This is a genomic window from Mesorhizobium salmacidum (SeqCode) (genome assembly GCF_037179605.1).
In the GTDB taxonomy this organism is placed as follows: domain Bacteria; phylum Pseudomonadota; class Alphaproteobacteria; order Rhizobiales; family Rhizobiaceae; genus Mesorhizobium; species Mesorhizobium salmacidum.
In genome coordinates this window covers 55,377-111,987 of sequence record NZ_JAPYKS010000004.1, presented here as the reverse complement: position 1 = coordinate 111,987, position 56,611 = coordinate 55,377, and the positions used below count along the sequence as shown (strand labels likewise).

Sequence of the window (56,611 nt, the reverse complement as noted above, 5' to 3'; positions counted from 1 at the left end):
CGGTGCGACCCGGCGGCTTTCAGGATCTGTGATAGGGATGGCCCGACAGGATCGTCGCCGCCCTGTAGAGTTGTTCGCCCAGCATCACGCGCACCAGCTGATGCGGCCAGGTGAGCGCCCCGAACGACAGCACCAGCTCGGCTTGGTCACGCAGCGGCGGATCGTGGCCGTCGGCGCCGCCAATGGCGAGCACCAGCGCCTTGCGTCCGCCATCGCGCAACTGTCCGATACGGCCGGCGAAATCCTGCGAGGACAGGCTCTTGCCTCTTTCATCGAGCAGGATCAATGCCGTGCCTGGCTGCAGCTGCGCCTGCAGGCGCGAGCCTTCGTCGCGCTGCCGCTCGCTGGCGCTCTGCGCGCGGCCCTCGGCGATCTCGGTGATGCCCGTGAATTCGAGCCCCACGGCGGGTCCGCTCTTGGCGAACCGCTCGAAATAGCGGTCGGCCAACTCCCGCTCGGGGCCGGCTTTCATTCGGCCCACGGCATGAACTGAAATCTTCATCCTCGCCTCTATAAGCCGCTAGTGCATGTCACCCAAGGGTGGGAGCCGGTTTTTCGGCATGGCATGCATCAACAAAGGCGGCCTAGTGGAGGGTCTCTTCCTCGAGGTCCGGCGCCTGCCACATCTTTTCGAGATTGTAGAATTCGCGGACTTCGGGGCGGAAGACATGGACGATGATATCGCCAGAATCGATCAGGACCCAGTCGGCACCGGACAATCCCTCGACGCGCGCAGTGCCGAGGCCGGCATCCTTGAGCGCCTTGAGGAGATGATCGGCGACAGCCGCAACATGACGGTGCGATCGACCCGACGCGACGACCATGTAGTCGCCGAGGCTCGATTTTCCCTGAATGTCGATTGAGACAATATTTTCGGCCTTGGAGTCTTCCAGACTGGCAAGGACTGTCTTGATGGCACGGGAAACGGCGTCGTCTACGCTGATCCTGGCCGGCGAAGGCATGATATCGGCCTTCTTCCGCAGTGCTGTTCTCAGTGTATTTCCTTTCGCAGCAAGAACAACCAAATCACCCCTTGAAGCAGGTGACACCTCTTAGATAGGCAGAGTTCCGTTGCAGTTTCAAGACGGAGCCCAACTCACGCGAACTCGCCGACTGGTATATTGTTCCACGCGAGACGCAGAAACATCGGAACCCAGGCGTTCCGCAGCGGTTATCGGCTGACCGACCAACCGGAATCCCACCATGCCGATCGACCCGCAAAACACCCTTCTCACCGTCCAGGCCGGCCTCGCGCAGCTGAGTACGCTGATCGTTTCCTATTCCTTCTCCGCCATCGGCGCCGTCATCCTCCTGGTGGTCGGCTACATCGTTGCCAACCTTGCCGAGCGCTCGATCTCGGCTGGCCTCGGCCATATCCACGGTTTCGACGCGACGCTGCGGCATTTTTTTTCCAAGATCGTCCGCTACGCCATCCTGATCCTCGTCGTCATTATGGTGCTCGGCCAGTTCGGCGTGCAGACCGCATCGATCATCGCCGCGATCGGCGCCATCGGCCTGGCCATCGGTCTCGCCCTGCAAGGCACGCTGCAGAACATCGCCGCCGGCATCATGCTTCTGGCGCTGCGGCCGTTCCGCATCGGCGAATCGGTCGAAGTCGGCGCCATTGCCGGTTCGGTCGAGGAAATAGGCCTCTTCGCCACCAAGCTCAGGACCGCCGACGGCGTCTACATACTGGCCCCCAATTCGACGCTGTGGAACCAACCGGTACGCAATTTCACCCGTAATGGCGTGCGTCGCACCGACATCACGCTCAGCATCGGCTCCTGGAACGACATAGACGGCGCGCAGAAGACATTGCTTGGCATTGCCGGCGCCGAGAAGCGCATCCGCCGCGAACCGGCGCCGATCGCCTTCGTGGGCGCACTCGGCGATACGACCGTTTCACTCACCTTGCGCTACTGGACCGCGGCGGCGGACTATTTCGCCACCCAGATCGATATGACCAAACGCGCCAAGCAGGCCTTCGACAGTGAAGGCATCTCCATCCCGCTGCCACCCCCGGAAGCACCGTCGCCCGAGACCCGCAAGCAGTAATCAACCGCCTCGGCGGCGGGCCTCTTCGTCCGGCGCGAAGGCGAGTTCCACCGGCAGCGGTGCTTGCGCCGACATCGGCGCGAAACTGCCCGTGGCGGCCGCCGGAACAGGCCGCACCGCGATCACCCGCCACAGCACGAACAGGCAGAATGCCGAGGCGATGACGATGCCGACATAGATGAAGGTTGCCGTGCCGAAGACGGCGGAAAGCGCCGTGACGATGCCTGGCACGATGAAGCCGGCGAGCGACCAGGCAAACAGCATCGAGCTCGACAGGGCAAGCAGTTCATCCTTCCTGGCGCGGTCGGCGCCATGCGCGCTGGAGAGCGCGTAGATCGATTCCGCCGCCCCGTCCCAGATCAGGTAGATCACCAAAAGTGCCATCAGCGCACCGCCGTCGAAGGCTACGGCCAGCACGCTGGCGAAGACCGCGAGCGCCGCGGCGCCAGCAAGCACGTAACGCCGATCGGTGCGGTCGGAAAGCCAGCCAAGCGGTATCTGCAGGATCAGCGTGCCGACCGGCATTGCCGACAACAGCAGCGCCACGTCGGCCTGGCTATAACCCTTGGCCGCGGCATGGATGGGGGCGAAGCCGGAAATGATCATCGACAGGCCGCCGACCGCCAGCATGCCAGCGACCCCGACCGGCGAAATCCGCCAGGCCTGGCGCAGCGCCACCGAAGCAGCCCTGCGGCGCCGGCGGCTGGGCAAGGCGCGTCATGCCGACAGGCAGGATCGACAGAGCGGTGAAGGTGATGCCGATCAACGACGCCGCGGCCGTGTGAATGTCGATGACGGCAAGCGTCGCATAACCGATGCCAAGTCCGGCAACGTAGGCGACGTAGAACACCGCCATCACTCGGCCGCGTATGGCGTTCGGCAGCGCGTCGTTGAGCCAGCTCTGGGCGACAATGAACAGCCCGCATATGGCAAAGCCGTAAAGCGCACGCGCCACGATCCACAGCAGCGGATGCGGCCCGGCGCCGATGGCGACATTGGACAGCGCGATCAGTGCCGACAGCACCATGAAGGCGCGTGCGTGGCCGACCCTGCGCACCAGCGGGCCGGTCAGGATACAGCCGGCAAGGCCGCCGGCCGACAGGCCGGTGACGATCAGCCCTGCCCAGACCGGGTCGAACCCCTCCACGCCGAGCCGGACGGGGATATAGGCGAACATCAGCCCGTTGCCGATGGCAATCAGCGCCATCGACACGATGACGCTGGCAATCGCAATCAGCGGCGTCGGTGGACTGCCCTGTTTCGGATCGATTTTGGGGTTTTCTTTTCTTTTGGACCGCCATGGCTGATCAGCATCGCCCATCGGTCAGGCGGATGCCGCTGTAAAAACGACATGGCCGGATGGACGAGATGCTCAACCCTTCGTCATTTTCCGGATCGCGGTCGACGACAACGAGGAACGCGGACCGTGGATGAAGGTCCAGGCCGGCGCCTTCATGCGGGCGAGCAGCGGCGCATCCCCTTCGTCGATGCGGGCGTAATCGAAGGTCTTGGCAACCACCGACGACAGGAACGACAGCGTGGCGCCCGGACGATCGATGACCGCGATCGGAAAGGTGAGCACAATCTCGCGCCATCGCTGCCAGTGATGGAAATCACGCAGGGAGTCGGCGCCCATGATCCAGACGAAGTCGACGCCGGGATTGCGCGCCTTGACCAGAGCCAGCGTGTCGGCGGTGTAGCGCACATTGTGTGCCGCCTCGAAGGCCGTGACCTTGATCTTTGGATTCCTGGCGATCTTCTCCGACAGTTGCAGCCGCTCGACCAGCGGTGCCAGCTCGCGTGCGCTCTTCAACGGATTGCCCGGGGTTACCATCCACCAAAGCTGGTCGAGCGCCAGGCGCCGCAAAGCGATTTCGGCAACCAGCGCATGGCCGGCATGCGGCGGGTTGAACGAACCGCCGAACAGGCCTACGGCGAGGCCTTTTTCGGCGTGCGGCATCTTGAGGTAGGCGGAAGAGACCGTGGGCTGGGGGGACGAAAGCATCGTGCTAGGCGCCCCCCTCTGCCCTGCCGGGCATCTCCCCCGCGAGGGGGGAGATTGGCTGTTTGATCGCAGGCGCAGATCTTGCAACGTCCACAATCAGCGAAACCGGAAATGTCAGCCGATCTCCCCCCTTGAGGGGGGTGAGGAGTGGTCCGCGAAGCGGACGGAAAGCCAATTGCCTGGCTTTCCGGATAACGAACGCCCGGAGCGACAGCGAAGGGCCGGCTCCGGCAGGACGGAGGGGGGTGCCTGGGCGCAAAGTTTCAGGCCTGGTGGGCGAAAGACATCAAGGCCTCACCTGTCCTGATCCGCGCACGCGGTATTTAAACGAGGTCAGCTGCTCGACGCCGACCGGTCCGCGCGCATGCATCTTGCCGGTGGCGATGCCGATCTCGGCGCCCATGCCAAACTCGCCGCCATCGGCGAACTGCGTCGAGGCGTTGTGCAGCAGGATCGCCGAATCGATCTCGTTGAAGAACCGTTCGACGGCCGTCGAGTCCTCGGCGACGATCGCCTCGGTGTGGTGCGAGGAGAATGTCTCGATATGATCGATCGCACCGCCGATGCCGTCGACCAGCTTCACCGCGATGATGGCGTCGAGATATTCCGTCACCCAGTCGGCATCGGTCGCCGGCTTGGCGTCGAAGAAGACTTTCAGCACCTCGGCATCGGCATGAATTTCACAGCCGGCGGCGCGCAGCGCGTCGAGGATCGGCACCAGATGGATGGTGGCGATGGCGCGGTCGACCAGCAGCGTTTCGGCGGCACCACAGACACCCGTGCGCCGCATCTTGGCGTTGACCGCGATCCGCACAGCCATGTCGAGCTCGGCGGAGCGGTCGATATAGAGATGGCAGATGCCTTCGAGATGGGCAAAGACCGGCACTCGCGCCTCGCTCTGCACCCGCCCGACCAGGCTTTTGCCGCCGCGCGGAATGATGACGTCGAGATTGCCGCCAAGCCCCTTGAGCATTTCGCCGACCGCGGCGCGGTCCGTGGTCGGCACCAGCTGGATGGCATCCTCGGGCAGACCGGCCGCCTTCAGTCCCTCGACCAGGCAGGCATGGATCGCCGAGGAGGAATTGAGCGAATCCGAACCGCCGCGCAAAATCACCGGATTGCCGGCCTTGAGGCAAAGCGCACCGGCATCGGCAGTCACGTTCGGCCGGCTTTCATAGATGACGCCGACGACACCAAGCGGCGTACGCACGCGCTCGATATGCAAGCCGTTCGGCCGCTCCCACGCGGCGATGATATCGCCAATCGGATCCTTGAGCCCGGCAATTTCGCGAATGCCGTCCGCCATGGCGCGGATGCGCGCCGGATCGAGCTTCAGCCGGTCCATGAAGGATGCGGACAATCCCGATTGCTCGCCGTTCAGGACGTCGATGGCGTTGGCATCGAGAATGTCCTGTTTCCGGGCGACGATTGCCTCCGCCATGGCGGCAAGCGCGGCGTTCTTGGCGGCGGTGGTGGCGATGGCCAACGGTCGGGCGGCGGCGCGGGCGCGGCGGCCGATATCGGCCATCAGCGCCACGGTGTCATCCCCGGATTTTTCATGCAGCTTCAGCATGGCTCATCCTCCGCTTATGTCGCCTTCAGCCCGCACTTGGTCACTGGCCTGTACTTGGTCACTGGCCCGTACTTGATCACTGGCCCGTACTTGGTCACTGGCCCGTACTTGGTCACTGGAATGACTCACCACAAGATCGTCGCGGTGGATCATCGCCGAACGCGCCTCGTAACCGAGCACCGTCTCGATCTCGGTCGTCTTCAGGCCTGCGATCCTTACGGCATCGGCGGCATCATAGGCAACCAGCCCGCGCGCGATCTCGCGGCCCTCGGGCGACAGGATCGCCACCGTGTCGCCGCGCGAGAAATTGCCACTGACCAGTTTGACGCCGGCCGGCAGCAGCGATTTTCCCGAAATGAGCGCGCCGATGGCGCCGGCATCGACCGTCAGCCGCCCGGCCGGCTCGAGCTGGCCGGCGATCCAGGTCTTGTAGCCTTTGACAGGATTGGTGCTCGGCTTGAAGAATGTGGCGCGCTCGCCGCGTTCGATCGCCATCAGCGGCGACAGCCGGGTGCCCGAGGTGATGATCATCGCGGTGCCTGCCGCATTGGCGATCTTGCCGGCATCGAGTTTGGTGCGCATGCCGCCGCGCGACAGCTCCGAGGCTGCCGCACCCGCCATCGCCTCGATGTCAGGCGTGATGCGGTCGACCACCGGGATGAACTTGGCTTGCGGGTCGCGGGCCGGCGGCGCGGTGTAGAGCCCGTCAATGTCGGACAGCAGCACCAGAAGGTCCGCGCCCATCATCGTCGCCACGCGCGCGGCCAGTCGGTCATTGTCGCCATAGCGGATTTCGGAGGTCGCCACCGTGTCGTTTTCGTTGATGACCGGCACCGCCTTCATCTTGAGCAGCGTCGATATCGTCGCACGTGCGTTGAGGTAGCGGCGGCGCTCCTCGGTGTCGCCGAGCGTCAAAAGGATCTGGCCCGATTTCAGGCTACCCTTGCCGAGTGCATCCGACCAGGCACCGGCGAGCGCGATCTGGCCGACGGCGGCCGCCGCCTGGCTTTCCTCGAGCTTCAAGGCTCTCTTGCCGAGGCCGAGTATGGTGCGGCCAAGTGCGATGGCGCCCGACGACACGACCAGGATCTCGGCACCGCCATTGGCAAGCACGGCGATATCGTCGGCGAGCGAGTCGAGCCAGTCGCGCTTCAGGCCGCTCGCCCGGTCGACGAGCAACGCCGAGCCGATCTTGACGGTGATGCGCCGGTATTTCCTGAGCGACTGCATGGCCTACTTTTCCCAGCGCGTCTCGACCGGGGCGGCAATTTGCGCGCGGGCTTCGGCGATCACCGCCATCAGCGCGCGCTGCACCGCCTCGACGCCCTCACCGGTGACAGCGGACAGCAGCATCGGCGCACGCCCGGCGGCCCGCTTCAATGAGGCGACCTTCTTCTTGCGCGCGTCGGCGTCGAGCGTGTCGACCTGGCTCAGCGCCAGGATCTCGACCTTGTCGGTCAGTCCGTGGCCATAGGCTTCAAGTTCGGCGCGCACGGTCTTGTAGGCCTTGCCCGGATTTTCTTCCTGCGCCGAAACCAGATGCAGCAGCACACGCGTGCGCTCGACATGGCCAAGGAAGCGGTCGCCGATGCCGACGCCTTCATGCGCGCCTTCAATCAGACCCGGTATATCGGCGATGACGAATTCGCGCGCGTCGATGCGCGCGACGCCGAGGCCTGGATGCAGCGTCGTGAACGGATAGTCGGCGATCTTCGGCTTGGCCGCGGTGACGGCGGCGAGGAACGTCGACTTACCGGCATTGGGCAGCCCGACCAGGCCGGCATCGGCGATCAGCTTCAGCCGCAACCAGATGTTGAGCTCCTCGCCCGGCAGGCCGGGATTGGCGCGGCGCGGCGCCTGATTGGTCGAGGTCTTGAAATGCTGGTTGCCGAAGCCGCCATTGCCGCCCTTGGCGAGCAGGAAGCGCTGGCCGACCACGGTCATGTCGCAGATCATCGTTTCGTTGTCTTCCTCGAAGACCTGCGTTCCGGCCGGCACTTTCAACGTGACGTCGGCGCCCTTGGCACCGGTCATGTTGCGGCCCATGCCGTGGACGCCGGTCTTGGCCTTGAAATGCTGCTGGTAGCGATAGTCGATCAGCGTGTTCAGCCCGTTGACCGCTTCCAGCCAGACATCGCCGCCACGGCCGCCGTCGCCGCCATCCGGCCCGCCGAATTCGATGAATTTTTCGCGCCGGAACGACACCGAACCGGCGCCGCCGTCGCCGGAGCGGACATAGACCTTGGCTTGATCGAGAAATTTCATGGGATCGCAGTTTCTTTTATTGGCCTTGCGGCATTGCTCTAAACCTTGGGCCTTGCTCTAAACCAAGGCGCGGCGAAGGGCGAGGCCGTTTTATGACGATGGCCGCGTGGGGTTGGCCGGAGAGATTGCGGCATGAAGCTTGTAACCTACAACATCCAATACGGCATCGGTCTCGATGGGCGCTACGATGTCGGACGTATTGCCGATGCCGTGCGCGGCGCCGACGTGATCGCCCTGCAGGAGGTCACCCGCAACAACCCCAGGAACGGCAGCCGCGACATGGTCGCCGAGATCAGCGAGGCGCTGCCCGAATGTTTCGCCGTCTACGGCAGCAATTTCGAGGCCAATATCGGCTCGCACATCGAGGACGGCCGCGCCATCACCACCACCTTCCAGCTCGGCAATATGGTCCTGTCGAAAACGCCAATTCATCTGTCGCGCAACCTGCTTTTGCCGCGCAGCCGCAGCTTCGAGATGATGAACTTCCAGCGCGGCGCGCTGGAAGCGCTGATCGAGACGCCGCTTGGTTTCATTCGTTTCTATTCCATTCATCTCGATCACCGCAGCCCGGTCGAGCGCGCCAGCCAGATCCAGTTCCTGCGCCGGCGCCTGTTGAACTATGCGCTCGAAGGCGGCGCGCTGTCCGGCGTCGCCGAGATCGGCCTGCCGGAATTGCCGCATCCCGAAGCCTTTGTCGGCATGGGCGATTTCAACATGCTGGCCGGTTCGCCCGAATATGTCGAACTCGCCGGCCGGCCGGACCATGAATTCGGCATGCCGCTGACCGCCGACTTCGCCGTCGATGCCGCCATGCGCCTTGATATCGCCGGCGACGATCTCGTCTCCTGGGTCGACCCAAAGGACCCCGCCAACACCAGCCGCCACAAGCGCATCGACTACATCTTCACCAGCGCGTCGCTGGCCCGCTCGCTGAAGCGCCTGTGGGTCGACCGGAAGGCGAGCGGTTCGGACCACCTGCCGGTCTGGGTCGAACTGGGTTGAGCCCAGTCCAGCCCGGCACCCTTGGTATCGAGCTGGACCCCGATGTGTGTTGAGATTCAGGTCAGGCCGAGCCTAAAACATTGGTTTTCGAGAACCGGAGCGGAGCGTACTTATCGTACGCGAGCACCGGAAGCGCAGAAAATCAACGTTTGCAGGCCGGCCTCACCTGAATATCAGCACACATCAGAAGTGGACCCAGTTGCGCAGGCTGGTCCAGGTCTTCCTGTCGAGCCGGTAGCGCTCGACCGGCACCTGGCCGGCGACGATCGAGTTCAGCATGCCCTGGCCGGCATACTGGAAGCCGCACTTGTGGATCACCCGGCGTGAGGCCGGGTTGATGACCCGCGTCGAGGCATGCAGCACCTGGATCGAGGTGCTCTGGAAAGCGAGATCGACCAGCGCGTGGGCTGCTTCGGTCGCATAGCCGCGCTTCCAGTGGGGCTCGCCGATCCAGTAGCCGAGCTCCAGCCCGCGATCGGTGGTGTTCAGCCCGGCGCAGCCGACGAAAGTGTCGGTGCCGGCCAGCGTCAGCGCATAGGCAATGCCGGCGCGGCGTGACTTGGTCATGGCGAGGAAAGCGCGAGCCTCGGCTTCGCCATACGGATGCGGCATGCGCGCCAGCATCTCGGCGACGTGACGGTTGTCGGCAAGCTCGACCAGTTGCGCGATATCCCGCTCGTCTGGAGCCCGCATCACCAGCCGCTCGGTGACCAGCACCGGGCAATCTATCGCGTAACTTTCGTCTTCTGAGTCTTCCGCTTCGGCAACCATTTCAAAGTCCTCCAGGCAAAAGAAAGGGGAGATGGAAACCCATCTCCCCTGATCCTTTTCCTGGCTTTGCCAGACACCGGTCCCGAGATGGGCGCCGGTGTTCTAGTGCGGAACCGGCTACTCCGCGGCTTTGGTAATCGGATTGACCGATACGTAGGTTCGGCCGTTGGCTTTTTTGTTGAACGTCACGGCGCCTGTTTCGAGCGCGAAAAGGGTGTGGTCCGTGCCCATGCCGACATTGACGCCGGGATGCCAGGTGGTGCCGCGTTGACGAATGATGATGTTGCCCGGGATGACGGCTTCGCCGCCGAACTTCTTCACGCCCAGACGCTTGGAATGCGAGTCGCGACCGTTGCGCGACGAGCCGCCAGCTTTCTTGTGTGCCATCTAACTAACTCCGTTGCGCCGCGAGGCGCCTAAAAGGCCTTATGAACGCGTTCGCGTTCCGTTTCAAGTCCGATCCGGCGACCTAATCGCCAGAAAATTACTTCTTCGCCAGTTCCTTGGCCTGTTCGCGCCAGTCCTTGATCTGGTCGGCGCTGAACGGCATGTGCTCGTCGATCTTGGCGACATCCTTGTCGGACAGCTTGGCGAGCTGCGCGAAGGTGATGATGCCCTGCTCGGCGAGATCCTTGGCGGCGACCGGGCCGATGCCCTTGATCACGGTCAGGTCGTCCGGCTCGCCCTTCGGCGCCTTGAACAGCGGCGCGGCCGCGGTCTCGGCTGCCTTGGCCTTGGGCTCCTTCTTCGGCGCGGCTTCCGCCTTCGCTTCGGTGGCTGCTTCTCCCTTGGCTTCCTTCTTCGGCGCCTTGACCGCTGCTGTCTTCGTCGGCTTGGCGCCACCCAGCAGGATCTCGGAGATCCGCACGGTGGTCAAAAGCTGGCGATGGCCGATCTTGCGGCGCGAATTCTGGCGGCGGCGCTTCTTGAAAGCGATGACCGTGCGGTTCTTGCCCTGCTCGACGACTTCGGCGGTGACCAGAGCGCCATCGACGAACGGCGCGCCGAACGTGACATTCTCGCCCTCGCCATGCGCGAGCACGTGGCCGATCTCGACGATGTCGCCGACATTGGCTTCGACTTTTTCGATCTTCAGGAGATCGTTGGCGGCAACGCGATACTGCTTACCGCCCGTTTTAATGACTGCGAACATTTTTTGCCTTTCGCTGTTCGGTCGGCCTTGATGAACCGCCTCTGGCGGTTCGGCCGTCTTTTTGTCAGTCTGCGGGTTCAAAAAACAAGCGGCGCGGAAGAACCCTCCACGCCGATTGCGCGCTGTCCCTAACCGAAGGTTGCGTGGGAGTCAAGGCAAGTAGCCCTTGCCGAGACTGTTATTGGCCGCTCGGCGATGCGGACGTGGCAAGCTTCTCAGCGGAACGACGGCAAGGCATACGCACCCGGAAAACCCGGTGACGACAGCGACGACTGCCAAGGCCAGCAATGCCGCACCCCGCCGATGAGCGGCGGACGCCAGCTTGACGCCACTGCCTGAACCCACTGCCTGAACCCACTGCCTGAACCCACTGCTTGTCCGGCAAGCCAAATATCGCTGGATTTGGCCTTGTAACCTGCCCGTTCAGCCGTTATCTAGTGCGCCGCGCCGGCAACGGCCGACCATGACCGCGGAGAGGTGGCAGAGTGGTCGAATGCACCGCACTCGAAATGCGGCATGGGTGCAAGCCCATCGGGGGTTCGAATCCCTCCCTCTCCGCCATCCTGCTTTTGTACGGCCCGGAGACATAGGTAACAGTTTGTACCTAAGACATGGGTGACAACCTCGTGCCGAACGGGTTGTCGATGGTCTGCAGGGTCCTCTGTTCCAAGTCTATGTATCCCAGATCATAATGCATGAAGCTGACGAGCCAAATGCCGTCGTCGACCTCGGTGATGCCGAGGCGCTGGCCGGCCATGACGGTGGAGATGTTGATTTTCTTTTTGTGCATGCAGATGCGCCCGCAGGCGGTGACGAGAATGTCCTTGTCGTGGAAGGGATAGTCGATCTCCGGCAGGCCGTCATAAGCTCGCGATGAAGCCGTGTAGAGTTCGGCGGGGCATCGCATGTCGAGCGCTTCATGCGGTCTTTCGCCATTGAATTCGCTGACGAAAGTGTCGAAGCGCGCCTGCTGTTGCAGGCCGTTCATGCGGGGCGGCCGGGTGGTTTCGGCCTTGAGGGTGCGATGCATGCGCTCGTGGCGGCCGTTCTCTTGCGGGTTGCCGGGCCGGATGCGCTCGATGCCGATACCGAGCCTGAGCCACCAGACCGAGAGCCTGGAGAGGTTGTAGAGGCCGTTCGGGCTTGCGAAAGGCAGGCCATTGTCGGAGCGGATCGCCGCCGGCAGGCCACGCTCTGCGAAGAGGCGGACGAAGGCCTCGATGACGGGCATTTCGCGAGTCGTCTCCATGGCCTCGCACAGCAAAATCATACGCGAGGCCTGGTCGGTCACCGTCAGGGGGTAACAGTATTGGCGGTTGCCGAGCTTGAACTCGCCCTTGAAGTCGGCGCACCACAGATCATTGGGTGCAATGGCTGAAGAAAGCGGCGTGCCCTTGGCGTGATGGCGCCGGCGTTGGCGGGCGCGACTCACAAGGCCGTGGCGGTCGAGCACCGCATGAACCGTGCTCTTGGCCGGAATGCGGACATCGCCAGCCAGACGCCGCACGAGCAGCTCACGTATCTTGCGGGCGCCCCAGTGTGGCTTGTCCTGCTTGGTCGCCACGATCGTCCGCTCGATCTGGTCGGGCAACTGGTTGGCATAACGCACCGGCCGGCGCGAACGGTCGGTGACTGCTTCCAGCCCTTCATCCTTGTAGCGGTTGAAGATCTTGTAGCCGGTCTTGCGCGAGATCCCGAATTCCCGGCAAACATCGCTCATGCCCTCACCATCCAGAAGACGGGCTACGAAACGTAGACGCTCCTCCATTACCGAACTCTCCTTCCACGGCATCAACACCTCCCGGCAAAAACCGAAAAGTGTCACCCATGTGTCCGGTACGAAACGTCACCTATGTCTCGGGTCGCTCATTTGCGCTACGCGCTTCGCAGGACAAGTCCGGCGAATTCTTCTCAGCGCGAAGCAGGATGCCGTCCGAAGCCTTGGCGACGGAGGGCAGCTCCGGGGAAGACCTATTCCAGCGTCGCCAGGCGTTCGATGAAACGGCCTTTGCCGGCATGGCGATCTCGGATCGATTGAAGCCGGAGGTGGAATTCCTCGCCACGGTCCTGTTTTTCGGCGAGCGCCTGGAGATCGGAAAGAAGGGCCGCGGCCTTGTCATATCCGGCGGGATTGCGCCGCCCGATTTCACCCTCGACATCTGTCCAGACGCTTTCGCCCCGTCGGCGAATGTCCTCAAGCCGTACTTCACGTGCCTTCGCGGCCGCCTCCGCCTCCAGTTGCCGTCGCGCTTCCGCCAGTTCCGCCTCGGCGCGTTCCCGGGCAAGGCGGATCTCACCGGCGCGGATCAGCAGATCGGCAGCTGTGCGCGGGGCGCCGGGCGAGGTTGCCACCTGGGGTTCGGAGCGCGCCCGAACCAAGGCCCGCAACTCGGCGGACACGTGCGGTTCGCCGTTGAAAACCCGTACAAGCAGGCTGCTTTTCTCAGCATCACTCATTGCCCCGATGATCCGCACAGAAATCTCCAGAAGCGCCTCGTCCGTCGCCGCGCTTCGTTCCGCCGCCGCCCGGAGAAGATTCTGGTCGATGCAGAAGAATTCGGCGAACGCTTCGAGCGCGCCGGTCAACGGTCCTATCCCGGGCATCGGCTCCGGTTCGTCCGGCTCGATCGCTTCGGCTTCCACATCCAGGAGCCAAATCAGATAAAACAGCCTGAGGTCGCCTTCGAGCACATCGGCCCGAAGCGGCGACAGCATCGCTAGCCAACTCTCACCGTCATCCCAATCACCCGGCTCCAGCTCGTCGCGCCAGATGCTCAAGATGACGTTCTCACCAGCGATCCTGAACGTGGAACAGTCGTTATTCCCGAGGAATGCGCCGAGGCGCTCCCCGTCGACCAGCCGTGCCGGCAGCTTGATCATGAGGCGGCGCGAGCCCCAATTCGCCAGATAGAGATGGAGATCGAACCAGCGCTCCAGGAGTTCGTCCGGATCGCCTTTGAAATCGCCCCACTCGTAAGAATTGGTGAAGCTGGTGGCCGTGATCCGCGCCCGTGACGACAGCTCGCGCAGAGCCCGGCGATCGGCGTCGCTGAGCGGTCGATCGATCGCCTGAAATTCGTAGTACTGATATTCGCTCATTGCCGCTCAGACCGGATGCAGGAGGCCGTATGCTTCAAGGATTCGCAGGGCTCCAGCAAGGCTTTTTGATCTACGACGCCGCGGCCGCACGCCAGGTTATTCTCACCAGAGTGAGAGACCTGCAGGGCCCACAGGTCGGCCATGAACGCCAACCTTTCGCACCCTCCAAAAGCATGGATTAAACGCAAAAGCTGCTTGAAAGGTGGACCATCCGGCGTAGCTTTGGCAGGCAAGAAGCGTGCGAGGGTGACATGAGGAAGGAAGAAGTCGAGAGGCTTTTCGGCGGCGGCAGGGACGATTTCGACCTTGGTCCGATCGAAGACTACCTGCATGCCGTGGCGACAGAACGTGAGGTGCCCGACGTCGCAATCGGGCTCTGCACGATGAGGATCGAGGAATCCGCACCTCCGCTGCGCGCGGTCCTTGAACGCGCGGCCAACGCACAGCCTTTGTCGGACGATGAAGAGATGCTGCTCTTCAGGGGCCTGTATATCCTCGGCGGCGCTCGAGACAGCCAGGCATGCCAACCCTTGCTGCGTCTGTTGCGCCGCCCGGGAAAGGAAGCCGACCGGCTGCTTGGCGATGCCATAACCGAAACCCTGTCGCGCATCATCGTAGGCGTATTCGACGGCGACGCCGACGCGCTGTTCGGCATCATTGCCGACCGCTCCGTCGACGAATTCATCCGAGACGGTGCATTTGGCGCGGTGACCTTTTTGACCTGGGAAGGTCGGATCGAGCGCGACCGGACACGGGATTTCCTAGAGCGGTTCTACAAGGAGAGGTTGGCCGACGATTGGGATTATGTATGGGTCGGCTGGCTGCAGGCCATCGCGATGCTTGCCCTGCGAGACCTCGTTCCGCTTGTCTACAGCGCCTGGGACGAGGGCCGTATACCGGAAGATGCGCTTGAACGCAGCGATTTCGAAAGCGACCTGCGGGAAGCCGAGCAGCAACCCGGCGACATTGGCCGGTTCGACCGCGCCAGTCTGAGTTACATCGAGGATGTCCTTGTGGCGCTGGATTGGACCCGCGGCCTTGGCGACGACGATGGCTTCGAACTTGGCGACGATGATTTCGAGCTCGACGAGGACGATGGCTCGCAATCCTCATTGTCGGACTCGGTCTGGTCGAATGTAACGCCGGTCGCGAACCCGTGGCGCGACGTCGGACGCAACGATCCGTGTCCTTGCGGCAGCGGCATGAAATTCAAGAAATGCTGCCTCACCAGCTGAGGCGCCGAATTTCAAAGACCGTTCGATCCGATATTGCCGTCATTCTGAGGCGTGCCCCGCAATCACAGCCAGAAAAACCGCGCCAAACTCCTTGAGTTTCGCCCCTCCCACGCCGTTCACCTCGGCGAAGGCGTCCAGATCGCGCGGGCGGCGGTCGGCCATGTCGATCAGCGTGCGGTCGGAAAACACCACATAGGCCGGCACCTGGCGCTCCTTGGCGAGCCGCAGCCGCAACGCCTTGAGCGCTGCCAGCAGCGAGGCGTCCACGCCCTCGGCGCCGGCGGCGGAGCCTTCCCCGGAACGCTTCCTGCCACGCGCGAGAGGATCCCGCGTCTCGACGCGATACTGGAATGCAATCTCGCCGCGGCCGAGCGCGCGGCCGCTTTCGGAGATGGCGAGACCGCCATGGCCCTCGGGATCCGGCATCAGGAACCCGCCCGCAACCAGTTGCCGGATCAGCGACAGCCACACTGTCTTCTTGTGCGCGGCGCCGGTGCCAAAGCTGCTTAGCGTCTGATGGCCTCTCGCCAGCACCTTCTCGGTCTCGTGGCCAAGCAGGATGTCGATGACATGGGCCGCGCCGAAGCGCTCGCCGCTCTGCGCGACCGCCGCAAGGATTTTCCGCGCCTCGGCACTGCCATCGGCGCGCGGCGCCTGATCGAGGCAGTTGTCGCAATTGCCGCAGGCTTGAGCCTCTTCGCCGAAATAGCCGAGCAGCACCTGACGCCGGCACTGCGCCGTTTCGCAATAGCCGATCAGCGTGTCGAGCCGGCGGTGCGACCGTCTCTTGTGCTCGGGTGAGGCGTCCTCGTCGTCGATGAACAGCCGTCGCATGCGGATGTCGCCAAGACCGTAAAGCATATGCGCCTCGGCCTCGCGTCCGTCGCGGCCGGCGCGCCCGATTTCCTGGTAATAAGCCTCCAGGCTGCCCGGCATATCGGTGTGGAAGACATAGGCGACGTCGGGTTTGTCGATGCCCATGCCGAAGGCGATGGTCGCCACCATGACGACGCCGGACAATGTCATGAAGGCGTTTTGATTGGCCTCACGCGCCTCCTTGCTCATGCCGGCGTGATAGGCAAGCGCTCTGACGCCGTTCTTCTCGAGGAAGGCTGCCATCTCCTCGGTCTTCTTGCGCGACAGGCAATAGATGATGCCGCTCTTGCCCGCATGGCGCTCTATGAAGCCGAGCAGCTGGCGCTTGCTGTCCTGCTTGGGCGCGATGGCCAGCTTGATGTTGGGCCGGTCGAAACCCAGCACCAGGGTTTCGACCCGCTCGGCGAACAGCCGGGCGGCGATGTCGGTGCGCGTGCTCTCGTCGGCCGTCGCCGTCACCGCGATGATCGGCACATTGGCGAAGATGCCGCGCAACCGCGACAGGTCTTCATATTCAGGCCGGAATGCCGGGCCCCATTGCGAGATGCAATGCGCCTCGTCGATGGCGATCAGGCTGACGTCGAGCCTGGAAAGCGCCTCGAGCATGCGCTCGGTCATCAGCCGCTCCGGCGCCAGATAGAGCAGCCGCGTCTGGCCCGATGCCACGCGGCGCCAGGCCGCGACATTGGCCTCGCGGTCGAGCGAGGAATTGATCGTATCGGCGGCGACGCCGGCAAGCCGCAGCGCCGCGACTTGGTCCTGCATCAGCGCCACCAGCGGCGAGACGACGAGGGTGAGCCCGCCCAGGACCAGCGCAGGAACCTGGTAGCAGAGCGATTTTCCGGCCCCCGTCGGCATGACGGCCAGCACATGGCGCCCGCCGAGCAGAGCGTCCATGACGTCGGCCTGGCCGGGGCGAAAATCATCGAAGCCGAACACGTCCTTCAGGACGCGCCGCTTGGGATCCTCGGCCCGAATGCTCGCTGCCTGTGCCTGCATCAGGCTGCCGCCTGGCTGGGAGCGATTTTTCGCGGATTGGAGAGGATGTGGGAACCGATCAAGAGACTCTCCGTGTGATGCCTTGGAGTAGCGCAGCCGTCACCGGGCCGCAACAGGGCCGGCTCGTTCTCTACCCCGTGTGAGATCGCCCTTCCCCTGCCGAATTTGCACCCTGCTGGATTCCTCGGCGCCACGATGTAAGCTCGATCCGACATGCCAGGGAGGGCGCGATGCTGCAGGTGAGACAGGATGTCCTCGGCGAACGGTTCCGGTTGCAGCGTGCCGCCTTCGAGAAGCAGCCCTTTGCCGACCTTGGCCTTCGTAAGGACCGCCTCAAGCGCCTGCTTGCGCTGACCGAGCGACACGAGACTGAGATCTGCGCCGCGATCGGCGCCGACTTCGGCGGCCGCTCGGCGCACGAGACGCGGCTTGCGGAACTGTTTGTCGTGCGCGCCGGCATTCGCCATGCCCTTGCGCATGTCGGCGGCTGGATGCGGGAGCGTCGTGTCGCCACCACCTTGCCCTTCCTGCCGAGCAAAAACCGCCTCCTGCCGCAGCCGCTTGGGGTGGTCGGCATCGTATCGCCCTGGAATTACCCCTTTCAACTCGCCGTCGCGCCGGTCACGGCCGCACTCGCCGCCGGCAACCGCGTCCTGGTAAAGCCCTCCGAACTGACGCCTGCTTTCTCGGAACTGCTGGCCAGACTGGCCGGCGAGCACTTCGCCCCGGACGAACTCAGCGTCATCCCCGGCGATGCCGAGATGGGCAAGGCCTTCGTCTCGATGCCGTTCGACCACCTGCTGTTCACCGGTTCTACCGCGGTTGGCCGCCAAGTCGCGATCGCCGCCGCCGCCAACCTGACCCCGGTCACGCTCGAACTCGGCGGCAAGTCGCCGGCGATCCTCGACGCCTCCTGCGATCTCGACACGGCAACAGCCAGCGTCGCCTATGGCAAGCTGTTGAATGCCGGGCAGACCTGCATCGCGCCGGACTACCTGCTGGTGCCGAAGGGACAGGCGGGCACGGTCGCCGCGAAGCTCGCAATCGCCGTGGCGCGGCTCTACCCCACGCTGCGCGACAACCCCGACTACACCGCCATCATCAGCGATCGGCATTACCAGCGCCTGTGCGCCATAATCGCGGAAGCCCGCGAGGCCGGTGCAGATGTCACCGAGATCAACCCGGCCGGCGAAGAGCTCGGCACCGCGGGCCGGAAGCTTTTGCCGACCCTGGTCAGCAACGCCGGCCCCGACCTGCGGCTGATGCGCGAGGAGATTTTCGGCCCGGTGCTGCCGATCGTCGAATACGCCACGGTCGACGACGCGATCGCCCATGTGAACCGGGCCGACCGGCCGCTGGCGCTCTACTGGTTCGGCAACGACAGCACCAACCGCCAGCGCATCCTGCACGAGACCGTCGCCGGCGGCGTAACCATCAACGACTGCATGCTGCATCTGGTGCAGGAGAACCAGCCCTTCGGCGGCGTCGGCGCGAGCGGCATGGGCGCCTATCATGGCGAATGGGGGTTCCGCACCTTCAGCAAGGAGAAGCCGGTCTTCCTGCAGTCGCGCTTGAGCGCGGGAGCCCTTCTGCGGCCGCCCTATGGCAAGACGTTCGAACGGCTTTTCGGGTTGCTCAAGCGCATCACCTGACCAAGGTCGCGCGCATTAAGTTTATATTCACCATGATCCGGCAGGTTTCCGGTCCTGCGGTGATGTTTTGAGTACCGCGGCGCATTGGAGCAATTCCAGGAAAAGTGTGAAACGGTTTTCCGTCCGGAATTGCGTCAGACAGAGACAGAACGTTTCGCCGTTTCTGTGAGACGGTAATGCGCTCTGGCGCCCAGGCAACAAACCCGCGCTTCCCTGGAGGCGCGGGTTTTTTATTGGCCGAGAAATCGTTGGCGGCCCGGTCAGGCGAGAAAATCGGCGCGGTGCGGCGCAAAACTGTCGACCAGACGCCCGGCCTCCAGCGCCCTGACGCCGTGTACCAGCCCGGAGGGAACGATGAAGCTGCCGCCGGTCTCCAGGATTTCGGTCCGTCCGTCGATGGTCACCTCGAAACGGCCTTCGGCGACATAGCTTGCCTGGACATGCGGGTGCAAATTCAGCGCACCGACGCCGCCCTTGTCGAAGCCGAATTCGACCATCATCAGCTCGTCGGTGGATAGGAGCACGCGCCGGCGATTGCCGTCCGGGGTCGGAGTCCAGGCAGCCTCGCCGGCTCGCGCGAAAATCTTCGGCTCGGTCATTGTCATCTCCTCACCGCGCCAGCCAGCCGCCGTCCACCGGCACCACCGCGCCATGCATATAGTTCGAGGCCGGCGCCAGCAGGAAGACGGCGGCATCGCCAATGTCTCCGGGTTCCCCCCAGCGGCCGGCGGGAATGCGGCCGAGGATGGCCGCACTGCGGTCGGGATCGGCGCGCAGCGCCTGCGTGTTGTTGGTCTCGATATAGCCCGGCGCTATGCCGTTGACGTTGATGCCTTTCGCCGCCCATTCGCAGGCGAGCAGACGGGTGATGCCGAGCAGGCCATGCTTTGACGCCGTGTAGGACGCAACGCGGATACCGCCCTGGAAACTCAGCACGGAGGCGATGTTGACGATCTTGCCCCGGCGACCGCCGGCAAGGACGCACCGCGCAAAAGATTGGCACAGCAGAAATGCCGTTTTCAAATTGACGTCGATGACATCGTCCCAATCGGTCTCCGTCAGGTCGACGGCATCTGCGCGGCGGATGATGCCGGCATTGTTGACCAACCCGTCGAGCGGCCCGCTTTCGTCCCAGACACGATCGAGCATCGGTCCGGCCGCGCCCGTGTCGGCAAGGTCGGCGGCAACCGTCTCGAATTCGCCGCCCGGAGCCACGACCTTGCTCGCCGTCTCCTCCATTGACGAGCGGCCGACGCCGATCACCGCGCCGCCGGCGCGCGCGATCGAGACGGCGATGCCTTGGCCGATGCCGGTGTTGGCGCCGGTGACCAGGATGCGCTTGCCGGCCAGGCTGAAGGCTGTGAGGTCGCTCACCGCAAATCGTCCATCGCCACCGGGTCGACATCGGTGTAGTCGACATTGTCGCCGGCCATCGCCCAGATGAAGGCGTAGTTGGATGTGCCGGCGCCCGAATGGATCGACCAGCCCGGCGACAGCACCGCCTCTTCATTGCGCATGACGATGTGCCGTGTCTCATCCGGCACGCCCATGAAATGGAAGACACGCGCCGCCTCGGGCAGGTCGAAATAGAGATAGGCCTCCATGCGCCGGTCATGCACATGACACGGCATGGTGTTCCAGATCGAGCCCGGCGCCAGTTGCGTCATGCCGACCACGAGCTGGCAGGTTCTTGTTCCGCCGTCATGGATGAACTGGAAGATCGAGCGCTCGTTGCAGGCCTCCTTGCTGCCGAGGTCGAGGCGCTTGGCGTCATTGAGGCGGATCAGCCGGCTGGGATGAGCCTGATGCGCCGGCGCGCTGAGCAGGTAGAACTTGGCCGGCACGGCCTTGTCGGACGAAGCGAATGACACATCGCTGGAGCCCATGCCGAGATAGAGCATGTCGCGCGCCCGCAGGTCGAAGGATTGGCCGCCGGCTTCGATCGTGCCGGCGCCGCCGATGTTCACAGCGATCATTTCGCGCCGGTCGAGAAAACCCTTGGTGCCGGTCGGCTTGATCGCTTCCAACGGCAATGCCGTCGCCACCGGCATGGCGCCGCCGACGATCATGCGGTCGTAGTGGGTATAGGTCAGGCTGACGCGGCCGGGCCGGAAGAGGTCTTCGATGTGGAAATTATAGCGCAGTTCGTCCGTTCCCATGGCGGCGGCGGCCGCCGGGTCGATGGCGAAGCGCGATGTGTAGTCGGTGTGGTTCTGGCTCATCTCTGCCCTGACTTCTGGTGGATCATTCGCCGGCGGCCGCCTTGACCGAACTGGCGTAAAAGGCCTGCCGCGCCTGCAGGCGCTCGCGGTAGCGCTGCTGGCTGGCGCCGAGATGGGTGCGCATCGCCTCGCGCGCGGCTTCGGCATGGCCCGCCGTGATCGCATTCAGGATCACCAGATGCTCGCGCTGCAGCCCGCGCTGGTAGCTGTCGGACTGCACCAGTTCGGTCGACCAGGGCGAGGTCACGTCGCACGGAATGGCGCGCCGGCCGAGCACGTCGAGCATTTCGACATAGAACGGATTGTTGGTGGCGCTGGCGATGGCGCGGTGGAAGGCGAGGTCGGCGGGTCCGGTCGGCTGGCTGGCGAGCAGCATCCGCTCGAACTCGAAGAAGGCCTCCTGGATCGCCGCTTCCTGCGCTGCGTTGCGACGGATGGCGGCGAGGCCGGCCGATTCGATTTCGATCGCCAGGCGCACCTCGAGCACGTGGAGCGCGATGGAATCCTTGGCTCCCATGTCGGCTGCAAGCGCGCCGAACATGGTCGAAATGTGCTCGGTGACGAAGACGCCGGCGCCCTGCCGCGGCTCGACAAGGCCGTCGGCGGCAAGCTTGGCCAGCGCCTCGCGGATGACGGTGCGGCTGACGCCGAAGGTTTCGGTCAGCTGGCCCTCGGTCGGCAATTTTTGGCCGGGCAGAATCTCGCCCGCCAGCAATTGCTTGCGTATCGCCGTGATCACGCTTTCAGAAAGCTTGGGTTTTCGTTCGACCTTGAGATCGGGACTGACGGACACGTGGCGATCTCCTAATGGAACAGGCCCGGCAGCCACAATGAGATTTCCGGTACGTAGGTGACAAGCATCAGCACGGCGAAGGCGGCGCCGTAGAATGGCCAGATCGAGCGCATCGCGGTCCAGATCGGAATGCGGCCGATGGCGCAGCTGACAAACAGGACCGCGCCGACCGGTGGCGTGCAAAGCCCGATGCCGAGATTGAGGATGAGGATCACGCCGAAATGCACGGGATCGACGCCATAGGCCATGACCACCGGCAGGAAGATGGGCGTCGTGATGATGATCAGCGGCGACATGTCCATGAAGGTGCCGAGGATGAGCAGCACGATGTTGATCAACAGCAGGATGACCAGCTTGTTGTCGGATACCGACTGCAGAAAGGCGACCAGCGCCGCCGGCACCCTGAGATAGGCGAGCAGCCAGCCGAAGGCCGCCGCGCAGCCTATGATCATCAGCACCATGGCGGTGGTGCGCACCGACGCCGTCGTCGCCGCGACGAAGTCGCCCCAGCTCATCGAGCGGTAGATGATCAGCGTCACCAGGAAGGCATAGACGATGGCGATGCAGGAGCTCTCGGTCGCGGTAAAGATGCCGGACCTGACGCCGCCGAAGATGATGGCGATCAGGATGAGGCCGGGAATGGCGGCGACAAGCAGCTGCATGGCCCGGCCGAAGCCGGCGAAGGGCTCCGTCGGATAGCCGCGGCGGCTGGCAACCCAATAGGCCGTTATCATCAGCGACAGCGCCAGCAGCAGACCCGGCAGCACGCCGGCCGTGAACAGGTCGGCGATCGAGATACGGCCGCCTGCCGAAATCGAATAGATGATCATGTTGTGGGACGGTGGAATGAGAAGCGCGATGATGGCGCCGACCGACGTGATGTTGACGGCGTAGTCGATGCCGTAGCCGCGCGCCTTCATCTGCGGGATCATCAGCCCGCCGACCGCCGACGCATCCGCCACCGCCGAGCCGGAAATGCCGCCGAACATGGTCGACGCAGCGATGTTGACCTGCCCCAGACCGCCGCGCAAATGGCCGACCAGGGAGCCTGCCAGCGCGACCAGCCGCGCGGCGATGCCGCCGCGCACCATCAGGTCGCCGGCGAAGATGAAGAAGGGGATGGCCATCAGCGAAAAGACGCTGACGCCGGAATTGAGCCGCTGGAACACCACGACCGGCGGCAGCCCGAGCGTGAGGATCGTCGCGAAGCTGGCGACGCCGAGGCAGAACGCGATCGGCGTGCCGATGACCAGCAGGAACACGAAGGTGCCGAAGAGGACCATAAGTGCCATGGTTCAGGGCTCCTCGCCGGTTGCATGGATGTCAGCGTCGACGGGCAGGCCGGCAAAACGCCCGGCCAGCCGTTCCAAGGAAAACAGGCAGACCAGCGCGCCACCCAGGATGACCGGCAGGAAGCTGACGCCGCCCGGCAAAGCGAGCGAAGGCATCACCGTGTTCCAGGTCAGCCTGGCCAGTTGTACGCCATAGACGATCATGCCGGCGCCGAAGGCCAGCACGACAAGATCGGAAATGCTGCGCAGCACCGCCTTGGCCGAGGCAGGCAAGACATAGAGCAGCACGTCGAAGCCGAGATGCGTACGCTCGCGCACGCCGACGGCGGCACCGAGAAAAATGAACCAGCCCATCAGCAGCACCGAAAAGGATTCCGTCCAACTCGGCGAACGGTTCAGCACGTAGCGCGAGAACACCTGCCAGAAGATGATGATCGTCATCAGCGTCAGGCCGGCGCCGCTGATCCAAAGTGCCAGCCGGGCGAGCCCGGAGAGGACGCGCTCCGCACCCAGCCAGAAGCCTCGCATGGCCGACGCGCCCGAAGCCAGCGCGGGGGCCTCCGCGCTGCTCGGTCCATTGCCCGTGCCGTTCATTTCTCGGCCTGTATGCGAGCGGCCAGGTCCTTCAGCTCGGGCGTCGAGAGATACTTGTCGTAGACCGGCTTCATCGCGTCGATCAGCGGCTGCTTGTCGATCTCGCTGACCTTGACCCCCGCGGCCTCGACGATGCCGCGCGACTTCTTCTCCTGCGCGTCCCAGAGTTCGCGCATCTTGACGACGCTGTCCTTGGCCGCCTGCCGCACGATCGCCTGGTCTTCCGGCGACAGCCTGTCCCAGCTTGCCTTCGACATGACCAGCACTTCCGGTACGATCTGGTGTTGGTCCATCGTGTAATGCTTGGCGACTTCGTAGTGCTTGGCGGATTCGAAGCTCGGCCAGTTGTTTTCGGCGCCATCGATGACGCCTGTCTGCAGCGCCGAATAGACCTCGCCATAGGCCATCGGCGTCGCATTGGCGCCAAGCGCGTTGACCATGTCGACGAACACGTCGGACTGGATGACGCGGAACTTCATGCCTTTCATGTCGGCCATCGAGGTGATGTCCTTCTTGGTGTTGTAGAAGGACCGCGCGCCGGAATCATAGAAGGCGAGGCCGACAAGGTCGTGCGCCTCGAACGCCTTCAGGATCTGGTCGCCGATCGGGCCGTCCATGACGTGGCGCATGTGCTCGACCGAGCGGAATATGTAGGGCAGCGATGGCACCGCGGTCTCCGGCACGATGCCGTTGAACGGTCCCATCGAGACACGGTCGAGGTCGATGACGCCGGCCTGGGTCTGCTCTATCGTGTCCTTCTCCTCGCCGAGTTGCGCCGAGTGATAGACCTCGATCGAATAGCGGCCGGCGGTGCGCTGCTTGATCAGGTCGCCCATGTACTTGACCGCCTCGACGGTCGGGTAGCCGTCCGGATGGGTATCCGAGGATCGCAGCACGGTTTCGGCGTTGGCAATACCGATCAGCAGCGAGCCGAAGGCAAACGTGGCCGCCATTAATTTCGAAAAATGCAACATGACTTCCTCCCTTTGAAAATCGAAAACGTCCGGCTCAGAGCCGGTACGCATTTTTGGCAAGCGTGTAGGCAAGCTCCTTCGCCAGTTCATGCGCCTCGTCCTCGCGCAGCCGGTGCTCGGCGACGAGACGCGCCAGGAACGCGCAGTCGACGCGGCGCGCCACGTCGTGGCGGGCCGGGATCGACGGAAAGGCGCGGGTGTCGTCGTTGAAGCCGACCGTGTTGTAGAAGCCGGCGGTCTCGGTAGTCATCTCGCGGAAACGGCGCATGCCTTCCGGGCTGTCGTGGAACCACCAGGCCGGCCCGAGCTTCAGCGCCGGGTAGACGCCGGCCAGCGGCGCCAGTTCGCGCGTATAGCCGGCCTCATCCAGCGTGAACAGGATAACGGTGAGGTCACGCTCCAGCCCGACACAGTCGAGCAGCGGCTTCAGCGCAGTCACATAGTCCGTGCGCGTCGGGATGTCGAAGCCCTTGTCCCTGCCGAATTTCTGGAAAACACCAGGCGAATGGTTGCGCCAGGAGCCCGGATGGATCTGCAGCACCAGCCCGTCATCCCGGCTCATCTTGGCCATCTCGGTCAGCATCTGGGCGCGAAACAGCTTTCGTTCGCGCTCATCTTCCGAGCCGGCGCGGACCCGGTTGAACAGCTCCTGCGCCGCCGCGTCGGAAAGATTGGCGGTCTCCGCCGTCGGATGGCCATGGTCCGATGAAGTTGCGCCGAAGCTCTTGAAAAAGGCGCGCCGCTGGCGGTGCGCGTCGAGATAGCCGGCCCAGGTCCCGGTGTCGCAGCCGGTGATCTCGCCGAGCCGATCCAGATTGGCCGAAAAGCCTTCGAAATCGGGATCGACAACGGCGTCCGGCCGATAGGCGGTGACGACGCGGCCCTCCCAGCCGCTGTCGCGGATCATCTGGTGCCATCTGAGGTCGTCGAGCGCGCCTTCGGTCGTCGCGATGACCTCGATGTTGAAGCGCTCGAACAGGGCGCGAGGGCGGAAGTTCTCCCACTGCAGTACCGTCGCGATCGTGTCGTAATGGCGATCGGCGGTTGCGGCGCTCAACGGCTCTTCGATGGCGAACAGATGCGCAAGCACATGGTCGAACCACAGCCGGGTCGGCGTGCCACGGAAGAGGTAATAGTGTTCGGCGAACAGCCGCCAGATCGCCCGGCCGTCGGTCTCGACGGGCGCATCATCGAGGGTCGGCACGCCGAGAGCCTCCAGCCGTACGCCCTGGCTGAACAGCATGCGAAAAATATAGTGGTCCGGCACGATGAGCAGCTGCGCGGGATCGGGGAACGGCTCGTCCAGCGCGTACCAGCGCGGATCGGTATGCCCGTGCGGGCTGATGATGGGCAGGTCCTTGATGCCGGCATAGAGATCGCGGGCGATCGAGAGCGGACGCGCCTCGGCTGGAAACAGCAAATCCGCATTGATCAGTGCCACGGCCATCCTCCCGGTCCTATCGGTAGGGTTGAGCAGAAATAATGTCAACATACAAAAATTGGATTGTTGTATGATGAGTTTTGAGCAAAGCTGAGCATTGTCGGCGAACGCCGCCGGTGTTACGCCGCCAGTGTTCTGCGGCTTGCGATCCGCCTCCGGATACCAGCCGTGCCATAACCAGCCTTGCACGAGATGAGTGCGCGAACCGATGACAGACCGCCGCCTTTCCAACCGCACGGCGCCGGCATTGCCGGCCAAGGTCGTCGCGCCTCGATATGATCGTGGTGCGGTTGCACCGGGCATCGTGCATCTCGGTGTCGGCGCCTTTCACCGCGCCCACCAGGCCGCCTACATCGATGAATGCCTGGCGGCCGGCGAGACGGACTGGGGCATAACCGGCGTGTCGCTGCGCAGCGCCGATACGCGCGACGCGCTGGCGCCGCAGGATGGGCTTTACACGCTGGCGGTGCGCGGTAGCGGCGGCGAGAAGCTGCATGTCATCGGCTCGATCGGCTCGATGCTGGTGGCGCCGGAAGACCCGGCCGCGGTGCTGGCGGTGCTGACCGATGCGCGCACCCGCATCGTGACGCTGACGATCACCGAGAAAGCCTATTTGCGGGCGGCCGGTGGCGGATTGGACGCGACGCATCCCGACATCGTCCACGACTTGGCCAATCCGCAAAAGCCGAAGACGGCGCATGGCTTTCTGACTGAGGCGCTCGCCCGCAGGCGGGCCGCCGGCACCCCGCCTTTTACCGTGCTTTGTTGCGACAACCTGCCGGCCAACGGCGCCACCTTGCACAGGCTGCTGGTCGAATTCGCCAGATTGCGCGATGCCAATCCCGATTCGGCGGGCGATGCTGCGGTCGCCGGCCACATCGCCGGTCGTGTCGCATTTCCCTCGAGCATGGTCGATCGCATCGTGCCGGCCACGACCGATGCCGACAGGTCGCGGATATCGGGCGAACTTGGTATCGAGGACGCCTGGCCCGTGATGACGGAACCCTTCAGCCAATGGGTGATCGAGGATGATTTCCCGGCTGGCCGTCCGGCCTGGGAAAAATTCGGCGTCACCATGGTCGGCGATGTCGCTCCCTTCGAGGACATGAAGCTGAGGCTGCTCAACGGCGCGCATTCGGGCATCGCCTATCTCGGCCTGCTCAGCGGCCACGCCACGGTCGATCGCGCCTTCGCCGATCCGGCGATAAGGCAATTCGTCGATGCGCTGTGGGAGGAGGCCGTATCGACATTGCCGGATGATGCCGGCCTCGACACATCAGCCTATACGACCGAGCTCGCCGAGCGTTTTTCGAACACGGCACTTGCCCACCGCACGGCGCAGATCGCCAATGACGGCAGCCAGAAACTGCCGCAGCGCATCATCGCTTCGGCTATCGAGTGCCTCGAAGCCGGCACCGAGCTGGTCCATCTCACGCTGGTGGTGGCAGCGTGGATCGCCGCCTGCGCGGCGCGCGAAAAGAGCTTGCCGGAGGGCCATTTCACCGATCCGCTCGATGCTCCGCTGACGGCGCTTTTGGACCAGCAGCTGCCGGCGAACGAAACCGTGACGGCGGTGTTCGATCTGACCGGCTTCGCCAGGGATCACGCCGAACGCCAGACGCTGATCGAACTCGTGGCCGTCCATCTCGTCCACCTGCGACGGGACGGCCCGACTTTGGCGTTTGCTGCGCTCGGCATAGAGGGCGAAGGGCCGTAAGGCGAAGCTGGCACGGATCAGCAGGCGATAGTGGACTTTGATGCCGGCGCTACAACATCGCGCCGTAGGTGAATTCTCGCCGCTCGAACAAAACAAAAAAGCGAGGCAAGTGCCCCGCTTTTCACTTCGCTTCTGAATGGGACCTCAGGCCGGCAGGATGGCGCCTTCCAGCGTGGTGAGTTGGCCAAGGAACTGCTCCGCCTTGCTGCGCGCCTGGTCGTCCTTGGCGTCCACGGCGTCTTCCCTGGCTTCCTGGATGCGGCGGGCGAGATCGGCGCGGTCGACATCCTTCACCGCGACGGCCGATTCCGCCAGCAGCGTGCAGCCGGTGGGCACGATGTCGGCAAAGCCACCGAACACGACATAGCGTTCTTCGCTGCCCGAGGCGTTCTTCACCGTGACGACGCCCGGCTTGATCGTGGTCATGACCGGCGCATGATGGGCCATGACGGTCATCTCGCCTTCGGCGCCTGGAATAACGACGGATTCGACCTCGGCGGAAACCAGCAGGCGCTCCGGCGAGACCAGTTCGAACTTGAAAGCTTCAGCCATGATTATCTAGCGAGTGGGGAATAGTGAGTAGCGAGTAGGGAAGAAAACTCGCTCGGCTCACATTTACCCTATTCGCTACTCCCTATTCGCTATTCGCTTGAATTACGCCGCTTCAGCCGCGAGGCGCTGTGCCTTCTCGACCGCTTCGTCGATGCCGCCGACCATGTAGAAGGCGGCTTCCGGCAGGTGGTCATAATCGCCGTTGCAGAGGCCCTTGAAGCCCTTGATGGTGTCGGCGAGGTCGACCAGCTTGCCCGGTGCGCCGGTGAACACTTCGGCGACGAAGAAGGGCTGCGACAGGAAGCGCTCGATCTTGCGGGCGCGAGCCACCGTCTGCTTGTCCTCTTCCGAGAGCTCGTCCATGCCCAGGATGGCGATGATGTCCTGCAGCGACTTGTAGCGCTGGAGGATCGACTGCACCTGGCGGGCGACGCCATAGTGCTCGTCGCCGACGACCAGCGGGTCGAGCATGCGCGAGGTCGAGTCCAGTGGATCGACGGCCGGATAAATGCCCTTTTCGGCGATCGAACGGTTCAGCGTCGTCGTCGCGTCAAGGTGAGCGAATGAGGTCGCCGGCGCCGGGTCGGTCAAGTCGTCGGCCGGCACGTAGATCGCCTGCACCGAGGTGATCGAGCCCTTGGTGGTGGTGGTGATGCGTTCCTGCAGCGCGCCCATGTCGGTGGCGAGCGTCGGCTGATAGCCCACGGCCGACGGGATACGGCCGAGCAGCGCCGACACTTCAGAACCCGCCTGCGTGAAGCGGAAGATGTTGTCGACGAAGAACAGCACGTCCTGGCCCTGGTCGCGGAAATATTCGGCAACCGTCAGGCCGGTCAGGCCGACGCGGGCGCGCGCGCCCGGCGGCTCGTTCATCTGGCCGTACACCAGCGCCGCCTTCGAGCCTTCGCCGCCGCCCTTCTTGTTGACGCCGGATTCGATGAACTCGTGATAGAGGTCGTTGCCTTCGCGGGTGCGCTCGCCGACGCCGGCGAACACCGAGTAACCACCATGCGCCTTGGCAATGTTGTTGATCAATTCCTGGATCAGCACGGTCTTGCCGACGCCGGCGCCGCCGAACAGGCCGATCTTGCCGCCCTTGGCGTAGGGAGCCAACAGGTCGAGCACCTTGATGCCGGTGATCAGGATCTGCGCTTCCGTCGATTGTTCGATATAGGCCGGAGCCGGCTGATGGATCGAGCGCAATTCGACCGCGTCGACCGGGCCTGCTTCGTCGACCGGCTCGCCGATGACGTTGATGATGCGGCCGAGCATGCCCGGGCCGACCGGCACGGCGATCGGGCCGCCGGTGTCGCGCACTTCCTGGCCGCGCACCAGGCCTTCGGTGGAGTCCATGGCGATGCAGCGCACGGTGTTTTCACCGAGATGCTGGGCAACTTCGAGCACCAGCCGGTTGCCGACATTGTCGGTCTCGAGCGCGTTCAGGATCGGCGGCAGATGCTCGCCGAACTGCACGTCGACGACCGCGCCGATGACCTGGCGGACCTTGCCGACAACGCCGGTGGCCCTGGTGGCCACGGCCTGGGTCCTGGCAGCGGCGGCCTTGGCCGGCGCTGCTGCTGCCTTGGCCGGGGCCGCCTTTGCCGCCGCTGCCGGAGCCTTGGCCGCCTTCGCCGGGGCTGCTGCCTTCGGGGTTGCCTTCTGCGGGGTCGCTGCTTTCGCCATCGTCTTTACCCTTTTCGTCCTTTGTTTCTCACGCGGTCCGGTTCGCGGGCCATGACCCGCGGACCGCGCCTAGAGCGCCTCGGCGCCCGAAATGATTTCGATCAGTTCCTTGGTGATCTGTGCCTGCCGCTGGCGGTTGTAGGTGATCGACAGTTTGTTGATCATCTCACCGGCGTTGCGCGTCGCATTGTCCATGGCGCTCATCTTGGCGCCCATTTCGCCCGCCGCGTTTTCGAGCAGCGCGCGGAAAACCTGCACCGCGATGTTGCGCGGGATGAGGTCGGACAGGATTTCGCCCGGCTCCGGCTCATACTCGTAGACGGCGCTGGCGCCATCCGTCGACTCGGGCCGAGCCGAAGAGGCGGACGCTGCCGGAATGATCTGCTGCGCGGTCGGAACCTGGCTGATCACCGACTTGAACTGCGAATAGAACAGCGTGCAGACGTCGAAGGCGCCCTCGTTGAACAGGTGGATGACCTTGCGGGCGATCGCATCGGCATTGACGAAGCCGAGCGTCTTGACCTCGCGCAGATCGACGCGATCGATGATCATCGCGGCATAGTCGCGGCGCAGTATGTCGAAACCCTTCTTGCCGACGCAGATGATCTTGACCTGCTTGCCATCGGCCAGCAGCCGGCGGATATGGTCGCGGGCATGACGGGCGATCTGCGAATTGAAGCCGCCGCACAGGCCGCGCTCGGCTGTGCAGACGACGAGCAGATGCACGTCATCCTTGCCGGTTCCCGCCATCAGCGCCGGGGCATCGCCACCGCCACCGACAGCCTGGGTGATGTTGGCCAGGACGGAACCCATGCGCTCCGAATAGGGACGCGCCGCTTCCGCCGCCTCTTGCGCACGGCGCAGCTTCGCCGCGGCGACCATCTGCATCGCCTTGGTGATCTTCTGCGTCGCCTTGACCGAGGCGATACGGTTACGAAGGTCTTTTAATGAAGGCATGCTTCAAACCTGATCCCGTCTTGTCTCATCCAGACTGGCACTTCGCTCAGGCGAAGGTCTTGGCGAATGCGTCGATCTCGGCCTTCAGCTTGGCGCGCAGATCGTCCGACAGCGCCTTTTCCTTGCGGATGGCGTCGAGGACGTCCTTGCCGGCCGAACGCATGTGGCTGAGCAGGCCGTGCTCGAACTTGCCGACCTGGTTGACCGGCAGCTTGTCGAGATAGCCGTTGACGCCGGCGAAGATCACCGCGACCTGCTCTTCCGTCTTCAGCGGCGAGAACTGCGGCTGCTTCAACAGTTCGGTCAGGCGCGAGCCGCGGTTGAGCAGGCGCTGCGTGGCGGCATCGAGATCCGAGCCGAACTGCGCGAAAGCAGCCATTTCGCGGTACTGCGCGAGCTCGCCCTTGATCGAGCCGGCAACCTGCTTCATCGCCTTGATCTGCGCCGAGGAACCGACGCGCGACACCGACAGGCCGACGTTGACGGCCGGACGGATGCCCTGGAAGAACAGGTTGGTTTCGAGGAAGATCTGGCCGTCGGTGATCGAGATCACGTTGGTCGGGATGTAGGCCGACACGTCGTTGGCCTGCGTCTCGATGACCGGCAGGGCGGTCAGCGAGCCGCCTCCCAGGTCGTCGTTGAGCTTGGCGGCGCGCTCGAGCAGGCGCGAGTGCAGGTAGAAGACGTCGCCCGGATAGGCTTCGCGGCCCGGCGGACGGCGCAGCAACAGCGACATCTGGCGATAGGCCACGGCCTGCTTCGACAGATCGTCATAGCTGATCAGCGCATGCATGCCGTTGTCGCGGAAATATTCGCCCATGGTGCAGGCCGTGAACGGCGCCAGGAACTGCATCGGCGCCGGATCGGACGCGGTGGCGGCGACGATGATCGAATATTCGAGCGCGCCGCGCTCTTCCAGCACCTTGACGAACTGCGCGACGGTCGAGCGCTTCTGGCCGACGGCGACGTAGACGCAGTAGAGCTTTTCCTTCTCAGGACCGTTGTCGTGCACCGACTTCTGGTTGAGCATCGTGTCCAGGATGATGGCGGTCTTGCCGGTCTGGCGATCGCCGATGACCAGCTCGCGCTGGCCGCGGCCGACCGGGATCAGCGCATCGATGGCCTTGAGGCCGGTCGACATCGGCTCGTTCACCGACTTGCGCGGGATGATGCCGGGCGCCTTGACGTCGACGCGCTTGCGCTCGATCGCCTTGATCGGGCCTTTGCCGTCGATCGGGTTGCCGAGCGCGTCGACGACGCGGCCGAGCAGGCCGGGGCCGACAGGCGCGTCGACGATGGCGCCGGTGCGCTTGACGGTGTCGCCTTCCTTGATGTCGCGGTCGGCGCCGAAGATGACGACGCCGACATTGTCGGCTTCGAGATTGAGCGCCATGCCGCGGATGCCGCCGGGGAATTCGACCATTTCGCCGGCCTGGACATTGTCGAGACCGTAGACGCGGGCGATACCGTCACCGACGGACAGCACCTGTCCGACTTCGGAGACCTCAGCCTCCTTGCCGAAATTCTTGATCTGGTCTTTCAGAATTGCGGAAATTTCCGCGGCGCGGATGTCCATCAGCCGACCTCTTTCAGTGCAAGCTTGAGCGAATTGAGTTTGGTTTTGAGCGACGTATCGATCTGGCGCGAGCCCATCTTGACCACCAGTCCGCCAAGCAGCGACGGGTCGACGGTGACGGAAATGGCCACGTCCTTGCCGGCAACGCTCTTCAGCGCCGCCTTGAGTTCGGTCTGCTGGGCCGCGGTCAGCTCATGCGCCGACGTCACTTCAGCAGCAGCCTCGCCACGGTGCTCAGCGGCGATCTGGCGGAACGCCTTGATCATGCCGGGCACCGCGAACAGGCGGCGGTTCTTGGCGACGACGCGCAGGAAATTGCCAGTCAGGCCGGTGATGCCGGCCTTGTCGGCGATCGCCGCGATGGCCTTGGCCTGGTCCTCGCTGGAGAATACCGGGCTGTTGATCAGCCGGGTGAGGTCCGCGCTGCCCGCCAGCATGGCCTCGAAACCGTTCAGGTCGGCCTCGACCTTGGCCACCGAATTTGCCTGCGATGCCAGTTCGAACAGCGAACCGGCATAGCGCTCTGCGACACCTGAGATTGGCGATGACGATTGGGCCACGGACCGTCTTTTCTCTTGTCTGACAGGCCGCAGATTGTTGGCGCGAGCAAAAACTCTGGCTAAATCTTTGACCTTACTGCATTTTTCCAAGCACGGAGGCGCGGCTTCCGCTATCCCCGGCCGAAAGTCGATTGCCGTCTAGCACAGGCATTTTAAGACCGCAATGCGTCGTTCCGCATGGTTTTCAGGCACTATTGTCGCATCCGGCGAAAGACTCGGGTCCTGCGCGCCGGAATACCCTTGGATTCAGGGCACAAAGCCGAAGGCAAAGGCGAGCGGCAAGGCCGCGAGCGCCAGTTCCACCACGATGGAAACCCAGTTGAAAGGTGTATTGGCGCCATCCGACATCATCGACAGCAGCCGGCCGAAGGCGGTGAACAGCCAGGAGAAGCCGAGCGCCATGTAGACCAGCGGCTGCGCGAGCAGGATGCAGCACAAGCCGACCCCTAGATAGAAGCCCGACATGCGGCCTCGGCCTTCGGCGATCGCCGCCGCCTTCTCGGGTTTGGCCTGCAGGCGCAGGATGCGGAACGCCAGGCCCGGCGCCAGGAAGAACAGAAGGCCGAGCAGCACGGTGAAGACCGCGCTCGACCAGGCCAGCCATTCGCCCTGGCTCGTCGGCCATGGAAGCGCAAAGTCCATCGTGTCCCCTCGAAATGTCTGCTTTGAAATCACGGGCATTCTAGCGAAGGAAAAATGCCGCGCCAGATGGCTCCAGCCACTTTAGGAGACGCGCATCAACCGAGCGCGAATTCCACCGCCGCCTCGGCATGGATACGCGTCGTGTCGAAAACCGGAATGTCGAAATCGCCCTGGCCGATCAGCATGGTGATCTCGGTGCAGCCCATGATCAGGCTGTCGGCGGCCTCTTCGCGGCGAAGGCGGTTTGCCTCGGCGACATAGGCGGCCTTCGAAGCTTCGGAGACAACGCCCTGGCAGAGTTCCTCGTAGATGACGCGATGGACCATGTCGCGCCCGGCGTCATCGGGCACCACTGGCGAGAGGCCATATTTGTCGGCAAGCCGGCCCTTGTAGAAGTCCTGCTCCATGGTGAACCGCGTTGCCAGCAGCGCCGGCCGCCGCAACCCGGCCTGCCTGATCGCGGCCGCGGTGGCATCGGCGATGTGGATCAGCGGGATCGACACGGACGCCTGCACCGGGTCGGCCAGCTTATGCATGGTGTTGGTGCACAAGAGCAAGCCCTCCGCGCCGCCGGCCTCAAGCTTGCGCGCGGCATCGGTCAGCAGCGCGCCGGCGCCGTGCCAATCGCCATGATGCTGCCGCTCCGCGATCTCGGAAAAATCGAACGACCAGAGCAGCAGCTTCGCCGAATGCAAGCCGCCAAGGCGCTCGCGCACGATCTCGTTGAGCAGGCGGTAGTAGATAGCTGTCGATTCCCAGCTCATGCCGCCGAGCAGGCCAAGGGTTTTCATGTGATCTTTCCGTTTCTTTCGCTGAGATAGCTGTAGTCGAAATTGCGTCCCTACAAGAAACTCTGGGGGTCGATGTCGACCTGCACCCGGACCGAGCCGCGCTGCTTCGGTCCGTTGGCGAGCATTGCCCTGATAAAACCCTGCATGTCGGCGCGCCGTTCGCCCTGGATCAGCAGGCGGAAGCGGTGACGGCCGCCGAGCAGCGACAGCGGGGCCTCCGCCGGCCCGAGCACGAACAGGTCCGACGCTTCCGGTGCCGCGCGGCGCAGGCCGCGTGCATGGCCTTCCGCTTCCGCCCGCGTCACCGCGCTGACGATGACGCCGGCCAACCGGCCGAAGGGCGGCAAGGCAGCGCGTTCGCGCTCCGAAATCTCGCGCTGGTAGAAAGACTCGGCATCGCCTGAGACGATCGCCCGCATCACCGGATGGTCGGGCTGGAAGGTCTGCAGCAGGCCAAGGCTCTTCTTGCCGGTGCGGCCGGCACGGCCGGTCACCTGGCTGAGCAGCTGGAAGGTGCGCTCGGCGGCACGCGGATCGCCATTGGCAAGGCCGAGATCGGCGTCGACGACACCGACCAGCGTCATGTTCGGGAAATTGTGGCCCTTGGCGACCAGTTGCGTGCCGATGACGATATCGGCCTCGCCATTGGCGATTGCCTCCAGCTCCAGCCGCAATCGGCGTACACCGCCCATGATGTCCGACGACAGCACGATGGTGCGCGCGTCCGGGAAATGCGTCACGACCTCCTCGGCGATGCGTTCGACCCCCGGCCCGCAAGCCACCAGATGGTCGAGCGTACCGCATTCCGGGCAGGCTTCGGGACGGCGCTCGTTGTGACCGCAGTGATGACACACCAACTGGCCGCGAAAGCGGTGTTCGACCAGCCAGGCCGAGCATACCGGACAGCCGAAGCGATGGCCGCAGACCCGGCACAGCGTCAGCGGCGCATAGCCGCGCCGGTTGAGAAACAGCAGCGACTGCTCCTTCTTCTCCAGCGTCCGGCGCATATGGTCGATCAGCACCGGCGACAGGAAGCCGCCACGGGCGGGCGGGGCGCGGCGCATGTCGATCGACTTGAGATCGGGAAGTGCCGCCTCGGCGAAGCGGGCGGAAAGCACAGCCCTGGCATAACGGCCCTGGCTGGCATTGACCCGGCTCTCGACCGACGGCGTCGCCGATGCCAGGACGACGGGGAAGCCGCCTATATGGCCGCGCACGACAGCCATGTCTCGCGCATTGTAGAAGACGCGGTCTTCCTGCTTGTAGGCGGGGTCGTGCTCCTCGTCGACGACGATCAGGCCAAGCTCGCGGAAGGGCAGGAACAGCGCCGAGCGCGCGCCGGCAACGACGCGCACGCCGCCTTCCGCCACTTGGCGCCAGACCTTTTCACGCATTCGCGGTGGCAAATCCGAATGCCATTCGCCCGGCTTGGCGCCGAAACGTTGCTGGAAGCGTTCGAGAAAGGCGTGCGTCAAGGCGATTTCCGGCAGCAGGATGAGCACTTGGCTGCCCTGCTCGAGCGCGGCCGCCACCGCCTCGAAATAAACCTCCGTCTTGCCCGAACCGGTGACGCCGTCGAGCAACGCGACATTGAACTCGCCGGCCGCGACATTGGCGCGCAGCATCGACGCGGCCTCGTTCTGGTCCGGCATCAGCTCCGGTACGGCATAGCTTGGGTCAGGCGCGGCCACCACCGGGCGCGGCGGGATCATCACCGTCTCGAACACGCCTTGCGCTTTCAGCCCCTCGATCACCGTCGCCGACACGCCCGCGGCGTGCGCGAGCCCGGATCGCGTCCAGGCAAGGCCACCTTCGGCCGTCTCCAGCACGCGGGCCCTCGCATCGGTCATCCGGTCGGGCACGAGCAGGGTGCGCTGAAGCCCTTCGATCCAGGGTTCGGGATCAAAGGCTTCCGGCGCCCTGAGCAGCATGCGCGCCACCATGCCCGGCGGCGACAGCGTGTACTGCGCCACCCAGTCGACGAAGCGGCGCATGGCGCGGTCGATTGGCGGACAGTCGAAAACCTGCTCAATCGGACGTAATTTCCTGGCATCGACCTGCTCGACCGCGCCGTCCCAGACAATGCCGGCGACCTGGCGCGGCCCAAGCGGCACGCGCACGATCGAACCCGGCACCACGCGCATGCCGGCCGGCACGGCATAGGTGTAGGGGCGTTCGGCCGGCATCGGCACCAGCACCGGCGCGGCCGCGACAAAGGGCGAATCTTCGATCATGAGGCGTGACCTTGCCCTGACTTTGGTCTAGATCAAAGAGCAACGCTGAACGTGCCTTCCCAAGCACGACGAAATCGTCAGGAGACCCGCCATGAAATTTTTTGCCGACACCGCCGATATCAAAGAGATCAAGGAACTGAACGATCTGGGGCTGCTCGATGGCGTCACCACCAATCCCTCGCTGATCCTGAAATCGGGCGGCAAGATCATCGAGGTCACCAAGCAGATCTGCGACATCGTCGAAGGCCCGGTCTCGGCCGAGGTCGTGGCGACCGAGTTCAAGCAGATGATGGCCGAGGCCGAGGTGCTGGCCAAGATCGCGCCCAATATTGCCATCAAGGTGCCGCTGACGCTGGACGGCCTGAAGGCCTGCAAGACGATCCGCACCGAGATGAACCGCATGGTCAACGTCACGCTGTGCTTCTCGGCCACCCAGGCGCTGCTCGCGGCCAAGGCCGGCGCGTCCTTCATCTCGCCCTTCGTCGGCCGCATCGACGACACCGGCTCGGACGGCATGGAACTGATCCAGGAGATCCGTCAGATCTACGACAACTACGATTTCCAGACCGAGATCCTGACCGCTTCCGTGCGCACGGTGAACCACGTCAAGCAGGCGGCTCTCATCGGCGCCGACGTCATCACCGCGCCGCCGGCGACGCTGAAGGCGCTGGTCAACCATCCGCTGACCGACAAGGGCCTAGCCGCCTTCCTCGCCGACTGGGCCAAGACCGGCCAGAAGATCGGCTGAGCGGTTCCACACCAGATACGAAGAAAGGCCGGGCAACCGGCCTTTTTCATGCGCTGCGGATCAAGAGCTGACCGCCCGGTCAGTCCGTGCCGTCGTCGGGGGGCGCGGCCGCCGGCTGGCGCTTGCCCGCCATGATCTCGCGCTTGCCGACATGGTTGGGTGCGCCGACCAGACCCTCCTTCTCCATGCGTTCGACCAGTGAAGCCGCGCGGTTGTAGCCGATGCCGAGGCGGCGCTGGATGTAGGACGTCGAACATTTCTTGTCGCGCAACACCACCTTGACCGCCTCGTCATAGCTGGAATCGCCATCCTCGGCGGCAACGGCTCCCTTATCGAAGACCGGACCCTGGTCGCCCTCCTCTTCCTCTTCATCCTCGTCGGCCGTCACGGTCTCCAGATATTCGGGACGGCCCTGCGCCTTCAGATGCGCCACGACATGCTCGACCTCGGCGTCGGAAACAAAGGGGCCGTGCACACGGGCAATGCGCCCGCCGCCCATCATGTGCAGCATGTCGCCCTGGCCGAGCAGCTGCTCGGCGCCCTGCTCGCCCAGGATGGTGCGGCTATCGATCTTGGAGGTGACCTGGAAGGAGATGCGGGTCGGGAAATTGGCCTTGATCGTGCCGGTGATGACATCGACCGAAGGCCGCTGCGTTGCCATGATCAGGTGGATGCCGGCGGCGCGCGCCATCTGCGCCAGGCGCTGGATGGCGCCTTCGATCTCCTTGCCGGCAACCATCATGAGGTCGGCCATCTCGTCGACGATGACGACGATGTAAGGCATCGGCGCGAGATCGATTTCCTGCTGTTCGAACAGCGGCTCGCCGGTGCCCTTCTCGAAGCCAGCCTGCACGGTCATGACGACCGTCTCGCCCTTGTCGCGGGCTTGGGCGGCGCGCTCATTGTAGCCGTCGATGTTGCGCACGCCGAGCCGCGCCATCTTGCGATAGCGATCCTCCATCTCGCGCACCGCCCATTTGAGCGCGGTAACGGCCTTCTTGGGATCCGTGACGAGGGGGGTCAGAAGGTGCGGGATACCGTCATAGACGGAGAGCTCAAGCATTTTCGGGTCGACCATGATCAGCCGGCATTCTTCCGGCTTCAACCGGTAGAGCAGCGACAGGATCATGGTGTTGATGGCGACCGACTTGCCGGAGCCGGTGGTGCCGGCGACGAGCAGGTGCGGCATTTTCGCCAGCTCGGCAATGACAGGTTCGCCGCCGATCGTCTTGCCAAGGCAAAGCGCCAGCTTGCAGCTGGTCTTGCGGAAACCCTGCGATTCGATCAGTTCGCGGAAATAGACGGTCTCGCGGGTCTCGTTCGGCAGCTCGATACCGATGACATTGCGGCCGGGCACGACGGCGACGCGCGCCGAGACCGCCGACATGGAGCGGGCGATATCGTCGGCGAGGCCAATGACGCGCGACGACTTGACACCCGGCGCCGGCTCGAACTCGTAGAGGGTAACGACCGGGCCAGGGCGAACGTGGATGATCTCGCCGCGAACGCCGAAATCCTCCAACACGCTTTCCAGGAGATCGGCATTCTGCTCGAGCCGCTCCTGCGACATGTAGAAGCCCTGCCCTTCCGGCGGCTGCTGCAGCAGTTCCTCCGAGGGGAGCTCGTAGCTTTCGCCCGTCACCGGCCGCGCAACCTTGCCAGCCATGGGCAGCGACGGCCCGCGCACGGTGGCAACGGTTTCCTCCACCCGCTGCACAAGTGGGGCGGCGCTGCTTGCGGCAGATGCGACCACTGCCGTCGCCCGACCCTGCCGGACAGCCCTGCCCGCCGGAACGGGCGGCTCGACCAAGGCTTTGTTGGAGTTGGCCGGAAAGACGTCCGGCAGTGCGGACGAGGCCTGGCTCGGAAGGCATTCGATGACACGGAACAAGGCGGTGACATCGGCCACGGCGGACGCGGAGATGTCGGCCCGCGCCGCGGCGACCGGCGCAGCCGGGACCGGTACACGCGAAACCGGGCTGACTGAGGGGGCCGGCGACGTCACGTCAACCAGAAGGGGAGCCAAGCCCTCGAAGAAGGCGTGATCCGAAAGATAGGGCCGCCGGGCTTTTTCAGCGGTGGCTGTTTTGACCGGCGCGCCATTCACGACAACGGGCGCCGGCCGCGTGGCCGCTCGTGCCGTTGCGGGCATCTTCAGAGCCGGCGGCTGAACACCTTGCGACGTCTCGCCGCCGCGCGCCGGCTGAGCGGACGCGGCCGGTGACGGTCCGCGATGCATGACGGCGCCAGGCCCGACCTGCGCGGCAACCTCGTCATGCGGTTGGCGATGCTTGGGTTCATAGTCCGGCGTGCGTGTAAAACGCACATTGGGCGCAAGGAAAAAATACTCTTGCCAGGCAGGGCTTTCGGTGTCGCCCTGCGGGAAAGCATTGTCCGCCGCGGGTTTCCCGTTCGGCCCGACGGAGGGTCTGCGGTCGTCGCCGGGATCGGCTACCCGCCCGGAATGGCCCGCATGCGAAGCACCGGACTGGGGGACATCCACCTTGCCGCGCGGGCCGCCGGAGCGCTCCCTTTCGGGGTCATCGGGCGAAGCTGTGTGCATCGAATTGACCCGAGAAAAACGCCTGGCTTCCATGCTCAAGACTCACTGTGGAACGTCTGCTGAGCAATAGGGAGCGAGTGGTTAACAGTTGCTTCCGTCAGTGCTGTTGGAGCGAGCGAAAAATTATCTTTCGCGGCGATGCCGAACGATACGGATTCGAGCGCTGGATCGTATTCGACGATCATCCGCAGATGCGGGCCGAGCATGTGCAAGCGCCGGCGCTTGGCCATCGGGAAACAGCCGGGGGCATCAGGATCGAGAGGACGTCTTTCGTGAACGAAGAGTGGCGCTAGCTGGCTGCCGTGCCGTGTCGGGCCAGATCCTGCGCGATTGACAGTTGCAGGGCCTCGGCCAGTTCGCGCGCGGCACGGTTCTCGGCGTCGATCTGCGCCCGGTAGGAGGCAAATTCCTGACGCGGCCTGTCGAAGGACGAGGTGATCGCCCGCCTGCCGACCGCGATCACCGCGCCGGTTTTCGCATCGGTCAGCGTGTAGCCGGCGGTCAGCGTCACCGAACCGGCGGTCGGCTCGTCTTGATCGGTTCCAACCTGGACGAGTGCCGAGGATTCAACGGCTTCGGTCACGCCGAGATCGAGCGAATAAAGCGCCGAAGCCGGTTCGCCGGCACCGCGCCCGAACCCAAAGATCAGATTGTTGCGCACCTGCTGGGCATAACGCGTCCGGACCGGCTTGACGGCGATCGACGCCAGCTCGGCATTGGCTGTGGAGCCGGTCGACAGCGGCGCGCTCGAATAGAGCGGCCGCACCTGACAGGCCGAAACGAGTGCAAGCGAGCCGACAAGACCGGCAAGCGCGATGCGGCGCAGCAAACGGCTCAACTCTGTCTTTTCCCGATCAGGCAACGACATTGACGATCCTCTGCGGCACGATGATCACCTTGCGCGGAGCCTTGCCTTCAAGTGCCTTCTGCACGAAGTCGAGAGCCAAGACCGCTTTTTCGACCGCACCTTGGTCCGCGTCGCGGGCAATTGTCAAATCCCCCCGCTTCTTGCCGTTGACCTGTACCGGATAGGTGACTTCATTGTCGACGACCAGCGCCGGATCGAAGACCGGCCACGGCCGTTCGGCCACCAGATCGCTGCCGCCCAGCGTCTCCCAGCACTCTTCGGCAAGGTGCGGCATCACAGGCGCGATCAGGTGCACCATGATCTCGACGGCCTCGCGGCAGGCGTTTTTCAGCGCCCGATCGGCGTTGCCTTCCGCCACCTCGTTGAGCGGGGTGGTCAGCGCGTTGGCCAGTTCATAGATGCGGGCGATGGCACGGTTGAAGGCGAGCTTCTCGATGTCTTCGCCGACCGCCTTCAGGATCTTGTGCGCGGCCTTGGAAACCGCCCCGGCCTCGCCGTCATTGACCGCCTTGGGTGTGACCCCTGCCAGCGTCTCGGCCGCCGTCGACACCAGGCGCCAGATGCGCTGCATGAAGCGATGTGCGCCGGCGGCACCTTCGTCGGTCCACTCGACGTCGCGTTCGGGCGGTGAATCCGACAGCATGAACCACCGCGCCGTGTCGGCGCCGTAACCATCGGTGATGTCTTCCGGGCTCACCGTGTTCTTTTTCGACTTCGACATCTTCTCGAGCGGGCCGATGGTGACCGCCTCGCCCGTGGCGATGTCGATGGCGCGGCGCTTGCCGTCGACTTCCTCCAGACGCACTTCGGTCGGCGCCAGCCAGCGGCCATTCGATGCCGAGCCGACACGGTAGGTTTCGTGCACCACCATGCCTTGCGTGAACAGGCCCTTGAACGGCTCGGCCAGGTCGACATGGCCGGTCTCGCGCATGGCGCGGGTGAAGAAGCGCGAATAGAGCAGATGCAGGATCGCATGCTCGATGCCGCCAATATACTGATCGACGGCCAGCCACTCGTTCGCTGCCCTGGGATCGGTCGGCTCATGCGCCCAGGGCGCCGTGAAGCGGGCGAAGTACCAGGACGAATCGACGAACGTGTCCATCGTGTCGGTTTCGCGCCGCGCGTCCTTGCCGCATTGCGGGCACTTCACATGCCGCCATGTCGGGTGACGGTCGAGCGGATTGCCAGGACGGTCGAAATCGACGTCGTCCGGCAGCTTGACCGGTAGGTCGGCCTTCGGCACCGGCACCACGCCGCAATCCTCGCAATGGATCATCGGGATCGGGCAGCCCCAGTAGCGCTGGCGCGAAATGCCCCAGTCGCGCAGGCGGAAATTCACCTTGCGCTCGGCCATCGGCCGGTTGCCGATCGTCTTCTGTTCCAGCAGGTTCGCGACCTCGTCGAAAGCCCGGTCCGGCTTCATGCCGTCGAGGAAGCGCGAATTGATCATCGCGCCATCGTCGACATAGGCCTCGTCGATGATCTGGAAAGCCGACGGGTTCTCGCCGTCCGGCATCACCACCGGCACCACTGGCAAGCCGTATTTGTTGGCGAAGTCGAGGTCGCGCTGGTCATGCGCCGGGCAGCCGAAGATGGCGCCGGTGCCGTATTCCATCAGCACGAAATTGGCGACATAGACCGGCAGCGTCCAGGTATCGTCGAAGGGATGAACGACGCGGATACCGGTGTCGAAGCCCTTCTTCTCGGCCGTCTCGAGAGCCGCCACCGAAGTGCCCATATGGCGCACTTCGTCGATGAACTTCGCCAGCGCCGGATTGGTCGCCGCGGCCTTCTTGGCCAGCGGGTGATCGGCGGCGATCGCCATGAACGAGGCGCCGAAAATGGTGTCGGGCCGCGTCGTGTAGACCTCCAACTCATGCTCGCCGGCAATTTCCGAGGCCAGCGGCCAGCGGATCAGCAAGCCTTCCGAACGGCCGATCCAGTTCTGCTGCATCAGCTTCACTTTTTCGGGCCATTCGTCGAGGCCGTCCAATGAATCCAGCAGGTCCTGCGCGAAGTCGGTGATCTTGAAGAACCATTGCGTCAGCTCGCGCTGTTCGACCAGCGCGCCAGAGCGCCAGCCGCGCCCGTCGATGACCTGCTCGTTGGCGAGCACCGTCATGTCCTCCGGGTCCCAGTTGACCTTGGAAGATTTGCGCGTCACCAGCCCCTTCGCGACGAAGTCGAGGAACAGCATCTGCTGGCGGTGGTAATAATCGACGTCGCAGGTGGCGAATTCGCGCGCCCAGTCCAGCGATAGGCCCATCACCTTGAGCTGCTCGCGCATGGTGGCGATGTTCTGGTAGGTCCACTCCTTGGGATGGACCTTGTTCTGCATGGCCGCGTTCTCGGCCGGCATGCCGAAGGCGTCCCAGCCCATCGGATGCAGCACGTTGAAGCCCTTGGCCCGCTTGTAGCGCGCCACTACGTCGCCCATCGTATAATTGCGGGTATGGCCGATATGGATGCGCCCCGACGGATAGGGGAACATCTCCAGCACGTAGTATTTCGGGCGCGGATCGTCATTGTGCGCTTCGAAAAGCTTCTTTTCGGCCCAGACCTTCTGCCATTTGGGTTCTGACGCGCGCGGATTGTATCGTTCGGTTGCCATGGGACGTTTTTCACTTAAAAGCATGCGAACTGCGGGCAAGAGCCCGGCAGTTCACGAAATGTGGTCCGGGTGTTCACCATGGTTTGGCAAACCCGTCAACCATATGGGCGTCGCGGCTGACAAAAACGCGAGTCAAACAGCGGGATTTGCATATGGGCGACACCGTTCAGCAGTTTTTCGCGGTCAAGGCGAGGATCGCCGCCGCCGAGCAGGAGGCCGGCCGTGAAGCCGGCGCGGTGACGCTGGTGGCGGTCTCCAAGACCTTCGATGCCGTCGATATCCAGCCGGTGATCGAGGCCGGCCAACGCGTCTTCGGCGAGAACCGCGTCCAGGAAGCACTAGGCAAATGGCCAGCGCTGAAAAAGGCTTTTCCCGATATCGAACTACACCTGATCGGCCCGCTGCAGTCGAACAAGGCCAAGGAGGCGGTGGCGCTGTTCGACGTCATCGAGACCATCGACCGCGACAAGATCGCCGCCGAGCTCGCCAAGGAAATTGCCAGGCAAGGCCGTGCGCCAAAGCTCTATGTCCAGGTGAATACCGGTTCCGAACCGCAGAAAGCCGGCATCGAACCGCGCGAGGCGGTCACCTTCGTCAAGCGCTGCCGGGAAGTTCATGGCCTCGCCATCGAAGGCCTTATGTGTATTCCGCCGGCGGACGAGAATCCCGGCCCGCATTTCGCACTGCTGGAAAAAATGGCGAGAGAGGCCGGCGTCGCCAAACTGTCGATGGGCATGTCCGGCGACTACGAGACCGCGATCGCCTTCGGTGCCACCAGCGTCCGCGTGGGTTCGGCGATCTTCGGCAACCGGTAGTCGCTTAGGCCAGCCCGGCTAGTTCATTGCCCCAGCGCTTGAAACGAAACGTACCGTTCCTATTTGTCCCGATGTCACCACACATCCTCCTGGAGCATCACGATGCGTTATAATCAGCTTGGAAATACCGGGCTTTTCGTCTCCGAACTTTGCCTCGGCACCATGACCTTCGGCGCCGCCGGCCAGAACGCCCAATGGGGCCTGATCGCCAGCCTCGACCAGAAGGGCGTCAACGAAATCGTCGGCCGCTCGATCGCCGCCGGCGTCAACTTCTTCGACACGGCCGACGTCTATTCCGTCGGCGAGTCCGAACGCCTTCTCGGCCAGTCGCTTAGGGATCTCGGTGTTGCCAGGTCGAACGTGGTCATCGCCACCAAGGTCCATGCCGCCATGGGCGACGGGCCGAACCAGCGCGGCTCCTCGCGCGGCCACATCATGGATTCGGTCGATACCAGCCTCGAACGGCTGCAGCTCGACCACATCGATCTCTATCAGTTGCACGGCACCGACGCGGTGACGCCGATCGACGAAACGCTGCGGGCACTCGATGATCTCGTCTCTAGCGGCAAGGTCCGCTATGTCGGCGTGTCCAACTGGCAGGCATGGCGCATCGCCAAGGCGCTCGGCATCGCCGACCGCAAGGGTTTTGCCCGCTTCGAGACCATCCAGTCCTATTATTCGATCGCCGGCCGCGACCTCGAGCGCGAGATCGTGCCGCTGATCAACGAGGAGAAGCTCGGCCTGATGGTATGGTCGCCGATGGCCGGCGGGCTGCTGTCCGGCAAATACGGCCCCGGCGCGCCGGGCAATGGCGAAGGCCGCCGCGCGTCCTTCAACTTCCCGCCGGTCAACGAGGACCGCGCCTGGGCAGCGGTCGCCGTCATGCGCGAGGTCGCCAAGAAACATGATGTCAGCGTCGCCACCGTGGCGCTCGGCTATGTCCTGGCCAAGCCTTTCGTCATGAGTGTGATCATCGGCGCCAGCCGCATGGAGCAGCTCGAGCAGAACCTCGCCGCCACCAGCCTCAAGCTCGATGCCGACGATCTGGCCAGGCTGGACGAGGTGAGCGCCTTGCCGGCCGAATATCCCGGCTGGATGGTCGAACGCCAGGGCGCCGGCCGTCGTCCGGCGCCTTTCGTCCCGAAGGCATAGCCCTACCGCTGGCAAGCCAGCCGTTTCGACGCCGCGTGTCCCATGGACGCGCGGCTTCGATTACAGCCGGACGGTCTCGGCGAGAAAGTCGAGAAGGGCCCGCACCCGTGCAGGCAGGTGTTTGCCCTGGCCGACATAGACGGCGTGCGTCGGCTCTTCGTCGCCGGGGTTGAAGTCTTCCAGCAGCGGCACCAGCCGGCCGGCGGCAATGTCGGGCTCGACATGCCAGCGCGCCAGCCGCGCAATGCCCGCTCCTGATAGGGCGGACAACCGCATCGCCTCGCCGTCGCTCACCGTGGCAGTGCCTGCTATCGGGACCATGATCGGAGCGCCAGCCGCGTCGATGAACGGCCAGCCGTCGATGTATCGGACGAAACCGAAGGCAAGCATGTTGTGACGGCCGAGATCGCCGGGCGTCAGCGGCGTGCCGCGCGCTTCGAGATAGGCAGGCGCGGCAACCACCACCATCCGGCTCTGGCCGAGCTTGCGCGCCACCAGCCGTGACTCGCGAAGCGGCCCGGCGCGGATCGCGACATCGGCGCGCTCTTCCAACAGGTCGATCACGCTGTCGGTCAGCACAGCCTCGACGAAAATCTCCGGATACCGTTCCAGAAAGCGCGGCAGCAGTGCCATTAGCCGATGTTGGCCAAACGGCACATAGGCATTGACCCTCAGCCGCCCGCGCGGCGCCGCACCCGCCGCCGCTTCCCGCTCGGCGGCATCGAGGTCAGCCAGGACGCGCACGCCGCTGTCGTAGAAGGCCGTCCCTTCCGGCGTGAGCTGGAGCTTGCGCGTCGAGCGGCTGACAAGCCGCGCGCCAAGCCGTGTTTCGAGCCGCGCGATCAGCTTGCTCACCGCCGACGGTGTCATGCGCAGCCGCCGCGCCGCGGCCGAGAAGCTCCCCGCTTCGACGACGCGTACGAAGACTTCGATCTCGCCGGAGCGGTTGATATCGGGCCTGGCCATCTGTGAATCTATTTCACAGGAAATATGCCTTGGGCAAGTCTGGTTCACAACATGGCGGATCACGATCTTCCGGGCCGGGGGCGCGGACTGGGCGTCCTTTGCTGACAGATGGGACCGCCATGCCTCTTGCTCTCTATGCCCTCGCTGCCGGTGCCTTTGGCATCGGTGTCACCGAATTCGTGATCATGGGCCTGCTCATAGATGTCAGTAAGGATCTTGGTGTGTCGATCTCGGCCGCCGGCCAATTGATCTCGGGTTATGCGCTCGGTGTTGTCATCGGTGCGCCCCTGTTGACCATCGCCACCGGCAACTGGCCGCGCAAAACCGTGCTGCTGGCGCTGATGGCGATCTTCACGATTGGCAACCTCGCCTGTGCGCTGGCACCCGATTACTGGACGCTGATGGGTGCCCGCATCATCACCGCCTTTGCCCATGGCACTTTCTTCGGCGTTGGCTCGGTGGTCGCCACTGGTCTGGTCGCGCCCAACAGGAAGGCTTCGGCGATCGCGCTGATGTTCACTGGGCTCACCATCGCCAACATCCTCGGCGTGCCCTTCGGCACCTGGCTCGGCCAGGCCTTCGGCTGGCGCGCGACCTTCTGGGCGGTGACCGCGGTCGGCCTCGCCGCCTTCGCCGTCATCCTGGCCCTGGTGCCGCGCGGCCACGCAGCGCTCGAGAAGAGCGATTTGCGCGCCGATCTCGCCGTGCTGCGCCGCACGCCCGTCCTGCTCGGCCTCGCCACGACGGTGCTCGGCTATGCCGGCGTCTTCGCCGTCTTCACCTACATCGCCCCGTTGCTCACCGAGATCAGCGGCTTCAGGGAAGCTGCCGTGTCGCCGATCCTGCTCGTCTTCGGCGGCGGTCTCATCGCCGGCAATCTCGCCGGCGGCAAGGTCGCCGATCGCTGGCTGGTGCCGGCGGTGCTCGGCAGCCTCGTGGTGCTGGCGCTGGTGCTTGCCACGATGAGCTTCGCCATCCACAGCCAGGTCATGGCCGTGATCTATGTCGGCCTGCTCGGCGCGGCCGCCTTCGCCACCGTGGCGCCGCTGCAGATGTGGGTGCTGGAGAAAGCGCAAGGCGCCGGCCAAAGCCTGGCCTCATCGTTCAACATCGCCGCCTTCAATCTCGGCAATGCGGCCGGCGCCTGGCTTGGCGGCACGGTCATCGCCCATGGCCTTGGGCTGGGTTCGCTCACCTGGGTCGCCGCCCTGCTGCCGCTGGCGGCACTCGCCGTGGCCGGACTGGCGCTTCGCCTCGATCGTGGCACCACGTCAGGCGCGCCTGCCACCGTCCGGTCGTGACATCAGCCGACACCCGAATCGCCTCCCCTCTTCACAAACCACCAGGAGCAAGAAAATGGACTATCGACGTCTCGGCGCATCGGGCCTGAATGTGCCGGCGCTCTCATTCGGCGCCGGAACTTTTGGCGGTTCCGGGCCGCTGTTCGGTGCCTGGGGCAACAGTGACGCCAGCGAAGCGCGGCGCCTCATCGACATCTGCCTCGAGGCCGGCATCAATTTGTTCGACACCGCCGACGTCTATTCGAACGGCGCCTCGGAGGAGGTGCTCGGCGAAGCGATCAAGGGCCGGCGCGACGCGGTGCTGATCTCGACCAAGACCGCGCTGCCCATGGGCGACGGGCCGGCCGACTTTGGCTCATCGCGCTCGCGGCTGATCAAGTCGGTCGACGCCGCGCTGAAGCGCCTCGGCACCGATTATATCGACCTGCTGCAGCTGCATGCCTTCGATGCCGGGACGCCGATCGAGGAAGTTCTGTCGACGCTGGACGGCCTCGTTCGCTCCGGCAAGCTGCGCTATGTCGGCGTCTCCAACTTCTCCGGCTGGCAAGTGATGAAGTCGCTCGGCCTGGCGGAGATGCACGGCTACCCACGCTATGTCGCGCATCAGGTCTACTATTCGCTGCTCGGCCGCGACTATGAATGGGAGCTGATGCCGCTCGGCCTCGACCAGGGCCTCGGCGCACTGGTGTGGAGCCCGCTCGGCTGGGGCCGCCTGACCGGCAAGATCCGCCGCGGCCAGCCCTTGCCGGAAAAGAGCCGGCTGCACGAGACCGCGAGCTTCGGCCCGCCGGTCGAGGATGAGCATCTCTATCGGGTCATGGATGCGCTCGACGCCGTGGCTGAGGAAACCGGCAAGACGGTTCCGCAGATCGCGATCAACTGGCTGCTGCGGCGCCCGACCGTTTCCTCCGTCATTATCGGCGCCCGCAACGAGGAGCAACTGCGACAGAACCTCGGCGCCGTCGGCTGGACGCTGACGCCGGAGCAGATGAAAAAGCTCGACGCCGCAAGCGAGGTCACCGCGCCCTACCCCTATTTCCCCTATCGGCGTCAGGAAGGCTTTGCCCGGCTGAACCCGCCGGCGGTTTGATCGCCGGCTCAGGGTGCATCGAGATTTCAGGTCAGGCTGAGTCGAGAATGACGGCTTCCGAGAACCGGAGCGGAGCGTACTGAAGTCCGTGAGCACCGGAAGCGCAGGAGCCGCCATTCGCAGGCCGGCCTCACCTGAATATCGACGCACCCTCAGTGCAGCACGAACTCGCCATCCACCTTGCGCCATTCGTTCGGCGCGATCAGCTTCTGGTGCGTGTAGCTGACCGAATGCAGGGGCCCGTCGAGCTTGGCCTTCCAGAATTCGATGAACCTGATCAGCACCGGAAATGTCGGAGCGATGTCGTAGTCCTGCCAGACGAAGCTCTGCAGGAGATGCGGGTGGTCGGGAAAATGATAAAGAATCTTGGCCGTGGTCAGGCCGTAGCCTTTGAGCATCAGGTCCATTTCCAGATGGTCGCGCATTGCGGTCCCCAAGGTTGATTCTCGTGTCCTCCCAAGCACCAATTGTGCGCGCCGTTACTTAACTGTCTATTGATTTTTCTTGATCGCAGAACGAACTTTTCCCACAAAAACATGCAGTTAGCAGCGAACCGCGTCGAGTGCTGACAGCCTCGGAAAGCGCCCCTGCGGCATCCCGCCACGCGAATCCAACGTCTAATGTTGCCGTCGCGGCGGAACTGGTAATAATGCCGCCGAATTCGCGGCTGCGTGGCCGCGATCCCGCGGGCGTTTCAAGCCCGCGGATTGGTTCGGGAGGAAAGCCAAGAATGTCCGAGGTTCATGTCCATCGCGTCCAGCCGGCGTGGAAGAAGAACGCGCTGATCGACAATGACACTTACCTCAAATGGTATGCCGACAGCGTGAAGAACCCGGACAAGTTCTGGGGCAAGCACGGCAAGCGGATCGACTGGTTCAAGCCCTTCTCCAAGGTCAAGAACACCTCCTTCGACGGCAAGGTCTCGATCAAGTGGTTCGAGGATGGCCAGACCAACGTCTCGTATAATTGCATCGACCGCCACCTGAAGAAGCGCGGCGACCAGACCGCCATCATCTGGGAAGGCGACAACCCTTACGACGACAGGAAGGTCACCTACAACGAGCTCTACGAGCATGTTTGCCGGCTTGCCAATGTGATGAAGAAGCACGGCGTCAAGAAAGGGGACCGCGTTACCATCTACATGCCGATGATCCCGGAGGCGGCTTACGCGATGCTGGCCTGCACGCGTATCGGCGCCATTCATTCGGTCGTCTTCGGCGGCTTTTCGCCGGACGCCTTGGCCGGCCGCATCGTCGACTGCGAATCGACCTTCGTCATCACTGCCGACGAGGGTCTGCGTGGAGGAAAACCCATTCCTCTGAAGGAGAACACCGACAAGGCGATCGACGTTGCCGCCAAGCACCATGTCAAGGTCAAGACCGTCGTGGTCGTGCGCCGCACGGGCGGCAAGATCGGCTGGGCGCCGGGGCGCGATGTCTGGTATCACGACGAAGTCGCGACGGTGAAGCCTGAGTGCAAGCCGGAGAAGATGAAGGCCGAGGATCCGCTTTTCATCCTCTACACGTCGGGCTCGACCGGCAAGCCGAAAGGCGTGCTGCACACCACCGGCGGCTATCTCGTCTATGTATCGATGACGCACCAATATGTCTTCGACTGTCATGACGGCGACATCTACTGGTGCACCGCCGATGTCGGCTGGGTGACCGGCCACAGCTACATCGTCTATGGACCGCTCGCCAACGGCGCCACCACGCTGATGTTCGAGGGCGTGCCGAACTACCCCTCGCAGTCGCGCTTCTGGGAAGTCATCGACAAGCACAAGGTCAACATCTTCTACACCGCCCCGACAGCGCTGCGCGCGCTGATGGGCGCCGGCGACGCGCATGTCACCAAGACATCGCGAAAATCGCTGCGCGTGCTGGGCTCGGTCGGCGAGCCGATCAACCCGGAAGCCTGGGAGTGGTATTTCAACGTCGTCGGCGACGGCAAGGTGCCGATCGTCGACACATGGTGGCAGACCGAGACCGGCGGCATCCTGATTACGCCGCTGCCGGGCGCTACCGACCTCAAGGCAGGCTCGGCGACACGGCCCTTCTTCGGCGTCCAGCCGCAACTGGTCGACAGCGAGGGCAAGGTGGTGGACGGTGCGGCCGACGGCAACCTCTGCATCACCGATTCCTGGCCGGGCCAGATGCGCACCGTCTATGGCGATCACGACCGTTTCGTGCAGACCTATTTCTCCGCCTACAAGGGAAAATATTTCACAGGTGACGGCTGCCGCCGCGATGCGGACGGCTACTACTGGATCACCGGCCGCGTCGACGACGTCATCAATGTCTCCGGCCACCGCATGGGCACGGCCGAGGTCGAATCGGCTCTGGTCAGCCATGACAAGGTTTCCGAGGCCGCCGTGGTCGGCTATCCCCATGACATCAAGGGCCAGGGCATCTATTGCTATGTCACGCTGATGGCCGGCGAGCAGCCGAGCGAAGAGTTGCGCAAGGAACTCGTCGCCCATGTCCGCAAGGAGATCGGCGCCATCGCGACGCCCGACAAGATCCAGTTCGCGCCCGGCCTGCCCAAGACGCGTTCGGGCAAGATCATGCGCCGCATCCTGCGCAAGATCGCCGAGGACGATTTCTCCGCACTTGGCGACACCTCGACGCTTGCCGATCCGGCCGTGGTCGACGATCTCATCGCCAACCGGCAGAACAAGAAGGGCTGATGCGGGAAGACGCGGCATTGGGCACCGTCACCCAGTTGTGGCGCTATCCGGCGAGTTCGCTCGCCGGCGAGCGCCAGGACGCCATCCTGGTCGGCACCCACAGCATCGAGGGCGACCGTATGTTCGGCCTCGTCGACATCTCGGACAACGAGATCGCCCGGCCCGATCGTGACGCCAAATGGCACAAGGTGCCGAGCATCCGCACCCGGCTGAGCCACGGCGGCGAATTGGAAATCGCCATCCCCGATGGCGACTGGCTCGCCGCACCCAGCGCCGAATGCGACCGCGCCGTGTCGGCCTATCTCGGCTTCGGCGTCTCGATCCGGCCGTTCCGCAGGGAGAATGCGGCAGGCTATGCCGGTCCGCTGACCGCGGAACGCTACCGCAAGGCGCCGATCCATCTCCTGACCACGGCATCGCTGGCGCGGCTGAAGGCACTGCATCCGGAAGGGGCCGCCGATCCGCGCCGCTTCCGCCCCAACATCGTCGTCGACATCGCTCCGGTCGAGGGCTCGTTTCCCGAAACCGAATGGATCGGCCGCAAGCTCGCCATCGGCGACCTGGTCTTGACCATCTCCGAGCCGTGCCGCCGCTGCGGCTTCACCATCATCGCCCAGGACGGTTTCGACAATGATCCAGGGATCCTGCGCAATCTGGTCCGCCACAACGGCCACAATCTCGGCGTCTATTGCACCGTCGACCAGCCTGGCCGTGTCGAAATCGGTGCGCCGATGCGGTTTGTCTGACCTGCCGACCCAAGCCTATCGATAAAGGTCCGCCCGGGTCGGTGGCAGGCCGCTCGGGCCTCGCGCGCGTTTGGTGGCGACGGTCTGGAATATCTGCGCCGAGGCGCGTTCGAAGGTGATGGAGCAGCCGCTCAGGTAAAGCAGCCATAGCCGCGCCTTGGCTTCGCCGACCTCGGCGACCGCCTCGCCGAACCGCGCCTGCAGACGCTCGGCCCACAGCCTGCAGGTGCGGGCATAGTGCTCGCGCAAATTCTCGACATCGTAGACGAGGAAGCCGTGCGCTTCGAGATTGCCTAGCGTCATGCCGATCGTGTCGAGCTCGCCACCCGGGAAGATGTATTTGATCAGCGCCTTGTATTCCGGCCCCTTGCGCAGGGTCTTCTTGATGTCGCCCTTGCTGCGCCTTGTGATGGCGTGATGCAGATAGATGCCGCCCGGTTTCAGCAGCCGGTGGACAGCGGAGAAGTAGGCCGCATGGTTTGCCAGGCCCAGATGCTCGAACATACCGATGGACGATATCTTGTCGAAGGTGCCGGTGAGCTCTGCGTAGGACTTTATCTCGATGGTGATCTTGTCCTCCAGACCCTCGGCGCGAATGCGCTCGCGGGCTAGCGAGGTCTGGGCCTGCGACAGCGATACGCCGTGTCCGACGACACCATAATTTTTCGCGGCGTGGATCAGCATCGCGCCCCAGCCGCAGCCGATGTCGAGCAATCTTTCACCGGGTTTCAGCCGAAGCTTGCGGCAGATATGGTCGAGCTTGTCGACCTGCGCCTCGTCGATGCCGTTTGCGAAATCCTGGAAATACCCGCAGCTATAGACCATGCGCTCGTCGAGAAAGAGCCCGTAGAAGGCATTCGAGATATCATAGTGATGCTGGATCGCCTCCTTGCTGGAGCCGCTGACGAACGGGTTGCGACCAGTGAGATCAACCCGCGACGCCATCTGCTTTCTCGAAAACAGCACCGCCGGCAAGTCACGCAGAAGCGCCCGTTTCGGCAATGTCTTCAGCTTCGACCGCAGCTTGCCCGTCGAAGGCAGGGCGTAGAAATCGAACAGCGATCCATCCTCGATGTCGACTGCCTTGGAAATCCACATCTCGATAAGGGTCGACAGGGAAGGTCGGCGAACGATCTGCCAGACAATGTCGTGGTCGTTGATGACGAGCACGGGGCCGGTGGCGGGACCGATCCGCTCGCCGGTCCACAGCCTGACCGCGAAGGCGGGCTTCACCGCCTCGACTACCGTTCGAACGATGCGCGCAGCTCTTTCGGTGGCGTCCATACCCATCCCCCCTGTCGATGGCTCAATCTTGTCCGTTCGGGACCTGGATCGCAAGCCAAAGCATAGGGGCCATCTTCCGGCAAGGATGCCTTTTTCAGCATGGCACTTGTCATTTGCTGCAACGCACCCCATCATGAGGGTGTGTTCAACAAATCGAAAGGAGGTGATCCGATGTCGAGTGATTTCGTTTTCCAGAACGTGGCCTCAGCGGATTGCACTTTCGGGAAGCAGTCTTCCCGTTAAGGCGCGAGATGCGCGGCGGGTGACGTGAACGTCACCGCCATTGAGCCGCGCCATGGACGGAAACACGGAAGGCCGCCGGCTTCGAAAGAAGCGGCGGCCTTTTCCGTTTGGGATGGGTCCTACTTCGTCAAAGCAAGGGTTTCGATGTTGCGGGCGATTGTCTGAAACGCCGAATCCAATTCGGCCCCGTCGGCGGCCTGGTAGAAGTGCTTGACCGAACCGGTATCGGGGCTGGCACAGTTCTGGAGCGTCGAAGCGGCATTCGTCTCATCGAGTTTGAAGCCGATCGTGAAGATCTCTATGCCTTTGTCGCGCATGGCGGCGCAGAGTTTTGTCGCGGCCGTGCGGGTCGTTTCCTTGCCGGCATCGTTATAGACTCCGCCAACGCTGGTCGCGTCGAAATAGGACAGGTTGAATTCGCCGTCTGTCATAAGGATCGCGTACTTGCCAACTTTCTTGGGATCGAATTTGGCTGGCCGCTGAGAGGCATTGAGCACGCCGCCCCAGCTTTCCGACAGCATATACCAGGTCCATTGAACGCCGATGTGGCCGGCAGTACCCCCCGAGGCGCCGAGATTCTGGATGACATTCTTGAGCGTGGCGACGTCAGCCGTCAAAGGGACGAGTGCGGCGGCCGGGCAAGCCGCAGTGTTTGTGTTGACGGCAAAGCTAGACAACAGATAGTCGCGGTTGACCATGCTGGAGCCAGGACCCGCGTCCGAATATTGATCGGTCCCCTTGCGTTCGGTGGCGCAATTGTCCGGGCGCGGGGATGCCGAAGCAGGTTGAGCGCTCGCATTGCCGGGCGCCTGCTTGCGCTGACTGGCATTGGCTTCCACATAGACGCTGCTGGCCGCAAGTTGGCCGGTATTGACCGAATTGGCGTAGGGCACGATGGAGAGGCGAACGCGCGGCTTGTTCGGGTCCTGAGTGCCCAGGAAGCTGTCCACCGCATTGGCGGCGGCGGTCCTCAGGTCCTTGATTTTCTGACCGGCCATCGATCCGGTTACATCGAGCATCATCGCCACTTCGATGGTCTTGTCCGAATAGAGCGATGTTGTCGAAGCAGTGACCCGCCTCGCATCGTCCGTGCCGAAAATCGGGAAGAACAGGGCAACATCGACGTGAGCGTCCACCTGGACCGTTTTTGCGATCTTGTCGACGATCAGCCGGTCAAGAATGACTTGGCCGGCCTGCAGAATTCCGGCGGTAGCGTTGGCGTCGAGAAAGGCCTGCACGGATTTGTTTGCGTCGGCCTCCTTGATGGCACCGGTGGTCAGGTCACGTGCCGTCGATGTCACGGCCGCGTCGACGACGCCCTGCAGGCTCGATTTGGCATTGTAGAGCTGCGTGACATTGACCGAGAAGCCCGCGACCAGCGCCAAGACCGAGGCAGCAAAGCCGAACAGGACCGCGAAATTTCCACCGCGATCTCTGGCGAACCCGCCGACCGCGTGAACAAGACCCCCGTAATTCCGCATCCAACAGCCTCCGCTTGCCTCGGCCTCGTCGCCGCGGACAGGGCAATGCAGGATTCCAGCCGGATGACGCCACCTCCGGCCGCAACACTTTCGACCAGACATCAAACCGTTGTTTTTGTTTGCTTTCGACCTTCGTGAAGGTGAATGACTGGTAAACGAAAACCACGATCGTCGCCGCGTTTACCAGGCGCTTACCATGTCGAGACGAGGCAATCGCCGAAGCGTGGCGGCGTCCTGTTGCGGCACAGGCCTTCTGTGCCGAAGCGGACCAACTGTCCCAGGGTTGCGAGGCATGTCGAGGCACAAACTACCCAGCGTGTTGATATTCAGGTCAGGCCGGCCTCACCTGAATATCAATATAGCTAGGCCAGCACCTGCGCGCTGACTGTCCTGTCGATACCGTGGTGGGGTGGATTGAACAGCCTGCCTTCCTGTTCGTAGGTCCATACCTTGAACAAGGTGAGCCGGTGCGGGCCGAAACTGTGCAGCAAGGGAACGTCGGTGGCGTCGCGGCCGCGCGCGATGACGACCCGACCAACCCTGGGCCGGTTGTGGCGCGGATCGAACGTGTACCACTTGCCGTCGAGGAACGCTTCCATCCAGGCCGAGAAATCCATCGGCGCCGGATCGGCCGGCACGCCGATGTCGCCGAGATAGCCGTTCACGTAGCGCGCCGGAATGTTCATGCAACGGCAAAGCGTGATCGCCAGATGGGCGAAGTCGCGGCACACTCCGACGCGTTCCTCGTGCGCCTGCGCGGCGGTGCGGGTCGAACGCGCATAGCCATAGCCGAAGGACAGGCGGTTGTGGACATAGTCGACAATCGCCTGCACCCGCGCCCAACCGGACGGAAGATGGCCGAAAAGCTGCCAGGCGAGATTGCTCAGATGATCTGTCTCGCAATAGCGGCTGCCCAGGAGATAGAAGAGCACCTCGTCGGGTAACTCGGCGACCGGCATTTCCCGGGCCAGCGTGTTGACCTCGTCCGTCTCGCCACTGTCCTCAACAACCGCGTCGTAGAGGATGCGAAAGCCGCCGGCAGGCGCGGTAAAACGGCGGCAGGCATTGCCATGCAGGTCGTGATAGAGCCTGGTCGGCACCGATGGCGAGATGAGCACACGCGTCTGCCGCTTGATGTCGGCCCGCCTGTCCTTGTGGATTTCGAGCAGAGAAATCACCGGGGTTGCCTCGGCGCATTCAATCGCGATCTCGTAGCCGAGGCGTATCAGCATGGGCGTCGTCCCCTGGTTCGCGTGATGGGAATTGTACGGTTTCAAACGTTGCAAGGTGACGGTGGTTCCCTGGATCGCGACCCAAAAGCGCTCTCGCGCCTTTTCATGTCGG

Annotated in this window: 49 protein-coding genes, 1 tRNA gene and 1 pseudogene; 13 read left to right on the top strand and 38 right to left on the bottom strand. The window is 63.9% G+C overall.

Features of this window, described 5'->3' with window-relative positions; all coding sequences use genetic code 11:
- Positions 1–19: 19 nt before the first annotated feature.
- Positions 20–502 carry a 23S rRNA (pseudouridine(1915)-N(3))-methyltransferase RlmH gene (rlmH, locus tag O7A60_RS06880; protein ID WP_337105635.1) on the bottom strand — a complete coding sequence of 161 codons (483 nt, stop codon included), beginning with the start codon at positions 500–502 and terminating at the stop codon, positions 20–22.
- Between the two features lie 82 nt (positions 503–584).
- Positions 585–962: a ribosome silencing factor gene (gene rsfS, locus O7A60_RS06875; RefSeq protein ID WP_015315198.1), complete on the bottom strand. Its 378-nt coding sequence runs from the start codon at positions 960–962 to the stop codon at positions 585–587.
- A gap of 241 nt (positions 963–1,203) precedes the next feature.
- On the opposite strand from rsfS, the gene O7A60_RS06870 reads away from it, so the two are divergent.
- The gene (locus tag O7A60_RS06870; RefSeq protein ID WP_027141726.1) at positions 1,204–2,055 is read left to right on the top strand and encodes a mechanosensitive ion channel family protein; all 852 of its coding nucleotides are present in this window, start codon (positions 1,204–1,206) and stop codon (positions 2,053–2,055) included.
- Here O7A60_RS06870 and O7A60_RS06865 read toward each other — a convergent pair.
- The 5 genes and pseudogenes from O7A60_RS06865 to obgE form a co-directional block, all read right to left on the bottom strand.
- Positions 2,056–3,376: pseudogene (locus O7A60_RS06865) on the bottom strand (MFS transporter).
- 51 nt (positions 3,377–3,427) lie between these two features.
- Positions 3,428–4,015: a nicotinate-nucleotide adenylyltransferase gene (locus O7A60_RS06860; RefSeq protein WP_027141724.1), complete on the bottom strand. Its 588-nt coding sequence runs from the start codon at positions 4,013–4,015 to the stop codon at positions 3,428–3,430.
- Between the two features lie 331 nt (positions 4,016–4,346).
- Complete coding sequence (locus O7A60_RS06855; RefSeq protein ID WP_337105634.1) at positions 4,347–5,633, bottom strand: glutamate-5-semialdehyde dehydrogenase; 1,287 nt, start codon at positions 5,631–5,633, stop codon at positions 4,347–4,349.
- A 3-nt stretch (positions 5,634–5,636) separates the two neighbouring features.
- Positions 5,637–6,863, bottom strand: a complete 1,227-nt coding sequence (proB, locus tag O7A60_RS06850; protein ID WP_337105633.1) for a glutamate 5-kinase — start codon at positions 6,861–6,863, stop codon at positions 5,637–5,639.
- 3 nt (positions 6,864–6,866) lie between these two features.
- Positions 6,867–7,898 carry a GTPase ObgE gene (gene obgE / locus O7A60_RS06845; RefSeq protein ID WP_027141722.1) on the bottom strand — a complete coding sequence of 344 codons (1,032 nt, stop codon included), beginning with the start codon at positions 7,896–7,898 and terminating at the stop codon, positions 6,867–6,869.
- Positions 7,899–8,030: 132 nt separating this feature from the next.
- Here obgE and O7A60_RS06840 point away from each other — a divergent pair, with 132 nt between their 5' ends.
- Positions 8,031–8,900, top strand: coding sequence for an endonuclease/exonuclease/phosphatase family protein (locus tag O7A60_RS06840; RefSeq protein ID WP_337105632.1), 870 nt, complete (start codon positions 8,031–8,033; stop codon positions 8,898–8,900).
- Between the two features lie 183 nt (positions 8,901–9,083).
- On the opposite strand, the gene O7A60_RS06835 is transcribed toward O7A60_RS06840, so the two are convergent.
- The 3 genes from O7A60_RS06835 to O7A60_RS06825 form a co-directional block, all read right to left on the bottom strand.
- Positions 9,084–9,671, bottom strand: coding sequence for a GNAT family N-acetyltransferase (locus O7A60_RS06835; protein WP_140509963.1), 588 nt, complete (start codon positions 9,669–9,671; stop codon positions 9,084–9,086).
- Between the two features lie 117 nt (positions 9,672–9,788).
- A complete protein-coding gene (gene rpmA / locus O7A60_RS06830) occupies positions 9,789–10,058 on the bottom strand; it encodes a 50S ribosomal protein L27 (RefSeq protein WP_015315190.1) in 270 nt (89 codons plus the stop codon).
- 97 nt (positions 10,059–10,155) lie between these two features.
- Positions 10,156–10,824, bottom strand: a complete 669-nt coding sequence (locus tag O7A60_RS06825) for a 50S ribosomal protein L21 (RefSeq protein WP_337105631.1) — start codon at positions 10,822–10,824, stop codon at positions 10,156–10,158.
- Between the two features lie 471 nt (positions 10,825–11,295).
- Here O7A60_RS06825 and O7A60_RS06820 point away from each other — a divergent pair.
- A tRNA-Ser gene (locus O7A60_RS06820) sits at positions 11,296–11,385 on the top strand.
- 43 nt (positions 11,386–11,428) lie between these two features.
- On the opposite strand, the gene O7A60_RS06815 is transcribed toward O7A60_RS06820, so the two are convergent.
- Positions 11,429–12,616 carry an IS481 family transposase gene (locus O7A60_RS06815; protein WP_337105630.1) on the bottom strand — a complete coding sequence of 396 codons (1,188 nt, stop codon included), beginning with the start codon at positions 12,614–12,616 and terminating at the stop codon, positions 11,429–11,431.
- Between the two features lie 179 nt (positions 12,617–12,795).
- Positions 12,796–13,923, bottom strand: a complete 1,128-nt coding sequence (locus O7A60_RS06810) for a hypothetical protein (RefSeq protein ID WP_337105629.1) — start codon at positions 13,921–13,923, stop codon at positions 12,796–12,798.
- 251 nt (positions 13,924–14,174) lie between these two features.
- On the opposite strand from O7A60_RS06810, the gene O7A60_RS06805 reads away from it, so the two are divergent.
- On the top strand, positions 14,175–15,158 hold the full coding sequence (locus O7A60_RS06805) for a DUF1186 domain-containing protein (RefSeq protein ID WP_337105628.1): 984 nt from the start codon (positions 14,175–14,177) through the stop codon (positions 15,156–15,158).
- Between the two features lie 39 nt (positions 15,159–15,197).
- On the opposite strand, the gene recQ is transcribed toward O7A60_RS06805, so the two are convergent.
- Positions 15,198–17,033 (bottom strand): DNA helicase RecQ, encoded by a 1,836-nt coding sequence (recQ, locus tag O7A60_RS06800; RefSeq protein ID WP_337105627.1) that lies wholly within the window; start codon positions 17,031–17,033, stop codon positions 15,198–15,200.
- A gap of 230 nt (positions 17,034–17,263) precedes the next feature.
- Between recQ and O7A60_RS06795 the strand changes: the two genes are divergently transcribed.
- Positions 17,264–18,685: a coniferyl aldehyde dehydrogenase gene (locus tag O7A60_RS06795; protein WP_337105626.1), complete on the top strand. Its 1,422-nt coding sequence runs from the start codon at positions 17,264–17,266 to the stop codon at positions 18,683–18,685.
- Between the two features lie 260 nt (positions 18,686–18,945).
- Here O7A60_RS06795 and O7A60_RS06790 read toward each other — a convergent pair whose 3' ends face one another.
- From O7A60_RS06790 to uxaC, 8 genes are all read right to left on the bottom strand, one after another.
- Positions 18,946–19,284: a cupin domain-containing protein gene (locus tag O7A60_RS06790; RefSeq protein WP_337105625.1), complete on the bottom strand. Its 339-nt coding sequence runs from the start codon at positions 19,282–19,284 to the stop codon at positions 18,946–18,948.
- Positions 19,285–19,294: 10 nt separating this feature from the next.
- Positions 19,295–20,059: a 2-dehydro-3-deoxy-D-gluconate 5-dehydrogenase KduD gene (kduD, locus tag O7A60_RS06785; protein ID WP_337105624.1), complete on the bottom strand. Its 765-nt coding sequence runs from the start codon at positions 20,057–20,059 to the stop codon at positions 19,295–19,297.
- Positions 20,056–20,907: a 5-dehydro-4-deoxy-D-glucuronate isomerase gene (gene kduI, locus O7A60_RS06780; protein ID WP_337105623.1), complete on the bottom strand. Its 852-nt coding sequence runs from the start codon at positions 20,905–20,907 to the stop codon at positions 20,056–20,058. The genes kduD and kduI overlap by 4 nt, the downstream gene beginning before the upstream one ends.
- A gap of 22 nt (positions 20,908–20,929) precedes the next feature.
- Positions 20,930–21,700: a FadR/GntR family transcriptional regulator gene (locus O7A60_RS06775; protein ID WP_337105622.1), complete on the bottom strand. Its 771-nt coding sequence runs from the start codon at positions 21,698–21,700 to the stop codon at positions 20,930–20,932.
- Between the two features lie 11 nt (positions 21,701–21,711).
- A complete protein-coding gene (locus O7A60_RS06770) occupies positions 21,712–22,992 on the bottom strand; it encodes a TRAP transporter large permease (protein ID WP_027145118.1) in 1,281 nt (426 codons plus the stop codon).
- Between the two features lie 3 nt (positions 22,993–22,995).
- Positions 22,996–23,520, bottom strand: a complete 525-nt coding sequence (locus tag O7A60_RS06765) for a TRAP transporter small permease (RefSeq protein WP_032935732.1) — start codon at positions 23,518–23,520, stop codon at positions 22,996–22,998.
- 62 nt (positions 23,521–23,582) lie between these two features.
- The gene (locus tag O7A60_RS06760) at positions 23,583–24,560 is read right to left on the bottom strand and encodes a TRAP transporter substrate-binding protein (protein WP_337105621.1); all 978 of its coding nucleotides are present in this window, start codon (positions 24,558–24,560) and stop codon (positions 23,583–23,585) included.
- Between the two features lie 34 nt (positions 24,561–24,594).
- Positions 24,595–26,007 (bottom strand): glucuronate isomerase, encoded by a 1,413-nt coding sequence (uxaC, locus tag O7A60_RS06755; RefSeq protein ID WP_337105620.1) that lies wholly within the window; start codon positions 26,005–26,007, stop codon positions 24,595–24,597.
- A gap of 202 nt (positions 26,008–26,209) precedes the next feature.
- Between uxaC and O7A60_RS06750 the strand changes: the two genes are divergently transcribed.
- Complete coding sequence (locus tag O7A60_RS06750; RefSeq protein ID WP_337105619.1) at positions 26,210–27,718, top strand: mannitol dehydrogenase family protein; 1,509 nt, start codon at positions 26,210–26,212, stop codon at positions 27,716–27,718.
- 144 nt (positions 27,719–27,862) lie between these two features.
- On the opposite strand, the gene O7A60_RS06745 is transcribed toward O7A60_RS06750, so the two are convergent.
- The 8 genes from O7A60_RS06745 to O7A60_RS06710 all read right to left on the bottom strand — a co-directional run bounded on the left by O7A60_RS06745 (position 27,863) and on the right by O7A60_RS06710 (position 36,713).
- Positions 27,863–28,270, bottom strand: a complete 408-nt coding sequence (locus O7A60_RS06745; RefSeq protein ID WP_337105618.1) for a F0F1 ATP synthase subunit epsilon — start codon at positions 28,268–28,270, stop codon at positions 27,863–27,865.
- Positions 28,271–28,372: 102 nt separating this feature from the next.
- Positions 28,373–29,953, bottom strand: coding sequence for a F0F1 ATP synthase subunit beta (gene atpD / locus O7A60_RS06740; protein ID WP_337105617.1), 1,581 nt, complete (start codon positions 29,951–29,953; stop codon positions 28,373–28,375).
- Between the two features lie 69 nt (positions 29,954–30,022).
- Positions 30,023–30,910 carry a F0F1 ATP synthase subunit gamma gene (locus O7A60_RS06735; RefSeq protein ID WP_337105616.1) on the bottom strand — a complete coding sequence of 296 codons (888 nt, stop codon included), beginning with the start codon at positions 30,908–30,910 and terminating at the stop codon, positions 30,023–30,025.
- A gap of 46 nt (positions 30,911–30,956) precedes the next feature.
- Entirely contained in the window at positions 30,957–32,486 is a 1,530-nt protein-coding gene (atpA, locus tag O7A60_RS06730) for a F0F1 ATP synthase subunit alpha (RefSeq protein WP_027145125.1), read from the bottom strand.
- Positions 32,486–33,046 carry a F0F1 ATP synthase subunit delta gene (locus tag O7A60_RS06725; protein WP_337105615.1) on the bottom strand — a complete coding sequence of 187 codons (561 nt, stop codon included), beginning with the start codon at positions 33,044–33,046 and terminating at the stop codon, positions 32,486–32,488. The genes atpA and O7A60_RS06725 overlap by 1 nt, the downstream gene beginning before the upstream one ends.
- Before the next feature lie 246 nt (positions 33,047–33,292).
- The gene (locus O7A60_RS06720; protein WP_127275645.1) at positions 33,293–33,688 is read right to left on the bottom strand and encodes an AGROH133_08824 family phage infection protein; all 396 of its coding nucleotides are present in this window, start codon (positions 33,686–33,688) and stop codon (positions 33,293–33,295) included.
- Between the two features lie 95 nt (positions 33,689–33,783).
- Positions 33,784–34,479: an aspartate/glutamate racemase family protein gene (locus tag O7A60_RS06715; protein WP_337105614.1), complete on the bottom strand. Its 696-nt coding sequence runs from the start codon at positions 34,477–34,479 to the stop codon at positions 33,784–33,786.
- Between the two features lie 50 nt (positions 34,480–34,529).
- Positions 34,530–36,713, bottom strand: a complete 2,184-nt coding sequence (locus O7A60_RS06710; RefSeq protein WP_337105613.1) for a primosomal protein N' — start codon at positions 36,711–36,713, stop codon at positions 34,530–34,532.
- A 91-nt stretch (positions 36,714–36,804) separates the two neighbouring features.
- Here O7A60_RS06710 and fsa point away from each other — a divergent pair, with 91 nt between their 5' ends.
- Positions 36,805–37,461: a fructose-6-phosphate aldolase gene (gene fsa / locus O7A60_RS06705; RefSeq protein ID WP_027145130.1), complete on the top strand. Its 657-nt coding sequence runs from the start codon at positions 36,805–36,807 to the stop codon at positions 37,459–37,461.
- A 79-nt stretch (positions 37,462–37,540) separates the two neighbouring features.
- Here fsa and O7A60_RS06700 read toward each other — a convergent pair whose 3' ends face one another.
- Genes O7A60_RS06700 through leuS form a run of 4 tightly spaced genes read right to left on the bottom strand, consistent with a single transcriptional unit; the run spans position 37,541 to position 43,503 of the window.
- Complete coding sequence (locus tag O7A60_RS06700; protein WP_337105612.1) at positions 37,541–40,057, bottom strand: DNA translocase FtsK; 2,517 nt, start codon at positions 40,055–40,057, stop codon at positions 37,541–37,543.
- A 2-nt stretch (positions 40,058–40,059) separates the two neighbouring features.
- On the bottom strand, positions 40,060–40,254 hold the full coding sequence (locus tag O7A60_RS06695; RefSeq protein WP_337105611.1) for a hypothetical protein: 195 nt from the start codon (positions 40,252–40,254) through the stop codon (positions 40,060–40,062).
- 59 nt (positions 40,255–40,313) lie between these two features.
- The gene (lptE, locus tag O7A60_RS06690; RefSeq protein ID WP_337105610.1) at positions 40,314–40,892 is read right to left on the bottom strand and encodes an LPS assembly lipoprotein LptE; all 579 of its coding nucleotides are present in this window, start codon (positions 40,890–40,892) and stop codon (positions 40,314–40,316) included.
- A complete protein-coding gene (gene leuS / locus O7A60_RS06685) occupies positions 40,879–43,503 on the bottom strand; it encodes a leucine--tRNA ligase (RefSeq protein ID WP_337105609.1) in 2,625 nt (874 codons plus the stop codon). Before leuS ends, lptE begins: the two co-directional genes overlap by 14 nt.
- Before the next feature lie 152 nt (positions 43,504–43,655).
- Here leuS and O7A60_RS06680 point away from each other — a divergent pair, with 152 nt between their 5' ends.
- Together O7A60_RS06680 and O7A60_RS06675 are read left to right on the top strand one after the other, a co-directional pair.
- Positions 43,656–44,318, top strand: a complete 663-nt coding sequence (locus O7A60_RS06680) for a YggS family pyridoxal phosphate-dependent enzyme (RefSeq protein ID WP_337105608.1) — start codon at positions 43,656–43,658, stop codon at positions 44,316–44,318.
- Positions 44,319–44,420: 102 nt separating this feature from the next.
- Positions 44,421–45,470: an aldo/keto reductase gene (locus O7A60_RS06675; protein ID WP_337105607.1), complete on the top strand. Its 1,050-nt coding sequence runs from the start codon at positions 44,421–44,423 to the stop codon at positions 45,468–45,470.
- A 60-nt stretch (positions 45,471–45,530) separates the two neighbouring features.
- On the opposite strand, the gene O7A60_RS06670 is transcribed toward O7A60_RS06675, so the two are convergent.
- Complete coding sequence (locus tag O7A60_RS06670) at positions 45,531–46,436, bottom strand: LysR family transcriptional regulator (protein ID WP_337105606.1); 906 nt, start codon at positions 46,434–46,436, stop codon at positions 45,531–45,533.
- Positions 46,437–46,555: 119 nt separating this feature from the next.
- Between O7A60_RS06670 and O7A60_RS06665 the strand changes: the two genes are divergently transcribed.
- Both O7A60_RS06665 and O7A60_RS06660 read left to right on the top strand, forming a co-directional pair.
- Positions 46,556–47,737 (top strand): MFS transporter, encoded by a 1,182-nt coding sequence (locus tag O7A60_RS06665; protein WP_337105605.1) that lies wholly within the window; start codon positions 46,556–46,558, stop codon positions 47,735–47,737.
- Between the two features lie 55 nt (positions 47,738–47,792).
- Positions 47,793–48,827, top strand: a complete 1,035-nt coding sequence (locus tag O7A60_RS06660) for an aldo/keto reductase (RefSeq protein WP_337105604.1) — start codon at positions 47,793–47,795, stop codon at positions 48,825–48,827.
- Positions 48,828–48,979: 152 nt separating this feature from the next.
- Here the strand turns inward: O7A60_RS06660 and O7A60_RS06655 are convergent, their stop codons facing one another.
- The gene (locus tag O7A60_RS06655) at positions 48,980–49,252 is read right to left on the bottom strand and encodes an usg protein (RefSeq protein ID WP_140503972.1); all 273 of its coding nucleotides are present in this window, start codon (positions 49,250–49,252) and stop codon (positions 48,980–48,982) included.
- Positions 49,253–49,557: 305 nt separating this feature from the next.
- On the opposite strand from O7A60_RS06655, the gene acs reads away from it, so the two are divergent.
- Both acs and O7A60_RS06645 read left to right on the top strand, forming a co-directional pair.
- Positions 49,558–51,513: an acetate--CoA ligase gene (gene acs, locus O7A60_RS06650; RefSeq protein ID WP_337105603.1), complete on the top strand. Its 1,956-nt coding sequence runs from the start codon at positions 49,558–49,560 to the stop codon at positions 51,511–51,513.
- A complete protein-coding gene (locus O7A60_RS06645; RefSeq protein WP_337105602.1) occupies positions 51,513–52,259 on the top strand; it encodes an MOSC domain-containing protein in 747 nt (248 codons plus the stop codon). The genes acs and O7A60_RS06645 overlap by 1 nt, the downstream gene beginning before the upstream one ends.
- A gap of 15 nt (positions 52,260–52,274) precedes the next feature.
- On the opposite strand, the gene O7A60_RS06640 is transcribed toward O7A60_RS06645, so the two are convergent.
- The 3 genes from O7A60_RS06640 to O7A60_RS06630 form a co-directional block, all read right to left on the bottom strand.
- Positions 52,275–53,543 carry a cyclopropane-fatty-acyl-phospholipid synthase family protein gene (locus tag O7A60_RS06640; protein ID WP_337105601.1) on the bottom strand — a complete coding sequence of 423 codons (1,269 nt, stop codon included), beginning with the start codon at positions 53,541–53,543 and terminating at the stop codon, positions 52,275–52,277.
- A 362-nt stretch (positions 53,544–53,905) separates the two neighbouring features.
- Positions 53,906–55,267 carry a pilus assembly protein gene (locus tag O7A60_RS06635; protein ID WP_337105600.1) on the bottom strand — a complete coding sequence of 454 codons (1,362 nt, stop codon included), beginning with the start codon at positions 55,265–55,267 and terminating at the stop codon, positions 53,906–53,908.
- Positions 55,268–55,629: 362 nt separating this feature from the next.
- A complete protein-coding gene (locus O7A60_RS06630) occupies positions 55,630–56,499 on the bottom strand; it encodes a transglutaminase-like domain-containing protein (RefSeq protein ID WP_337105599.1) in 870 nt (289 codons plus the stop codon).
- Between the last annotated feature and the right edge of the window lie 112 nt (positions 56,500–56,611).

Coding starts and splice junctions, on each gene's coding strand:
- rsfS (WP_015315198.1), bottom strand. CDS start 962: ATGCCTTCGCCGGCCAGGATCAGCGTAGACGACGCCGTTTCCCGTGCC.
- O7A60_RS06860 (WP_027141724.1), bottom strand. CDS start 4,015: ATGCCGCACGCCGAAAAAGGCCTCGCCGTAGGCCTGTTCGGCGGTTCG.
- O7A60_RS06810 (WP_337105629.1), bottom strand. CDS start 13,923: ATGAGCGAATATCAGTACTACGAATTTCAGGCGATCGATCGACCGCTC.
- rpmA (WP_015315190.1), bottom strand. CDS start 10,058: ATGGCACACAAGAAAGCTGGCGGCTCGTCGCGCAACGGTCGCGACTCG.
- O7A60_RS06640 (WP_337105601.1), bottom strand. CDS start 53,543: ATGGACGCCACCGAAAGAGCTGCGCGCATCGTTCGAACGGTAGTCGAG.
- O7A60_RS06855 (WP_337105634.1), bottom strand. CDS start 5,633: ATGCTGAAGCTGCATGAAAAATCCGGGGATGACACCGTGGCGCTGATG.
- O7A60_RS06840 (WP_337105632.1), top strand. CDS start 8,031: ATGAAGCTTGTAACCTACAACATCCAATACGGCATCGGTCTCGATGGG.
- acs (WP_337105603.1), top strand. CDS start 49,558: ATGTCCGAGGTTCATGTCCATCGCGTCCAGCCGGCGTGGAAGAAGAAC.
- O7A60_RS06700 (WP_337105612.1), bottom strand. CDS start 40,057: ATGGAAGCCAGGCGTTTTTCTCGGGTCAATTCGATGCACACAGCTTCG.
- fsa (WP_027145130.1), top strand. CDS start 36,805: ATGAAATTTTTTGCCGACACCGCCGATATCAAAGAGATCAAGGAACTG.
- O7A60_RS06825 (WP_337105631.1), bottom strand. CDS start 10,824: ATGTTCGCAGTCATTAAAACGGGCGGTAAGCAGTATCGCGTTGCCGCC.
- O7A60_RS06760 (WP_337105621.1), bottom strand. CDS start 24,560: ATGTTGCATTTTTCGAAATTAATGGCGGCCACGTTTGCCTTCGGCTCG.
- O7A60_RS06790 (WP_337105625.1), bottom strand. CDS start 19,284: ATGACCGAGCCGAAGATTTTCGCGCGAGCCGGCGAGGCTGCCTGGACT.
- O7A60_RS06870 (WP_027141726.1), top strand. CDS start 1,204: ATGCCGATCGACCCGCAAAACACCCTTCTCACCGTCCAGGCCGGCCTC.
- lptE (WP_337105610.1), bottom strand. CDS start 40,892: ATGTCGTTGCCTGATCGGGAAAAGACAGAGTTGAGCCGTTTGCTGCGC.
- O7A60_RS06645 (WP_337105602.1), top strand. CDS start 51,513: ATGCGGGAAGACGCGGCATTGGGCACCGTCACCCAGTTGTGGCGCTAT.
- atpA (WP_027145125.1), bottom strand. CDS start 32,486: ATGGACATCCGCGCCGCGGAAATTTCCGCAATTCTGAAAGACCAGATC.
- O7A60_RS06795 (WP_337105626.1), top strand. CDS start 17,264: ATGCTGCAGGTGAGACAGGATGTCCTCGGCGAACGGTTCCGGTTGCAG.
- O7A60_RS06675 (WP_337105607.1), top strand. CDS start 44,421: ATGCGTTATAATCAGCTTGGAAATACCGGGCTTTTCGTCTCCGAACTT.
- O7A60_RS06735 (WP_337105616.1), bottom strand. CDS start 30,910: ATGCCTTCATTAAAAGACCTTCGTAACCGTATCGCCTCGGTCAAGGCG.
- uxaC (WP_337105620.1), bottom strand. CDS start 26,007: ATGGCCGTGGCACTGATCAATGCGGATTTGCTGTTTCCAGCCGAGGCG.
- O7A60_RS06635 (WP_337105600.1), bottom strand. CDS start 55,267: ATGCGGAATTACGGGGGTCTTGTTCACGCGGTCGGCGGGTTCGCCAGA.
- obgE (WP_027141722.1), bottom strand. CDS start 7,898: ATGAAATTTCTCGATCAAGCCAAGGTCTATGTCCGCTCCGGCGACGGC.
- kduI (WP_337105623.1), bottom strand. CDS start 20,907: ATGAGCCAGAACCACACCGACTACACATCGCGCTTCGCCATCGACCCG.
- O7A60_RS06805 (WP_337105628.1), top strand. CDS start 14,175: ATGAGGAAGGAAGAAGTCGAGAGGCTTTTCGGCGGCGGCAGGGACGAT.
- O7A60_RS06835 (WP_140509963.1), bottom strand. CDS start 9,671: ATGGTTGCCGAAGCGGAAGACTCAGAAGACGAAAGTTACGCGATAGAT.
- proB (WP_337105633.1), bottom strand. CDS start 6,863: ATGCAGTCGCTCAGGAAATACCGGCGCATCACCGTCAAGATCGGCTCG.
- recQ (WP_337105627.1), bottom strand. CDS start 17,033: ATGCAGGCACAGGCAGCGAGCATTCGGGCCGAGGATCCCAAGCGGCGC.
- O7A60_RS06750 (WP_337105619.1), top strand. CDS start 26,210: ATGACAGACCGCCGCCTTTCCAACCGCACGGCGCCGGCATTGCCGGCC.
- O7A60_RS06655 (WP_140503972.1), bottom strand. CDS start 49,252: ATGCGCGACCATCTGGAAATGGACCTGATGCTCAAAGGCTACGGCCTG.
- leuS (WP_337105609.1), bottom strand. CDS start 43,503: ATGGCAACCGAACGATACAATCCGCGCGCGTCAGAACCCAAATGGCAG.
- O7A60_RS06710 (WP_337105613.1), bottom strand. CDS start 36,713: ATGATCGAAGATTCGCCCTTTGTCGCGGCCGCGCCGGTGCTGGTGCCG.
- atpD (WP_337105617.1), bottom strand. CDS start 29,953: ATGGCGAAAGCAGCGACCCCGCAGAAGGCAACCCCGAAGGCAGCAGCC.
- O7A60_RS06770 (WP_027145118.1), bottom strand. CDS start 22,992: ATGGCACTTATGGTCCTCTTCGGCACCTTCGTGTTCCTGCTGGTCATC.
- O7A60_RS06660 (WP_337105604.1), top strand. CDS start 47,793: ATGGACTATCGACGTCTCGGCGCATCGGGCCTGAATGTGCCGGCGCTC.
- O7A60_RS06745 (WP_337105618.1), bottom strand. CDS start 28,270: ATGGCTGAAGCTTTCAAGTTCGAACTGGTCTCGCCGGAGCGCCTGCTG.
- rlmH (WP_337105635.1), bottom strand. CDS start 502: ATGAAGATTTCAGTTCATGCCGTGGGCCGAATGAAAGCCGGCCCCGAG.
- O7A60_RS06715 (WP_337105614.1), bottom strand. CDS start 34,479: ATGAAAACCCTTGGCCTGCTCGGCGGCATGAGCTGGGAATCGACAGCT.
- O7A60_RS06680 (WP_337105608.1), top strand. CDS start 43,656: ATGGGCGACACCGTTCAGCAGTTTTTCGCGGTCAAGGCGAGGATCGCC.
- O7A60_RS06630 (WP_337105599.1), bottom strand. CDS start 56,499: ATGCTGATACGCCTCGGCTACGAGATCGCGATTGAATGCGCCGAGGCA.
- O7A60_RS06815 (WP_337105630.1), bottom strand. CDS start 12,616: ATGCCGTGGAAGGAGAGTTCGGTAATGGAGGAGCGTCTACGTTTCGTA.
- O7A60_RS06720 (WP_127275645.1), bottom strand. CDS start 33,688: ATGGACTTTGCGCTTCCATGGCCGACGAGCCAGGGCGAATGGCTGGCC.
- O7A60_RS06665 (WP_337105605.1), top strand. CDS start 46,556: ATGCCTCTTGCTCTCTATGCCCTCGCTGCCGGTGCCTTTGGCATCGGT.
- O7A60_RS06695 (WP_337105611.1), bottom strand. CDS start 40,254: ATGGCCAAGCGCCGGCGCTTGCACATGCTCGGCCCGCATCTGCGGATG.
- O7A60_RS06765 (WP_032935732.1), bottom strand. CDS start 23,520: ATGCGAGGCTTCTGGCTGGGTGCGGAGCGCGTCCTCTCCGGGCTCGCC.
- O7A60_RS06670 (WP_337105606.1), bottom strand. CDS start 46,436: ATGGCCAGGCCCGATATCAACCGCTCCGGCGAGATCGAAGTCTTCGTA.